The organism is Paenibacillus sp. N3/727, from assembly GCF_022637315.1.
GTDB lineage: Bacteria > Bacillota > Bacilli > Paenibacillales > Paenibacillaceae > Paenibacillus_AQ > Paenibacillus_AQ uliginis.
Genome location: NZ_CP093336.1, coordinates 199,680 through 257,350 on the forward strand (window position 1 = coordinate 199,680; position 57,671 = coordinate 257,350).

Below are 57,671 nucleotides of genomic sequence, written 5' to 3' on the forward strand. Positions count from 1 at the left end.
GGAATATTTGGAACTTACCAGGTTTCATTCACCATCATCCTTACGCAGCTTGCTGTTTTTTTCGGATATAGGTGGATATTACCATAAAGAGAACTAAATATCCTGCTAAAAGTACAACAGATTTGAGTTCCGGCATGTTTCCGCGGATAATCTCCCATCCCCCGCTTGCAAAATGATATGATGGCAGCCATTTTCCAACGGCTTGAAGGAAGTTAGGCAGAATCTCCATCGGCATCCACATGCCTCCCGTAATAGCCAGTGCCAAATAGATACCATTGCTTACACCACTGGCAGTCTCTACGCGCTTCATTGCTCCAACCAACGTGCCGATCGCAAGAAACGGGATGGAGGCAAGCATGATCCACAGGCCGCTTGTAATCCACTGCCAAGCTGGCATTTGAATACCGTTAATCAGATAACCAGCAATAAAGATAACAATAATCGATAGCAAATGCATCACGGACTGGCCGAACATTTTGCCGAAGAAATATACGCCTCCTGGGAGAGGTGTCACTCTCATGTAGACAGACCAGCCGAGCGTATGCTCTTGCACGAGGCGGATGCCCATCGACATGATGGCAGACCCCATTACACTGAAGGTGGTCATTGAGATCAAGTAATGAGCCTGCCACAATCCTGCATCTGGCGCTCCGGTATTTACGACTCGGGTGAAGATGAAATAGAACAATATCGGCATGGCCAGCGACCAGAATATAAAATACGGGTTACGCGCAATGCGCAGCAGTTCCATTTTGCATTGAAGTACAATAAGACGTCCTGTCATCGTTATACAGCCTCCTCTTGTCTTTGGGTCAGCTGGTCAAACGCTTCATCCAGACTGCCCTCATCGATTCTTATATCACGGACAGCCATTTCTTCGCGTAAAATAACAGCCAATATCTGATCTGTATTCTCTACTACCACATGCATCTTGGCGTCTTGTTCATACACATCCGTAACGCCTGGAAGTTTATAGAGCCGTTCCTTGATGAGTTGCGGATCTGTTTCCACGACAAAAGATATCGAACGCCGCGTCAGCTTCGCTTTAATCTCCTCTGGTTTGCCATCAGCGGCGATCGTTCCGTTATTGAACAGAATGATCCGGTCAGCCATATCGTCAGCTTCCTGCAGATAGTGAGTAGTGAACAGGATGGTCTTGCCCTGATCAGCGAGTTCACGGACGGTTCGCCAGAATAAACGCCGCGAAGTGGTGTCCAGCCCCACAGTAGGTTCATCAAAAAACAGCAAGTCTGGATTTCCGGCCAGCGCCAGGGCGAAGCTTAGTTTCCGTTTCTGTCCGCCAGACATTTTGGTCGCGCGCTTGTTCAGCTCTTCATCTGTCAGACCGGACAGTTTCTTTAGCTCGGACATTTCCATCGGATGGGGGTAATAGCCCCGAATGAGCGCAATGATCTCGCGTGCTTTCAGGCTGTCCATAACACTGACCTCTTGAAGCATGGCACCGATTTTTTCTTTAACCTGCCGATCCTTCGGGCTTCTGCCGAACAACCGGATTTCTCCCTCGGTTGGGTCGATCAAACCGAGCATCATCGAGATAGTTGTCGACTTGCCAGCTCCGTTGGGACCCAAGATTGCTGTGATGGAGCCTTTCTCGATCGTGAATGAAATGTTGTTGACCGCTTTTTTGGCACCGTATGATTTTGTGATTTGCACAAGCTCCACAATGGGCTCGTGATGTTGTTGTTTAACCATGTTCCGCACCTCCGCTTTATTTCCTTGGTTCTATCTTATAGGGAGCGAGATTGGTCGGTTAGTAAAGATTGTCATGACTTAGAGATGACAATTGTCATTTTTAGCATAAAGTGGTGCCTTATTGCACAAAATAAGGACGCCGCAGTGTACAAATAGGGTTTGACGTTTACACCATATTAGATGGTGTAATTAACTTATAAATATTCATATATGTCCGGTATATCCAGTGATCGGAGGAAAGATCCACATTCGTAGTGATGTAGGGCTGAAGATCTCTAGTTCAACTTATTTACGGAGTAACCAAGGAAGGAGCAGACAGGTGAAAAAAGTGTGGTGGAAAGAAAGTGTAGTGTACCAGATATACCCGATCAGCTTTAAAGATTCGGACGGCGACGGTGTTGGGGACCTCCGCGGCGTCATTTCCAAGCTGGACTATCTGCAGTATCTTGGCGTGAATGTGATCTGGCTTTGTCCGATCTACAAGTCTCCAGGTCATGACAACGGTTATGATATCAGTGATTATTGTGCCATTGAAAGCCGTTACGGAACGATGGAGGATTTTGATGAGCTGCTAGAGGAAGCGCACAAACGCGGACTGAAGATTATGATGGATCTCGTGCTGAATCATACATCGGACGAGCATCCGTGGTTTCTTGAATCACGTTCCTCTAAGGATAATCCGAAGCGAGATTATTATATTTGGCGCAAAGGCAAGGACGGACAATATCCAAACAATTGGGAATCGTATTTCAGCGGCTCGGTGTGGGAATTTGATCAGAAGACCGATGAGTTTTTTATGCACCTGTACGCCAAGCAGCAGCCTGACCTGAACTGGGAGAACGAAGCGATGGTGAACGATCTGTACAAAATGATCCGCTGGTGGCTTGCCAAAGGCGTTGACGGCTTCCGGTTCGATGCGATTGCTCATATTGTAAAGGAGATAGGGTTGCCTGATGCGGATAACCCGGACAACCTACCCGTCGTACGGGCATATCATTATTTCTCCAACCTGGAGCAGGTGCATACGATGCTCAAGAAGCTAAACGAGGAAGTTCTGTTTGAATTCGACATCATGACGGTTGGCGAGACTTCGGGCCTTGGGCCTGAGGAGGCGCTCGATTATGTCGGCGAGAACCGCAATGAGCTCAATATGGTGTTTCAGTTCGAGCATATGTTTCTAGATGCCGCTTCCGAAGGTACGGGGAAGTGGGAAATCCGTTCATGGACGCTGATGGAACTCAAAAAGATAATGAGCAGATGGCAGACTGTTTTGCATCGAAAAGGGTGGAACGCGAACTATTTGAGCAACCATGATCAGCCAAGGCCGGTATCCCGGTTCGGCAATGATGGAGAATACCGAGTACAGTCGGCTAAAATGCTGGCCACGTTTATTCACATGCTGCAGGGAACTCCTTATATTTATCAAGGTGAAGAGATCGGCATGACCAACGTGGTATTCGATTCTATCGAGGATTACCGGGATGTAGAGACGCTGAACTACTACGAGCAATCCAGGCTCCGGGGCCAGCCAGAGGAAGTTACGATGAAGGCCATACACAAGAAGAGTCGGGACAACGCGCGTACGCCAATGCAGTGGGATGATACTCCGCATGCCGGGTTTACAGAGGGAGAGCCTTGGATCAAGCTGAACAAGAACCATCAGGACATTAACGTGAAGCAGGCGCTGGCAGACCCGGACTCTATTTTTCATTATTATCGCAAATTGATTGCGATCCGAAAGCAGTGCCAAGCGATCGTATATGGTGATTACAAGCTGCTGCTGCCTCTGGATACGGAGATTTATGCATTTGTGCGGTCCGTTGAGAATGAGAAGCTGCTTGTGATATTGAACTTTTTTGATAAGACACCTCTATTTGATTGGCCGGAAGATCTCAAGACAGACGATAAGAAACTAATGATCTCAAACTATGAAACACGCCAAGGAGAAGATGTGTATCATTTGACTTTAAGGCCTTACGAGGCGAGGGTATATTTGATCGAGGGCGATTGCGTGAAACCTTGAGCGAAAGATAGCAGAGCATAATTGTCATCAAATCCACATAGGTGTACATGCGTATTAACAGGACCTGAAGACTAGGACATCAGCATTCAAGGGTATGGACCACGGTGGACAAGCCAGGGGAACAACCTGCGAATCCTAACGGAATCGGACCGCACAAGCTCCCTGCGAAGCTCGTTTTAGATTGTAGTGATTTTTCGTGCTGTCACATTTTGGGCCGAGCTGTTCGTTGTATAGAGTGAAAGGGGGAGACGGCTTGAATGATACGGAGTTAAGTCAGATCATTGCAGATGTGTTGGATGGTTTGATGACCCGCGCACTCCCGACGCCGTCTTGACAGGAAAAGTAATGAGAATATTACATGCTAAGCCAAAAGAAAAGGAGAGGTTTTTTGTGAAATATAAAGTTGCTTTGACTGCGTTTGTAGGGATGATGTTAATGGCCTCCACAGGTTATGCGGCAGTTCAATATCATTCTTTGACGAATAAGGATGGCGAAGTCGTATATGAGACTAAATCGACGAAAGATTACGGAAAGACAGAATCGAAAGATGAGATAGAGCGTTACAAGGCATTTTATGAACTTAAGGATAAGGTGCTAAAGAACGGGGAAGCTGGGCTGTTCTATATGGTTGCCAATAACCCGAATCATGAAACAATTCTTGGAACGAAGGTGACTATCTTCCAAGATCTTTCTCAATTGCGCGATAAGATTACGGATAAATCCATTAAGATCGCAGACAAAGTCAATGGAAATTATACATTCCAAAAGGCGGACGTAATCTTTAAAAATGCTCAGGAAGTGAATCCTCCTTCTTCGGAAGAAAAAAAGAAAATGGCAGAAAAGCTGAGAAAGCAGGCGGAAGAATCCAATCAGGGATATGCCATGATGCCGGTTGAAATGACAGATCAGTTTTTCCTTCTCTTTGCTACGTATCAAAATGGCGAAGATAAAATCGGGGTTGATATCACTAATCTGAGTGGAAAGAGCGATCCTACAATGTATATTGACGAGAACGTTGAATTTAAGCAGGAGAAGGTTCAAGTGAAGGGAGTAGAAATGCTGCATACAGAATTTGCTCCTTCGCAGAGGCACGAGCTGAAATGGGTATACGAGAGCTCAGACAAAAAGGTAAAATACGCCTATACTTTACGTGGAGACATAAATAAAGTAAGCAAAGAAACTTTGATGAAAATTGCCGAAGGCTATTTGGAATAATAAATATTAAAACAACGGGAATCTTCTCCAAAGCTAATTGGGGTTGATTCCCGTTTTTCCTTTTGGCAGGGACCGGCTACATGCTTTATGGTGACCCGGTTCAGGCGGGGGGCCCGCCAAATTATTTCGGATCAAATCGCAAGAATCGTTAAACAGCTTCGTTTCCCTGAGGGGAGCGAGGCTGTTTCCTCTCGAAAAATAGTACATATTTCTTTATTGTTAGATGAACAAAATTGTTAGATGAACAAAAAACGGTGGACTTCACACCAACAGATGGCAAAAATGCTAGCTGATTGCTGTTATTTAGCGCAGTGGAACAGCGGTAAGCAGAAGCGCACTGTTACTGTGTTTATAAGGCTTTTTAGCCATTGTCCTGGGGCGTTTTATCCCCTTGCCTTCTCTTGACCGAAAGGGTGCCTTCAATTATAGTGGGTACAGTAGGAGCAATCTATTATAGAAGGAAAAAGGTGGCTTGTAACATGTCTGAGAACATCTACGTAGGTGTCGATTTAGGCGGAACATCGATTAAAGTCGGAATATGCAATGAAGAGGGTCAACTGCTGCAGACGTATGAGGGACCAACGGAAACGTCTAAGGGCGTTGACACCGTGATCGGCAATATTGAGAAGTATGTACGTCATATTGTGGAGCAATCCCCATACAGCTGGGACCAGCTTGTAGGCGTTGGAGCGGGCGTTGCGGGCTTTACGAACATCCGTGAAGGAATCATTATTCTGGCACCTAACGTAGGATTTAAAGATGTGCCAATTCGTGCGCTGCTTGAAGAGCGCCTTGGCAAGCCAGTCAAAATAGATAACGACGCAAACGTAGCAGCTCTGGGTGAAGCTTGGAGCGGTGCGGGACGCGGGGTCGATAACTGTGTCTGCTATACACTCGGTACAGGCGTTGGCGGTGGCATTATCGTGAACGGGAAAATTTATCAAGGCTTCGGCGGCATGGCTGGTGAACTGGGTCATATTACCGTTGTACCTGATCTGGAAGCTATTCAGTGCGGCTGCAGCAAAATGGGATGCCTTGAGACGGTTTCCTCGGCAACAGGCATTATCCGCATGGCGAAAGACGCTGTAGAGCGCGGGGACCGCACTTCTCTGGCACTTGTTAACAACATTGCGGCCAAGGAAGTGTTCGATGCGGCGAAAGCTGGAGATGAAGTGGCTCTGCGTATCGTAAACCGTGCCGCTTATTACCTCGGTAAATCCATGGCATCGGTCTCAGCTGTACTTAATCCAGAAGTGTTCATTATTGGCGGTGGCGTCTCTAAGGCAGGCGAAATTCTGTTTAGTGAAGTTCGTGCCGTGTTTAACAAGTTGACACCGGAACCATTGCAGCGCGGCGTTCGCATTGTTGCGGCAGAGTTGGGTAATGATGCTGGAGTTGTCGGTGCAGCCGGTCTTCACTTGCGTTCATAACAAGCGTAAACGGCTTCGCCGTCTTTGACAGGCAAAGCTTACGTTTCGCGAAGAAATATAAGCCAAGTATACAATATGAAATTTATACTTTTTATATTTTAAGCATATCAACCCAAATGGCTGAGACTTAAACTTATAAGGGAGGGGAAGCTGATGCTGGAAGCAGCGGATCGCAGCACTACAACATCAATGGCCACCCTGATCATCATTACTGGTATGTCGGGAGCCGGAAAGACATTGGCGGTGCAAAGCCTGGAGGACCTCGGGTTCTTCTGTGTCGACAACCTGCCGCCTGTGCTCATTCCTAAATTTGCTGAGCTGATTGAACAATCGAAGGGTAAGATCGGAAAGGTAGCGCTGGTCATCGACCTGCGCGGCCGTGAATTTTTTACCGCATTGTCGGAATCATTGAACTTCATTAAGGATCATTTCACAATTCATTGCGAAATTCTGTTCCTAGATGCAACGGATTCAGTACTCGTCCAGCGCTACAAGGAGAGTCGGCGGCGTCATCCGCTGGCTCCTGAAGGTATGCCGCTCGACGGAATACGTCTGGAACGCAAAATGCTGGATGAGCTGAAAAATTCGGCAACGCAGGTCATTGATACGAGCAATATGAAGCCGGCTAAATTGAAAGAAAAAATCATCTCCCGTTTTACCCATTTGGAAACCAATACTCTGTCGGTCAATATAACATCTTTCGGATTTAAATACGGAATACCGATTGATGCCGACCTGGTATTCGACGTCCGTTTTTTGCCCAATCCCCATTATGTGGAAAATCTGCGTCCCAATACAGGCCAAAACAGCGATGTGTATGAGTATGTGATGAAATGGCCAGAAACGCAGGCTTTTCTAACGAAGCTGCTGGATATGCTTCATTTTCTTATTCCGCAATATCGGAAAGAAGGAAAGAGCCAGGTTATTATCGGTATCGGCTGTACAGGCGGTAAGCATCGCTCCGTTGCGATTGCAGAATATCTCGGCAAGATGCTTGGCGCCAGTGAAACAGAATCGGTATCGGTCAGCCACCGTGATTCTGATCGGGATCGGCACTAATAGAGGGAAGTGATAAACGTGGCTGAACAAGCTGGAAAGCGCCCTCGCATTGTCGTGATGGGTGGAGGAACAGGGCTATCCGTCATGCTGCGCGGCCTGAAGGAGAAGCCCCTGGACATTACGGCGATTGTAACTGTTGCAGACGACGGTGGTAGTTCCGGGATTTTGCGAAGTGAACTGCAAATGCCTCCTCCAGGAGATATTCGAAATGTAGTGACGGCGCTCGCAGATGTCGAGCCGCTGTTATCCGATATATTGAAGTACCGCTTCAGCACCGGCTCGGGACTGGCGGGGCACAGCCTCGGCAATTTAATTCTGGCTGCCATGACGGATATACACGGTGATTTTGTCACGGCGGTCAAGGAGATGAGCCGGGTTTTTGTTGTTCGCGGACAGGTGCTGCCTGCCGCGGGTGAGGCGGTTATTCTGCATGCTGAAATGGAGGATGGATCCATCGTCACGGGCGAATCCAAAATTCCGGAAGCCGGGGGTCGTATCAAACGGATTTCCCTCGAACCGGAAAATGTGGAACCGCTGCCTGAAGCGTTGGAGGCCATTCAGCAGGCGGATGCCATATTGATCGGGCCGGGCAGTTTGTACACTAGTATATTGCCCAATCTCCTCGTGCCTAAGCTATCGGATGCTATAGTTGCTTCTGATGCGATCAAGATTTTTGTATGTAATGTAATGACACAACCTGGTGAGACTGATAATTATACGGTCGGCGATCATTTGCAGGCCGTATATGACCATATCGGTCTTCACTTGTTTGATTATGTTATTGTGAACGATGGTGAAATCCCGCCGCAAGTACAGGACAAATACGCCGAGAAGGGCGCGAAGCCTGTTCAGCTTGACCGGGATGAAGTAACCAGCCGCGGTTATAAGCTGATCGCAGATAAGCTGGTGTTGTTTCGTACGTACTTACGGCATGATGCCGACAAGCTGAGCAATCATATTTTCCAATTGGTGCAAGATTGGATGTTACGAAAGAGGTGAGACCCTTGTCCTTTGCGGCACAAACGAAGAAAGAGCTAACCATGGTCGAAAGTCAGAACTGTTGTGAAAAAGCCGAACTGTCCGCGCTAATCCGTATGAACGGATCAGTTCAGGTTTCGAGCAAAAAAATTGTGCTGGATATTTCGACGGAAAATGCCGCGATCGCAAGGCGCATTTATTCCTTAATTAAAAAGCATTTCCAAGCGCATACGGAACTTTTAGTGCGTAAAAAAATGCGTTTGAAGAAGAATAATGTTTATATCGTCCGCATTCCCGCCCGGGTGCAGGAAATTTTGAAGGAGCTTCGGATTGTCTCCGAAGGTTTTCTATTCCTGCCCCGGATTGATGAGGAAATCGTACGTAAAAACTGCTGCAAACGGGCTTATCTGCGCGGTGCCTTTATGGCTGGGGGATCCGTTAACAATCCAGAGGGCTCGTCATATCATCTAGAAATATCCTCCATGTATGAGGAGCACTGCAAGGCGCTGGTGGATCTTGCGAATGAATTTCATCTAAATGCCCGCTGTATTGAGCGTAAGAAGGGATTTATTTTCTACATTAAGGAAGGCGAGAAGATTATCGAGTTCCTCAACCTGATCGGCGCTCATCAGGCTTTGTTCAAATTCGAGGATGTCCGCATTATGCGCGACATGCGAAACTCCGTCAATCGGATTGTGAATTGCGAAACCGCCAACCTTAACAAAACGATTGGAGCCGCAGTGCGGCAGATCGAGAACATCAAGCTGTTGCAGAGGGAAATGGGCCTAGACCAGCTGCCGGACAAGCTCCGTGAAGTGGCTGAAATCCGTCTTGCCCATCCCGATTTGAACTTGAAGGAAGTCGGCGAGATGCTGAAGGGGACTGTCAGCAAGTCAGGGGTTAATCACCGCCTTCGTAAAATCGATGAACTGGCTGAAAAACTCCGGAATAGTTAAGATTTTTTATTCTAGTGTCCTATGTGGTAAAATGGTATAATATTATGAAATAGCATCGATTTCCAATGTTTTGAGATTTGATAATAGGGGGTAAATTTTCCATGACAAAGCACCCGGTAGTCGTTCGGTTAAAAACGGGTCTTCATGCCAGACCGGCCGCACTGTTCGTTCAAGAAGCGAATAAATACTCATCTGAAATTTTCGTGGAAAAGGATGATAAAAAAGTGAACGCAAAAAGTATCATGGGAATTATGAGCCTTGCCATAAGTTCCGGTACTGAAGTTCACATTAGCGCAGAAGGCGCGGACGCTGAGCAAGCAGTTACCTCTTTAGTGAGTTTGGTCAGCAAAGAGGAATTGGAGAACCAATAAAATTCTATACGGACGTATAGAAGGAGCCTTGGAAACAAGGCTTTTTTTATGCGTTTTTTTATTTTCGGAAAGTGCAACAATTACCAATTACAGACCGTTAGAAAGTTAAGGCAAGCTAATAGCACTGCCAAATTAAAGGAGGTCGAAGGAAATGAAGGTATGGGCTAAACGTTTGGGGTCGGTCATGATCGCGGGTGCATTACTTACAGGCGGTTCTGTATGGACTGGAGCTTTGGGAGCAGGGGAAGTACATGCGGCGGAATCGGTACAACAGAACCGGATTACGGTGCTTGGTAAGGGTGAAATTTCGGTGAAGCCGGATATTGTATATCTGTCCATCGGCGTAGAGTCTTTCGCAGAAACAGCAAAGTCGGCACAGAAAAACAACGCTCAAAAAATGGCTAAAATTACCGAATTACTGAAAAATACCTGGAAAATCGATGACAAGGATATCAAAACTGAACAATTCTATGTTCAGCCGAATTACTCTTATAGCGAAAAAGAAGGACGTAAAGTGCAAAATTACAGCGCCCATCATTCGCTTGAGGTTACTCTTCGTGATCTGAGCAAGGTTGGTGAAATTCTTGATGCAGCAGCGGAGGCCGGAGCGAATAACATTGGCAACGCGCGTTTTACGATTGAGAACCGTGAAACATTTGAGACGCAAGTGATTGAGAAAGCGATGGCGAATGCGGACCTTAAGGCACAAGCCATTGCCAAGGCTTCCAAGCGGCAGCTCGGGGTTGTTGTGAGTGTAGTTCAGGATGAAGCTGCGAACCGTGATGTGTTCAGCTTTGGCAACATGGAAATGAAAGCGGAAAGTGCTCCCATGGCTGACGCAGGTACATCTGTGAAACCGGGAGAAATCAAACTCATTACACAGTTGTATGTTCAGTATGAAATGAAGTAATATACACCAGTGAAAGACGTATGAAAGTCTAAATCGTCCAAACCGCAGCTTTTGCGGAATTGGGCGGTTTTTATTTTTTCAAATGACAGAATCTAGACGGGACAAGGCCTCTCCCTGTCGAATTACACAGAAAAGTGTTGTGTATGGGGTCAAAACAAGGTATAGTGAATATGCAAAAAACTGAACATAAATCTGTCGATAAGCCATACCAATGGATATGGCTTTTTTTTCTTAATTTATAGGAAAGACTATAACCATTAACCGTAAGGGGATGATGCATATGATTGAACTTGTCCAGGTAGAAAAACAATTTCAAGGACAAGCGGTCGTGCATCCGCTGTCGCTCTCCATTAAGGAAGGGGAATTCCTGACTTTGCTGGGCCCCAGCGGCTGCGGCAAGACGACAATCCTCCGTATGATTGCAGGATTCGAACAGCCGACGGAAGGGGAAGTGTGGCTCGCCGGGCAGAACGTGACCGATACACCGGCGAACAAGCGAGATTTGAATCTCGTGTTTCAACATTATGCCTTATTCCCGCACATGACCGTAGAAGACAATATAGCTTTTGGTTTGAAAATGAAAAAAATACCGCGTGCACAGATTAAGGAACGCGTAGCGGAAGCCGTGACAATGACGCAGCTTACCCCGCTAGTGGACCGTTATCCGCACCAGCTTTCCGGTGGACAGCAGCAACGTGTTGCCATTGCCAGAGCAATTGCAAACAAGCCGAAGGTGCTGTTGCTGGATGAGCCGCTTGGTGCGCTAGATTTGCAGCTTCGCAAAAACTTGCAGTCGGAACTGAAACATCTGCAGCGTTCACTCGGGATTACGTTTGTTTATGTAACGCATGATCAAGAAGAAGCGATGATGTTATCTGACCGGATCGTGATTATGAACAACGGGAAGGTCGAGCAGATCGGAACGCCGCGTGAAATTTACGCTAGACCGCAGACTCTATTCGCTGCAACCTTTGTTGGAGAGAACAACATCTTCTCTTCGCCCGAAGGGCTTTTTGCCGTGCGTCCCGAAAAAATCTTTCCGCAGCGCGGACCGGGCGCCAAGAAGACAGGTATCATCGAGGATGTTCAGTACCTTGGCAATGTGCATAAGCTGATGGTACAGCTCGAGAACGAACCCATGAGGGTTACGATCGCGCTTGATTTCACAGATGATGAGCCTTGGGAAGTCGGTGAAAAAATCGGACTGAACTGGGATGCGAGAGATGAGGTGGGCATCGGGTCATGAGAAAATCGAAATTCCTCCTGACTCCCGTCCTGCTGTGGCTCTCTTTGTTTCTTATCATTCCGATGCTTATCGTAGTGGGGATCTCGTTTCTACAGCGTGATGCGCTGGGTAACATTGTCTTTTCCTTCAGTCTGGAAGGATACAAGACGTTTTTTGATCCACTTTACCTAGGAATCTACTGGGACACGATTGTCCTGTCGGTGCTGACCACACTGATTTGCCTGATCGTCAGCTATCCGCTGGCCTATTATATAGCCAACGCCTCCTCGCGTATCCAGACGTGGGGTCTGATCCTTATTACTGTACCGTTCTGGATCAATTTTTTGATTCGTACGTATGCCTGGGTGCTGCTGCTTCGGACACAGGGAGTTGTTAACACCTTTCTTATGAATCTGGGATGGATCGATGAACCTTTACAGATGCTGTATACCAAAGGTGCTGTATTGCTGGGGATGGTATACAACTTTATTCCGTTTATGGTGCTGCCGATTTATGTGGCGCTGGAGCAAATGGACAAACGTCTTCTTGATGCGGCGAGTGACTTGGGTGCCTCCCGCTGGAAATCGTTCCGTCATATAACATTGCCTCAGAGCAAATCCGGTATTATGACGGGTTCGATTCTAGTTTATGTATCAACGACGGGTATGTTTGTCGTTACGGATATTTTGGGTGGCGCAAAGTCAGCCATGATCAGCAACATTATACAGGCACAATTTCTCGGGGCCCGAAACTGGCCCTTCGGGGCTGCGTTGTCGGTTATTTTCGTGATTACCTCGTTGGTGCTGATTATGCTGTTTAACCGGGCGATGCAAGCCCGCCACCAACGTGTGAAGGAGGGGAGAGCATGAAGAAACGAAGTCACCCTCTGCTTGGATTTCACTCGTTCCTAATGATGGCGTTCATCTATGTGCCAATCATTATGATCATCATCTTTTCCTTTAACGATACGCGACTCAGTGGTAACTGGGAAGGCTTTACGTTTGATTGGTACGTATCTCTGTTCAGCAATAGACACGTCATGGAAGCTCTTATGAACAGCTTAACGGTCGCCGTCGTTTCAACGATTATATCTACGGTTCTTGGTACGCTCGCGGCTTTATCTCTTCGCAATCTGGGGAAGAGGGGCCGCAGCGGCATGAACGGACTTCTGTACCTGCCGGTTATCATACCGGATATCATTATGGGTCTGTCATTGCTCGTGTTGTTCACACAGCTGAACATACCTTCAGGTAAGGCAACCATCATTATTGCTCATATTACATTCAGTCTGTCTTATGTATATGTAGTGGTAACGGCTCGTCTGGCCAATATGGGCAAGCAGCTGGAGGAAGCGGCACTAGATCTGGGAGCTACCCGTTGGCAGACGTTTCGTCATGTTACCCTGCCGCAGATTTCTCCGGGGATTATCGCCGGGGCTTTGATTGCGTTCACGTTGTCGCTCGATGATTTTATGGTTAGCTTCTTTGTGGCCGGACCGAGCTCGACTACGCTCCCGATTTATATTTACGCTCAGGTGAAGCGGGGTATTTCCCCGGAAATCAACGCGCTCTGTACACTGCTGATTCTGGTGAGTGTAACTTTGATCCTGCTTGCGCAATATGTCCTTAATCGGGGTAAGGGTCAGAAAAAACACAAGACATTGCCGATCTAAGCGGAAGTACCGCTTTTCGGATAAATTCAATATAATGTATGGCGGAAAGAGAGGAGATAGTGAATTGAAAAAATCGAGATGGACCCGTCTGCTGCTGGCAGGCATGCTCGCTGTGGTGTCGATTACATCCTTGGCGGCTTGTGGCTCTGAAAAGGAAACCTTGCACATCTACAGCTGGGCTGACAACTTTGACCCAGAGGTGTTGAAGGATTTTGAGAAGGAATTCGACGTCAAGATAACGTACGACAATTACGCGAACAATGAGGACCTGCTGGCGAAGATCAGAGCAGGCGGTGGCGGATATGACTTGATCCAGCCTTCGGATTACATGGTGAAGACCATGATCAACTTGGATCTGCTGGAGCCGCTTGATAAGAATAATATCCCGAACATGGAGAATATTGCGGACACATTTAAGGATCCAGAGTTTGATCCGGGCAATAAATATTCCATCGTATATATGACCGGTGTGACGGGAATCGCATATAACAAAAAGTACGTCAAAGAGGAAATTAAGAGCTGGAATGATCTGTGGAACCCGGCTTATAAAGGAAAGGTGCTGCTGCTTGACGACAACCGTGAAATGATCGGTATGGCTCTCAAGAAGCAGGGCAAATCCAACAGTACTACGGATGAAGCTGAGATTGCAGCAGCTGTGGATGATCTGAAGACATTGCTACCGAGCGTGCTTGCTTTTGACACGGACAACATTAAGCAAAAAATGATTCAAGAGGAAGGCTGGATTGCAACCGTATGGTCCGGTGATGCTTCCTTTATCGCGAAAGAGAACCCGGATGTGGGTTATATTGTACCTGAAGAGGGTGGAACGATCTTCTCCGATAACTACGCCATTCCAAAAGGCGCTAAAAATAAGGAACTGGCTGAGAAGTTTATGAACTATATGCTGGATCCGAAAGTTAGTGCGAAAAACTACGAATTCATCGGTTACAGTAATCCGAACGCTAAAGCCATGGAATTCCATAGTGAGGAATACCGGAGTGACAAGATGATTAATCTGACAGAAGATGAGCTTAAACGAACTGAATGGCTCAGCGATGTCGGAGAGTCCCTGCAAATTTATGACCGTTTCTGGACGGAACTGAAGAGCGGGAGATAAGCCAATATTCTCTGCAAGATCCTTTGTAGAATCAAAAAAATCCTTGCCCTCATTCTCATTAGGGCAGGGATTTTTTTCGTGAAAGTTACGACAATAAATAACAAAATCCTTACATTTCTTTGAGTCTTCATCAAAGATAATCCTTTCCTATTTTACTAAGAGTAACAGAAACATGGGATGTTGAATATTTGGTTCAAATGATGTGTATGTGATGTTCATTCATTACAATTTGTTTGGATTTGCTAATTGTTGGCATCAAAATTGTCACCGTGATTGTTACCTCTCTCGCTGTCGTGTTTCCTATAATGGAAAACGGGTAATACATTAAATACTTAAATTTGGAAGGTGGAGAATAATAAATGGGAAACAAAATGAAGTACGGTGCAGCAGTCATTGCGGCGGGTGTGTTGCTCACTGGCCTGGGTTGGAGTGGACAAGTGGTGGATGCCAGCTCTTCTAAAGCTAAAGTGACCGTAGCAGCTCAAAAATCTGCCAAATCGGAAGTTGCACTGAAATGGAACGGCAAGGCATTAACCCAGAAAGGGATGCTGGATCATGGCACCGTTTATGTACCGGCAACAGCAATACGGGATGCACTCGGGATTCCGTTAAAATATGATGCGAAAAACAGAACTTATACCATTGGCAATGGCTACAACAAACTGAGTGCAGCTGTTTACGCTGATAGTGAAATCGGCCTTACCGTGAACGGATATTATGTAGGGGAGCAGGGAGGCCAGATTGTGAATGGCCGCCTGTATATCCCATATAAAGTACTGAATGAGTACATGGGTGTTCAGGGACAATGGAATTCATCTCTTAAATCACTCAGCATGACCGCAAAGAAGCAAAATTCGATTACGATCAAGTCGGCGACGTTGAAGAAGAAGGTTCTAAATACGGAGGCTGTTGCGAATTATCCAGTGGTGAGCGGGCTTGAAAATGAACAGGCTCAGACGGAAATCAACAAGGTGCTGAAAAAGAATGCGGAGGATGTGATTGCTGGAGCTGAAGGAAACATCGGCACACAACCTCCATCCGGAAAGAAATTTCCGTATGAGTTTCAAGGGGATTTTGTGGTTCACTACAACGCACAAGGGTTGCTGAGCATTACGGCTTATGACTACTCTTACACTGGTGGTGCTCACGGTATGACTTTCCGCAACAGCTTTACGTTCTCGTTGAAGGATGGTAAACAACTTAAGCTTGGCGATGTCATCAACATGCAAAGCAAGAACAAGCAGAAGTTGAACAATTTTGTGTTGAACAAGTTGAAGAAAAACGAAGGCTACCTCGGCGGATTTAAAAGCGTGCCTGCCGATGCTGATTTTTACCTGAAGGATAACGCAGCAGTTCTGTACTTCCAATTGTACGACTACACAGCTTATGCTTATGGATTCCCTCAGTTTGAGCTTAATTTGAAGGAATGGAAGTAAGAATACTAATAATAAAAGGCATTCTCCGGATTGAGAACAAAGAGTGAAAGCTCTATTGCTCATTGACGGGGGATGTTTTTTTGTTTTGGAAATGACCTAGCCAATAACCCGTCAGTCCTGCTTCTTCAGTGGCCTCCTTTTTAGGCAAGGATTTTTTTGTGAAGTAAATAGCAAATCCCAGCACGACAATAAATAACAAAATCCTTACATTTCTTTTAGTGATCATCTAAGATGCTTCTTTCCTTATTTTTATCAAGAATATCGTAAACTTTGGATGTTGAATATTTGGTACAAATGAGGTTTGTATGATTTTCATTCATTACAATTTGTTTGATTTTGCTAATTGTTGGCATCGAAATTGTCACCGTGATTGTTACCTCTCTTGCTGTCGTGTTTCCTATAATGAAAACGGGTAACACAGTAAATACTTAAATTTGGAAGGTGGAGAATAATAAATGGGGAACAAAATGAAGTATGGTGCAGCAGTCATTGCGGCGGGTGTGTTACTCGGTGGTTTGGGTTGGAGTGGACAAGTAGTGGATGCCAGCGCATCTAAAGCTAAAGCAAACATAGCAGCTCAAAAAACTGTCAAATCTGAAGTCGTGCTGAAGTGGAACGGGAAGGCATTGAACCAGAAGGGGATGCTCGATCACGGCGCAGTCTATGTACCAGCAACAGCAATACGGGATGCACTAGGTATTCCATTAAAATATGATACGAAAAGTAGAACTTATACCCTTGGAAATAGCTACAACAAACTGAGTGCAGAGGTCTACGCTAATAATAAAATCTACCTTACCGTGAACGGATACGTATATAATGTAGGGGGGCCTAACGTGGACGGATACTTATGCTATTTAAAGGAACCGGGAGGCCAGATTGTGAATGGCCGCCTGTATATACCGTATAAAGTACTGAATGAGTACATGGGTGTACAGGGGCAGTGGAATTCATCTCTTAAATCACTCAGCATGACCCCAAAGAAGCAAAATTCGATTACGATCAAGTCGGCGGCGTTGAAGAAGAAGGTTCTAAATGTGGAGGCTGTTGTGAATTATCCAGTGGTGAGCGGGCTTGAAAATGAACAGGCTCAAGCGGAAATCAACAAGGTGCTGAAAAAGAACGCGGAGGATGTGATTGCTGGAGCTGAAGAAAACCTCGGCCTGGAACCTCCATCCGGAACGAAATTTCCGTCTGAGTATGAGTTTCGAGGGGGTTTTGTAGTTCACTACAACGCACAAGGGTTGCTGAGCATTACAACTGATGAATACTCATACAGCGGCGGTGCGCACGGCATGACTTTCCGCAAAAGCTATACGTTCTCGTTGAAAGATGGCAAGCAGCTCAAGCTCGGTGATTTCATCAACATGCAGGGCAAGAACAAGCAGAAGCTGAACAATCTTGTGTTGAACAAGGTGAAGGAGGACGGAGGCTACCACCCCGGTGAATTTAAAGGCGTGCCTGCCGATGCTGATTTCTATTTGAAGAACAACGCAGCTGTTCTGTACTTCCAATTATACGAGTACACTTCATATGCTTCTGGTTTCCCTCAATTTGAGCTTAACTTGAAGGAATGGAAGTAAGAATATTCATAATAGAAGGCATTCTCCGGATTGAGAGCATAGAGTGAAAGCTCTATGCTCATTGATAGGGGATGCTTTTTTGTTTTGAAAAAGACCTAGCCAATAACCTGTCAGTTCTGCAAGGATCGCAATTCCTAAGTAAATCACCATTAGGGTGAAATCAGATGGGATATTAAGAAATGACCTCAGTCCGTAGAGCGGAAAAGCATAAATGAACGCAAAGGGGATGAACACGATAAACCATTTTGTTAAATAACCGAGCCCCAGAAACAATAGCCCGACTGCCCAATACATTGAAAACCACCGAACGAAAAAAGATTGACCGGTTACCGAAAAAAAGGCCGATATCCTATATGGATATCAGCCCTTTAAATATTAATTGCCTGGCGTTGGTGTCTTTTCAAGCACTTGGTCAACGAGACCGTATTCTTTAGCCTCACTAGCCGTCATGAAATAGTCACGATCGGTATCCTTCTCAATACGTTCCAGCGGTTGGCCTGTGCGCTCTGCAAGGATGTGGTTCAGCTTATCGCGCATTTTCAGAATGCGGCGAGCACGGATTTCAATATCCGTCGCTTGTCCCTGTGCTCCGCCCAGAGGCTGGTGAATCATAATTTCGCTGTTCGGCAGCGCGAATCGCTTGCCTTTAGCTCCAGCATTCAGCAGGAAAGCCCCCATGGAAGCAGCCATGCCGACGCAGATGGTGGACACGTCAGGTTTGATAAACTGCATTGTATCAAAAATAGCCATACCAGCAGTAATGGATCCGCCAGGGCTATTGATGTAAAGATGAATGTCCTTCTCAGGATCCTCTGCTGCCAAGAACAGCATTTGTGCAATGATGGCATTGGCAACAACGTCGTTTACGTCAGAGCCGAGGAAGATAATGCGGTCTTTCAGCAATCTGGAATAGATGTCGTACGCCCGCTCACCGCGGTTGCTTTGTTCAACGACCATAGGTATGAAACTCATATAGAAAACCTCCCCTTAAATGCATTCCTCATTAAAATACTGTTACCGTATTACCCAAATAATAAACAATTTCAACCATAAAGTCAAAGATAGTCAAACTATTGGTTAAAAAAAAGAGCCGTCATAGGCACTTATGGGTAAACAGTATATAGAGTTCTGAAAATAAATGGCGCGCCCGCGAGGAATCGAACCTCGATCTCAGGCTCCGGAGGCCTACGTCATATCCATTGGACCACGGGCGCAAAATAGCAACGAAGATGATTATACCGCATCTTTTTCTAAAAGACAAGAAGCTGGAAAAAACTTTCCGAATGAGCCTTATATGGAGAGTATACTTTCATTATTCCGAATATGAAGCCGTTCACATTTTCCCGGCAAAAAGGATTGAATAATGGCAGATTTTCATCACATGAATGGACGGGTATACCACCAATGCATAAGAATGCTTAGGGCTGAGAAATATACATTCGGAACACTTGCAACCATCATAAATATTGAGTAGAATAAAGGTGGGACTCAAAACGTTTGACTGGGACATTTTGCGACCATAGAGAAGGAGATCCAAGACGAAGTTGCAGGAGTGGAAAGCATGCGTAATTTATTAGAAATACAAGAGCAGCTTCTGCCCGATCTCATGGACACTCTCAAACGAAGGTATACGATCCTTCATCAGATCAAGTTATCCGGAATTGTTGGGCGCAGGACACTTGCAGCATCGCTGGCAATGACCGAACGTGTGCTGAGGGCCGAAACGGACCTCTTGAAAGCACAGGGGTTGATCGAGATTGAGACGCTTGGGATGAGGGTCAGCAGTGCCGGAACGAACTTGCTGGAGCAGCTCGAGCCGGTGATGAAGGACCTGTTCGGATTAGCCGACCTAGAAGAAAAAATCCGCGAGGCTTATGGGCTACGCAAAGTGGTTATTGTCCCGGGTGACAGTGAGTCTTCAACCGATGTGAAACGTGAACTTGGCAGAGCTGGAGCAAGAGCGCTTCTGTGCTTTGTTGACAACGGAGACATTATCGCGGTAACGGGTGGATCAACGCTCGCCGAAGTGGCAGAGCAGATGACGCCGTCGTCGGTCGGCCCTTTGAAAGATTCGTGGTTCGTACCTGCAAGAGGTGGTTTGGGTGAGAGCATGGAGATTCAAGCGAATACCATCGCATCCAAGATGGCCAAGAAGGTGGGAGCCGAATATCGGCTACTGCATGTGCCTGATCTGCTTAGTGACGATGCTTATCAGTCTTTGGTTCAGGATCATCATATCCAGGACATTGTGGATGTTATACGCAGATCATGCGTGATTGTTCACGGCATCGGAGATGCTATGGAGATGGCTCACCGCCGGAAGCTTGATGAGAAGTCGATTCAGGACTTGAAAGCGGAAGGGGCAATTGCTGAATCCTTCGGTTACTATTTCAGTGAAGAAGGTACGGTCGTTCACAAAATGCTAACCCTTGGGCTGCGGCTTGAGGATATTATGCGGACGGAGACGATCATCGGAATTGCAGGTGGACGCAGTAAGGCCAGAGCTATTCACGCCGTATTGAAATTCGGGCACGAAGATATTCTTGTTATCGATGAGGCTGCAGCGCTCGAGATCGAGAAGTGGCTGGATCAAACGGCGGGGCTGTAGTAAGAACTTTAACGTAAAGCATCTATACTAACTTTTGTTGTCTTGACGGACCTAACGGTCTGTCTTGAATAAATAAAAAACTTTCACTATATGGAGGGAAATACTCATGGTTAAAGTAGGTATTAACGGTTTTGGACGTATTGGACGTAACGTGTTCCGCGCAGCGCTGGACAACAAGGATGTTGAAATTGTTGCAATTAACGATTTGACAGATGTAAGCACGCTGGCACACCTTTTGAAATATGACACTACTCACGGCAGATTGAATGCAACAGTAGAAGCTAAAGAAGGCGCACTGGTAGTTAACGGTCGCGAAGTAAAAGTATTTGCAGAGCGTAACCCAGAAAACTTGCCTTGGGGAGAATACGGCGTTGAAATCGTTGTTGAATCCACAGGTATTTTCACAGCTAAAGACAAAGCTTCCGCTCACTTGAAAGGCGGCGCTAAGAAAGTTATCATCTCCGCTCCTGCTACTGACGAAGATATCACAATCGTTATGGGCGTTAACGAAGACAAATACGATCCAGCTAATCATACAGTAATCTCCAACGCTTCTTGCACAACGAACTGCTTGGCTCCATTTGCAAAAGTTCTGGACGAAAACTTTGGTATCGTAAAAGGTATGATGACAACTGTTCACTCTTACACGAATGACCAGCAAGTACTTGACCTGCCGCACAAAGACCTTCGTCGTGCTCGTGCAGCAGCTGAGAACATCATTCCATCCACAACTGGTGCAGCTAAAGCCGTTAGCTTGGTTCTGCCACAGCTGAAAGGCAAGTTGAACGGTATGGCTATGCGTGTACCTACGAAGAACGTTTCCGTAACTGACCTTGTTATCGAAACTTCTAAGAACGTAACTAGAGAATCCGTAAACGAAGCTTTGAAAGCTGCTGCTAACGGTCCTCTGAAAGGTATCATGAACTACTCCGAAGAGCCGCTTGTATCCAGCGACTACAATACAGATCCAGCTTCTTCCACTATCGACTCCCTGTCCACTATGGTAGTAGGCGATAACATGGTGAAAGTCGTTTCTTGGTATGACAATGAGTGGGGCTATTCCAACCGTGTTGTTGACCTCGCAATCTACGTTGCAAGCAAAGGTCTGTAATATCTGATCTAAACCATCAATCGAAGAGGGGTTCCCTATGGCGCTCCTCTTTGGTTTTGTGATTTATATATTTTCATGTTTTCATGCCAGAGTACTGGGAAGAATAGATAAAACCGGACTCTAAACATAGAGAGAGAACGAGAGCAGTCTGCTGTCGGCGAGGAGAATAGTTTCTTAGGAGGAACGTGGAGATGAACAAGAAAAGTGTACGTGATGTGGAAGTAAGCGGCAAACGGGTGTTTGTCCGCGTCGATTTCAATGTACCCCTCGAGGATGGAAAGATCACCGATGATACTCGGATTCGTGAAACCCTGCCGACCATTAATTATTTGGTGGAAAAAGGCGCTAAAGTTATTTTGGCCAGCCATATGGGACGTCCGAAAGGTCAAGTAGTAGATTCCATGCGTTTGACACCTGCTAGCGAACGTTTGTCCGAGCTTCTTGGCAAACCGGTAGCGAAAGCAGATGAAGCGGTTGGGGATGCAGTAAAAGCACAAATTGCTAACATGAAGGACGGCGACGTTCTTGTGCTTGAAAACGTTCGTTTCTATCCTGGTGAAGAGAAGAATGATCCGGAGCTTGCGAAGCAGTTCGCTGAGCTTGCAGATCTGTTCGTGAATGACGCTTTTGGTGCAGCACACCGTGCACATGCATCGACTGAAGGAATCGCGCATCTTCTTCCGGCTGTATCCGGCTTGCTGATGGAGAAAGAACTGTCCGTATTGGGCAAAGCCCTTTCCAACCCGGATCGTCCGTTTACCGCGATTATTGGCGGCTCGAAGGTTAAAGACAAAATCGATGTGATCAACAACTTGCTTACGCTGGCTGACAACGTCATTATCGGCGGTGGACTTGCTTACACGTTCTTCAAAGCTCAAGGCCATGAAATCGGTCAATCCCTCTGCGATGATTCCAAACTGGATACCGCACTGGGCTTTATCGAGAAAGCAAAAGCATTGGGCAAGAACTTCTACCTCCCGGAAGACATTGTTGTTTCGGATGATTTCAGTGCCGATGCCAACACGGATATTGTTGATATCGACGGCATTCCTGCAGATTGGGAAGGCGTAGACATCGGACCGAAAACACGTGCGAAATATGCAGAGGTTATCAAAAACTCGAAGCTGGTTGTATGGAACGGGCCTATGGGCGTATTCGAAATCGAACCGTTCTCGAACGGTACTCGTGAAGTAGCTCAAGCTTGTGCAGACACAGAGGCTTACACGATTATCGGTGGCGGTGATTCCGCAGCAGCTGCAGAGAAGTTCCATTTGGCTGACAAGATGAACCACATCTCTACAGGCGGCGGCGCATCTCTTGAGTTTATGGAAGGTAAAGAGCTTCCTGGTGTTGTGGCACTGAACGATAAGTAGTATTTCTCGAAGAAACACCGTCGCCCTTTGAAAAGGACGCCGAAGTCGTTTCTACTTGTATAGAGTAAGCTATCGCAAAGAAGCAGGTCCCCCATAATATGGGGGGAGTAAGAGTAAAGGAGTGAATCGTGTGAGAACACCTATCATAGCCGGCAACTGGAAAATGTTCAAAACTGTTCCGGAAGCCAAAGCATTCTTTGAAGAGGTAAAAGGCAAAGCGGAAGTCGAGGGCGTGGAAAGTGTGATCTGCGCGCCGTTTACGAACCTTCCTGCGCTTGTTGAAGCTGCTAAAGGCACGAACATCAAGATTGGCGCACAAAATCTGCATTTTGAGGAAAATGGCGCATTTACCGGCGAAATCAGCGGTGTCATGCTGCAGGATCTGGGCGTAGACTATGTCATTATCGGACATTCGGAGCGCCGTCAATATTTCGGCGAAACGGATGAGATTGTGAATAAAAAAGTCCATGCGGCTTTCCGTCACCGTCTTCTTCCGATCGTATGTGTCGGCGAGAAGCTCGAAGAGCGTGAAGCTGGCCAAACGAAGGACGTATGCAAAGTACAGACGGAAGCAGCTTTTGCAGGAATTCCTGCGGATCAGGCTGTTCATGTTGTGATTGCTTACGAACCGATCTGGGCAATTGGAACAGGTAAATCCTCCACAGCACAGGATGCTAACGAAGTAATCTCTTACATCCGTGACCTTGTGAAAGGAATGTACGGTGAAGATGTGGCCGCTCAGGTGCGCATTCAATACGGCGGCAGTGTGAAGCCTGAGAATGTAACTGAGTATATGGGTCAAAGCGACATTGACGGCGCGCTCGTTGGAGGAGCCAGCTTGCAGCCAGCCTCTTTCATCCAGCTCGTTGAGGGGGCGAAGTAAGATGTCAGCACCAAAACCCGTAGCTCTGATCATCATGGACGGATTCGGGCTGCGTAACACCACTGAAGGTAACGCGGTCTCCCAAGCTAACAAGCCGAACTATGATCGTTATTTGAAGCAGTACCCGAATACAACGCTGACGGCTTGTGGTGAAGCAGTAGGCCTTCCGGCAGGACAGATGGGTAACTCCGAAGTGGGTCACCTGAACATCGGAGCTGGACGGATCGTTTATCAGGACTTGACCCGGATTACGAAGTCGATTCGCGAAGGTGAATTTTTCGAGAATGAAACCCTCGTAGAAGCAATCCGTTCCGCTAAGAAAAACAATAAGAAACTGCATTTGTACGGCCTCGTATCCGATGGCGGCGTTCACAGCCATATTGAGCATATGTTCGCTATGCTGGACCTTGCCAAGAAGGAAGGTATGCACGAAGTGTACATCCATGGCTTCATGGATGGACGTGACGTGGCACCGGACAGTGGTAAGCAGTTTATTAAAGACTTGATCGCTAAGATCGAGGAAGTCGGCGTTGGCAAAATCGCCACCGTATCGGGACGCTATTATGCGATGGACCGTGACAAACGTTGGGACCGCGTAGAGAAAGCTTACCGTGCGATGGTGTACGGCGAAGGCCCGAAATACACTGATCCACTGAAAGCAATCAATGAATCTTACGAGAAATCGGTTTATGATGAATTCGTAGAGCCAACTGTCATTGTAGATGATCAGGGCAATCCGGTGAGCCTGGTGGAAAGCGGAGATTCTGTAATCTTCCTGAACTACCGCCCAGACCGTGCGATCCAGCTGTCCCAGGTATTTACGAACAAGGATTTCCGTGGATTTGACCGTGGACCTAAGTTTCCGCAAGATTTGCATTTTGTCTGCTTGACCTTGTTTAGCGAAACGGTAGAGGGCTTTGTTGCGTACAAGCCGAAGAACCTCGACAATACGCTGGGTGAAGTGCTGGTGCAGAACAACAAGAAGCAGCTGCGTATTGCAGAGACGGAGAAATACCCACACGTCACGTTTTTCTTCAGCGGCGGCCGTGATGTTGAGCTTCCGGGCGAGACACGCGTGCTGATTAATTCGCCGAAGGTGGCCACGTATGACCTACAGCCAGAGATGAGCGCTTATGAAGTGGCGGATGCTTGTGTGAAGGAGATCGAAGCGGATAAACACGATGCGATTATCCTGAACTTTGCCAACCCCGACATGGTAGGCCATTCCGGCATGTTGGAACCAACAATCAAAGCAGTTGAAGTGACAGACGAATGTGTCGGCAAAGTGGTGGATGCTATCCTTGCTAAAGGCGGCGTTGTCCTCATTACAGCTGACCACGGCAACGCAGATATGGTATTCGATGAGAACGGACGGCCATTTACAGCTCATACAACGAACCCGGTTCCGTTTATCGTCACAGACGAGAACGTAACCCTGCGTGAAGGCGGTATTCTTGCTGATATCGCACCGACCATTTTGGATCTGATGCAGCTTGAGAAGCCGGAAGAAATGACCGGAACATCTATGATTGCAGCCCGCAAATAGATTAATCAAATCACTCTGAAATAAATCACATTAAAAGGAGACTATATCTATGACTATTATTTCCGACGTATACGCACGCGAAGTCCTTGACTCCCGTGGTAACCCGACTGTAGAAGTTGAAGTATATCTGGAATCCGGTGCAATCGGACGCGCTATCGTTCCATCCGGTGCTTCCACTGGTGTTCACGAGGCTGTTGAGCTTCGCGATGACGACAAATCCCGTTACCTGGGCAAAGGTGTTCTGAAAGCTGTTGAGAACGTAAATGAAATTATCGCTCCAGAAGTAATTGGTATGGACGCTTTGGATCAACTCGGCATCGACAAGCTGATGATCACTTTGGACGGAACTCCGAACAAAGGCAAGCTGGGCGCTAACGCTATCCTGGCTGTATCCATGGCTGTTGCTCGTGCAGCTGCTGAAGCTCTGGACCTCCCGCTGTATGTTTACCTCGGTGGATTCAATGCGAAACAGCTTCCAGTACCTATGATGAACATCGTTAACGGTGGCGCACACGCTGACAACAACGTTGACGTTCAAGAGTTCATGGTACTGCCTGTTGGCGCACCAAGCTTCAAAGAAGCACTTCGCATGGGTGCTGAAATCTTCCACAACCTGAAATCCGTACTTAAAGGCAAAGGCCTGAACACTGCAGTTGGTGACGAAGGCGGTTTTGCTCCTAACTTCACATCCAACGAAGATGCATTGTCTTCCATCATCGAAGCTATCGAGAAAGCCGGCTACAAGCCAGGCGAAGACGTATTCCTCGGTATGGACGTTGCTTCCACTGAGTTCTTCAAAGATGGCAAATATGTTCTGGAAGGCGAAGGCAAGTCCTATACCCCTGCAGAATTCGTTGACCTGCTCGCTTCTTGGGTTGATAAATACCCAATCATCACCATCGAAGACGGATGCTCCGAGGACGATTGGGAAGGTTGGAAATTGCTTACTGAGAAATTGGGCAACAAAATTCAACTCGTTGGTGACGACTTGTTCGTTACGAACACAGAGCGTCTGGAAAGAGGTATCAACGAAAATATTGGTAACTCCATCCTGATTAAAGTTAACCAAATCGGTACGCTGACTGAAACATTTGATGCGATCGAAATGGCAAAACGCGCTGGTTACACAGCAGTTATCTCCCACCGTTCCGGTGAGTCCGAAGACAGCACTATTGCTGACATCGCGGTTGCTACAAACGCTGGTCAGATCAAAACAGGTGCTCCTTCCCGTACTGACCGTGTTGCGAAATACAACCAATTGCTTCGCATCGAAGATCAATTGGGTGAATTGGCTCAATACAACGGCTTGAAGTCGTTCTACAATTTGAAGAAGTAATAATATATGAAAAGACCAGCTCCTTTTTTATGGAGCTGGTCTTTTTTGCGTTGTCATAGGGGTGCTTAGGATGGGGCTGCACATTTTGCTTATGGAGCTGGGGGGCGGTGCGTGTATCATCTCCGGTCGCTGTTAAAATCGGGAAACTGGGAATGAATAGGCTAGGGAAGTTTCCCGATTTTAAAGGCGAACGCGTTGCTCCTCCGACGATACACGCACCTGTACCAGGGGAGAAGGTGTGCAACCTATTGTAGCGTCCCATGGGAGCGCAAAGAAAGCCCAGCTCGATGCGGTAGCATGAGCTGGGCTTTTGGGTGTGGGCGGGGAAGAATTGAAGGATGCTGCACACTTGGCTTGAGAGCTGAGGGCGGTGCGTGTATCGTCTCCGGCCGCTGTTAAAATCGGGAAACTGTGAATGAGTAGGCTAGGGAGGTTTCCCGATTTTAAAGGCGACCGCGTTGCTCCTCCGACGATACACGCACCTGTGCCAGGGGAGGAGGTGTGCAGCCCTTGATAGCGTCTCATGGAAGCGCAAAGAAAGCCCAGCTCGGTGCGGAAGCATGAGCTGGGCTTTTGGGTGTGGGCGGGGAGGATGCTGGGAGTATGGCTGCACACTTGGCTTGGGAGTTGTGGGCGGTGCGTGAATCGTCTCCAGTCGCTGTTAAAATTATATTTACATATATAGGATAATTTAATAATATTATGATAATTCATGACCGGTAAATACATTAAAATCCATGAGTATATTAGTGCCCATTGCAGAGGAACTGTGTTGTGATCTACGCAATAGGTTTTAAAAACAGACTGGAGGGAGAAGTGGGACAATTGAAAAAAATTCGCGTGATTGGCACAAGTTTGATTTTATTAGCTTTTATTATCTCAATCATCTTTGTAGTGGTGAGCTATACTTCGTCCAAAGGACTTCCGCCGCCAGAGCGGGTCACATTGGAGAACGTGATGGATTCACAGCAAGTTACGATTGACTTCACTGAGAGACCTACCGTTTTTATATTTTTCACTTCATGGTGCCCCTCTTGTATTGAAGATGCCCCCAAAATCATGAGTATGCACGAAAAATACAAGGATCAGGTTAACATTTACGGAATCAATGTAACGAACCGGGATGAGAAAAGAGAGGTAAAGAAATATGTATATAAGTATGCAATTAAATATCCAGTTTTGTTGGATAAAGAGGGAGATTTATACGCGCAATACGGCGGAAAAGGATTGCCGTCGTTATATTTTTTAGATGGGCAAGGGAAGATCGTTAAGGAAATTATTGGATCATCAGATATAGATATTATTGAACAATCATTCGTTAATCTTATTGGAGTATATGATTAAAAAGAGAGGAGTTTCCGCTTGGCATAGCGCAAAGAAGCCCAGCTCGGTGCGGTAGCCATGAGCTGGGCTTTTGGGTGTGGGCGGAGAGTATGTTGGGGCACAATCACCCAGTAGGATTTAATCTATCCCTACAATAAGCGGCACAACTTGTCCGGCGTGGACATCAATCAGGCCCAGGTCAGTCAGCTTCAGCGCCGGGCTAACCGGCAAGGAATGCGTGCACAGCGACATAATCGGATTATAGTGCTCGTAGCCGAGAGATTCCATTGCCTCGCGAAGCTGCTTTACAGCTTGACCGAACTCCTCGAATGGTTCCTCTGACAAGATGCCTCCAACAGGTAGCGGGATGTGAGCGAGTACTTTGCCATCTTTTACGACACAGAAGCCGCCCTGATCAGCAATTACCGTATTGGATGCAAGCGCCATATCTTCTGGCGAGTGTCCAACGACTAGCAGATTATGATTGTCATGAGAATAGGTCGTTGCAATCGCTCCGTGCTTGATCGTGTTCCCTGTAATAAGCCCGTAAGCACGATTGCCGTTTTTGCCATACCGTTCAAAGGTGGCAATTAAGCCATACGGACTGTCCTGCCAGTTTAGAACGCCGTTCTCTACACGTACCTGCTCATGTAGTTCATTCGTGTTTGTCGTTCCGTTTATGACTTCCATGACACGGCAGGTATGTTCGCCATCCACTGCCTCTACAGCAACGCGGAAGTCATCTCCTGTAAGTGCAGCAAGCTGCACACTCTTGTAGAAATGCGGCGGAAATTGACGCTCACCGCGCTCTTGTTCATAAGCGGCCCCGGCTTCATAGGCTAGGCGACCATGCTTAAATACCGCCTCAATCTGAAATTGTTCGATATCGCTAAGCAGAACGAAGTCCGCGATCTTATTCGGCGCAATCGCACCACGGTCGTAGAGACGCATCCGTCTCGCTGGTGTATAGGTTGCCGCATAGATCGCACGCTCCGGTGTCATGCCCATCGAAATCGCCTTTTTAACAAGATGATTCAAATGCCCGTTCTGCACAAATGTGTCCGCCATTACGTCGTCTGTTATGAAGCAGAATAACTCCGCAACGTCTTCATGAATGAGCACATTCATAATATCCGGCGTCATCGACTTCTCTTGAATTTCGAGGAACATGCCGTTTGCCAGCCGATCGCGCATACTGTCCACGGCCTGCTCCGTATGGTCTGAATCGACACCTGCGAACATGAAGCGCGCCAGTTCCAGATCGACCAGCTTCTTCGGTGTGTGTCCTTCAATAACGAGTTGTGGATAATTTGTTCGAACATGATTCAAAATGCGATTCGTTTTGCATTCCGGATCACGCAGCACATCAACCGAGTTCATTATTTCGCCTAAGCAGATAACCCGTTCGTCCTGCAGCAGCTCATCAATATCGACAAGATCGATTTCACCGCCTGTAGTCTCAAGCGGCGTTGCGGGAACAGAGCTCGGAATGGCATATAAGATGTCCGCAGTGCAGCCTTCGCTGGCGTGAATCATTTCCTTGACGCCTTCCACGCCAAATACATTGGCCATCTCATGGGGTTCGGATACAATGGTCGTCACCCCATTCTTGATCAGTCCGTGTGAGAACGTTTTTGGCGTTACCATCGTGCTTTCGATATGAAGATGAATATCGACAAGCCCTGGAATCATATATTTTCCAGCTCCATCGATGACTTTAGCCGCCTCGAAAGTCTCTGTTCCACGGGCACCGATGTAGAGGAATCGCCCGTTTTTAATCGCTGCATTACCTGTGATGAATCGTTTTAAATATACGTTATATACGTTGACGTTTGTTACCAACAAATCTATCTTCATCGCACTTCACTCCTCGTTGTCCTTCGTTGGTCTCCTAAGAGGTTGTTCAAAAATCCGCGCTGGAACGTATTCCTACTTCGAGCTTCTCACCAGGACAACCTTTTCTTTCGGCAATACCAGTTTCACAGCAGTGCCGTGTTCAAATGGCGTCTCCATTTCCCGGTTCACCGTGAATTCCCCAAGCGCCGTGTCCACAACATATTGATATCTTTGACCGAGGAACGTGCTAATTTTGACTTGTCCGGCAATGAGGTTTCGACCTGCTGCGATATCCTCTGCAGTCAAGCTGCCGATCCCTGCTGTACATTCGCTATCTGTTGCTACCATAAGGTCGTCCGGACGAATCGCACCTTTCATGGAATCCGTCAGCGGATATCCAGAGCGGTGGATAACTTGCAATTGCGTGCCTTGCGCGCCTTGGAGCGTAATAACGCCGCCGTCATCATGCATTTCGCCAATATCAATAAAGTTGTTGAAGCCAATAAACCGGGCAACAAACTCGGTTGCAGGGAACTTGTAGATGTTCGCAGGAGCGTCTAATTGCTCGATTACGCCTTTGTTCATAATGGCGACCTTGTCTGAAATCGAGAAGCACTCCTCCTGGTCGTGGGACACATATACACTCGTAATGCCAAGCTGCTTCTGAATACGGCGAATTTCAACCCGCATATTAACTCGCAAGTTCGCATCCAAATTGCTGAGTGGTTCGTCGAACAGCAGCAGATCCGGCTGAATGACGAGTGAGCGGGCAATCGCGACACGCTGACGCTGACCGCCTGACAATTCACCAGGGAATCGCTTCTCGAATCCTTTTAAATCGACAACCTCAAGCATCTCATGCACACGCTTAGCGATGGCTGACTTGTCCACCTTACGCAGCTTCAATCCATAAGCAACATTATCGAACACATTCATGTGCGGGAAGAGCGCATAGCTCTGGAATACAAACCCGAAGTTGCGCTTGTTGACCGGAACCCGCGTGTAGTCCTTCCCTTGGAAAAGGAATTTGCCGTCCTTCGCTTCCAGAAATCCGGCGATAAGACGAAGTGTTGTTGTCTTGCCGCAGCCAGAAGGCCCGAGCAGAGAGATCAGTTCTCCTTCGTTCAGGCTCAAGTTAAAGTCTTTAAGAATCAGGTTCTTCTCATAAGCAACCGATATATTTTGAAGGGATAGCAATTCCATTATCGTTGGCCTCCGATGTATGCTAGTTATTTTTCGTAAAGTAGGAGAGTCCCATTAAGCGTTCAATCGAGAACATAAGCAATGCCGTTATCATCATAAGCAGCACGGAAATCGCTGCGATCGTTGGATCGAAATAGTTCTCAACATAGGTAAGCATTTGAATCGGCAGCGTACTTACCCCTGGACCCGTCATAAACACGGATATATCCACATTGTTGAACGATTCCAGGAACGCGAGCAGCACACCAGCGATGAGACCCGAGCGAATATTCGGCAGCACGACCGTAAAGAATGTCTTCAATCGACTAGCACCTAAGCTCATAGATGCCTCTTCCACCGAATAATCGAAGTTTGATAAACTCGACCCAATAACCCGAATAATGAAAGGCATCATGAGCACGATATGTCCGATGAGCAAGCTGGTATATACGGGCAGCTGGAATCGAACGACTAAATATTTGAGCATCGTAAATCCAAGCACGACACCGGGAATTAGGATCGGTGATATAAAGATCGAGTTGAGTAGTCCCTTGCCCTTGAATTGATAGCGACTTAACGCATAAGCAGCAGGGACGCCGAGCAGCAGCGCAATCAGATTACCGACAAGCGCTACGATAATCGTAACTTTGAACGTGGTTAAAAACATATCAACTTCAAAAATATTCTGGTACCACTTCAGCGAAAAGCCTTCCGGTGGGAACTTCAGAACTGAGCCTTCCCCGAAAGATGTCGCCATAATGATAATAAGCGGCCCTAGCAAAAAGATATACGCCAATATCGTAAATACGGCAAGTCCGTGATGTTGTTGTTTCATAAGAAGTTAACCCCCGTTATCCCTTCGGATTCAATTTGCGAGCGAGTTGATTCATGAGCCCGATAATGATAAAGGTGACGACAATCATAACGGTCGCAATAATCGATGCCATATCCCAATCATTAAGCGTCATTGCATTCTGATATAGGAACGTTGCGACTACACGCTGCTTGCCACCCAACAATTGCGGTGTTGTATATGCCGTCAGACTGCCTACGAATACGAGGATACTGCCGACGATTAGTCCCGGTACACATAGCGGCACAATCACTGTCATGAATCCTTTCATTCGGGATGCACCGAGGCTGGATGAAGCGTTCAACAAGTCGCGATCAATGTTCTCCATAACGCCTACGAGCGAAATGATCATGAGCGGCAAGAACAGATGAATCAGACCGATCATCATCGAAGTCGGGGTGTACAATATTTTCATTGGCTCATCAATAAGTCCTATACTGGTCAGCAGCTGATTTACGAGTCCATTCTTGCCGAGAATGACCATCCAGCTAAAGGAACGCACGATGGCGCTCGTCATGAGCGGGAAAATAGCCAAGGCCAGCAAGATTCCTTTCGTGCGTGCCTTCTGCTTCGAAATATAATAGGCGACCGGAAATCCGATCAAAATGCAGGCAATCGTGGTGATGGCACTGACCTGCAATGTTGTTCCTAATATTTTTAGCATGAACGGATCGCTGAGCAGCTTGATATAACCTTCGATTGTAAACTGGCCTTCACGGAAGAAGGTGGATCCAATCGTCATAAAGATGGGGATGACCATGAACACAGTCAAAAACAATAGTCCTGGCAGCAGTAGCCATACGAATGGTTTTTTCATCGGTTACGTCTCCTGTTTCTCATGGTGTCTAAGCTTGCAGTATGGAGATAAAGCGTTCCATGAACGTGTCTCCATCTACTTCTACACAAACATTTACATTCGGCTCTTGGCCGAGGCGATGTTGCACGTCACAGACGGTCTGCCCGTCGCACAGATCGCTTCTTGTCTCGACATCAACATAATACCGGCATGTCTTCATGATGCTATCGTCTATAGCCACGTAAGCCGCAAGCGGATCATGCATGGCGCACGCCTCAACTCCGTTGCGCATGCGGTAGCGATCCATATACTGTTCGGTGCAGGTACGAACGAAGCTGCCGAGCGGCGTGTTATCGAGCTTCTGTAAATGCTCCGGCCGCAGCAGCGCCTGACGTGTGACATCCAGTCCAACTAGCGTCAGATCGAAACCAGCGTGAAGTACAATCTTGGCTGCTTCCGGATCAACGTATATGTTGTATTCCGCCACAGGTGTTACATTGCCGTATGTCTGCAAGGCGCCTCCCATTACGATGACACGCTTGACGAGCTGTGGCAGCTCGGGGCAAGCACGAAGCGCGATTGCCAGATTCGTAAGCGGTGCGGTCATAATGAGCGTCAGTTCACCAGGGCGCTTCTTCGCTTGTTCGATGATGAACTGAGCTGCATGCTTCTGATCGGGTTCAAGCTCAGGCGGCAACATATCGGAGAGCGCACCGCCCAACCCGTCGTTGCCATGCACCGCATGCTCAAAGAACGTCGGGCGCATCAAGGGCTCGTTCGCACCCGGGACGATGGGAACCGTCCAGGTGGATACGCCGCTTGGGCAAGAATTAGCCTCCGTGTCATAAACGATTTCGCTTCCCCCAGTATCTGAACCCCGGCCGTTTCTATCCAATTGCTGCAGCATGTGCAACACTTTCCGGGTATTTAACGTCGCCTGCGCGAGCGAGACGTTGCCATTAACCGTCGTCACGCCTACAAGCTCCAGTTGTTTGCATTTCCATACAAGCGCCAGTGCCAATGCATCATCCACGCCCGTATCGACATCTATAATAACGGGCTTTCGCTGTACAGGAGCGGTATCTGTAAGCATCATGTCAACCTCCTGCCTGTTGGTGAGAATAAAAAGGGAGGGTGCGATAAACGACAGCCCTCCTCCTTTAGATAAAGTTCAAATAAAATCTTGTTCGAACTTTCATTATTCTGGACTTTACTCGATTTCACGGTTCCAGCGGTCAATCCAACCGCTCATTTGCTTGTTTACCTGGTTCAAATCAAGGGTCTTCAAGTTCTCAACGACATCTGCGCCATAAGTAAGACCTTCAGCTTCTTCAGCTGTCAATTTCGCTTCTTTGTTAGTTGGGGAGTCGATACGATCTTTAGCGTTCGCCTCTTGCACTTCTTGGCTCAAATGCCAGTTGATGAATTTTTCCGCCAATTCTTTGTTTTTCGAACCTTTGACGATGTTGACTGTATTCATAAGAGCATAAGCGCCTTCTTTAGGTGTAATATATTGCGCGGATGGCAATGCTTCCTTCAAGCTGCCGAAGAACGTATCTTGAATCGGAGCAGCTACGATTTCGCCTTGCGCAAACATGTTCACGAGATCCGCGGATTTGGAATAGTATTTGACAACACCCGGATTGATTTCTTTGATCGCTTTAAAAGCCGCTTCGGTATCCAAATCCTGGCCGCCTCCGACTTTCGCTGCGAAATCCATCATCATCGGGCCTGTCGTAATTGTAATGTTCGGAAGCGCGATTTTATTCTTGAATTCAGCCTTCCACAAGTCACTCCATGATTCTACCGGCGTCTTCACGTCATCGCTGTTCACGGCCAGACCGAACTGGGCGACGGTATGCGCTGGGCCATAGTCCTCTCCGGTCGGAGCCTTCGCAATATCATACAGCTTCTCGATGTTCGGAATGTTCTTCCGATCGATCTTCTCGAGCAAGCCTTCCTCAGCCGCTTGCAGCGCATAGTAGTCGGACAAGTAGAGGATGTCTACCTTCGAGCTGCCTTGGCGAATTTTGTTCAAGCGATCGGTGTTATTCCCGATCTCGGTGACGATTTTAACGTTATATTGTTTCTCGAACGGCTCGTACAAATTTTTCTTTAGTTGATCTTCCGCAAAGCCCCATGTCGAGATGACCAGTTCTGTCGGTGCTTCTTTGCCGCCTTCAGCTGCTTTGTCTCCGCCGGAGCAAGCGGTCAGCAATGTTCCCATCGATAGTACGAGTGCAAGTGTTAACTTTAATTTTTTCATAAAAATAGTTCCCCCTGTTGTAAGTCTAAGTTGAAACATTTTACAATCGAATCGTTCTCCTTAATTCTGAAGAAGCTCTACGCTTGTAATAACCTCTCTAAATTTACTTTGTCACGATAAAAAGAACTCAGGGAGATTTCCCGAGTTCTGGCGTGGAAAAAGTAGGTATTCCCTTCTTGCGCTGTCCGTGTATGGGTGTAACAAGTTCTCATCCTGCATTGCATTCGGATGATGGACAGGCAAAGCGTGCAAAACAAATCCCTGATGGATTCATGAGGAAATTCTTCTTCTTCGTAGCCAGATCATTTACGGTGATCTGTAGAAACTCTCGGGCCAATTCCCGGGATTATACGAAAAATACGGTGTATTAGGTTATCTACACACACATTGTATAAGCATTACGCGTGATTGTCAACGTAAAATCCGAACATTTAATCATTTATATTTATTTATGTTCGTGTTTTACAGGAGGAAACCGCTCCGTATTTAAGGAGTGGTTGTTACCAGAATCAAAATAATAAATATTGATTATGTGAATAAGGACAGCGATAGAGTTTGTTTCTGAATTAGGAGTTATGGACTGTTTTTTTGTGATACCTATTTCCTATATTTGACTGTATAATCGATAAGGATGTATTCAACGTAAAACATATAAAAAATAGTCGAAGCAAGGTGGTTCTAATCTATGAAATTATCATTCTACAGATTGCAAAAATTACTTCTTTTGCCTGCAGTCATGATTCTCCTTTCAATGTTGTCTATCACTAAAGCCCATGCAGCCGATGTTCAGCAGCTTACGGAACAAAGAACGAAACAGGACATACTGGATAAGTGGCAGCAATATAAACCAATGGACACGGGGTCGTCCTATATGGCGCCTGAACGTATTTATTTGGAGCAGCCGAGTGTGAAAGCCCCCTACACAGAAGGGAAAGTTAAGCCAGAGTACATTGAAGACGGCATTAGAGCCGTAAACTTTGTTAGATATTTATCAGGCTTACCCGACGACGTTACAGCGGATGAATCGCTTGCAAAGCAGCAGCAGGCCGCCGCGCTCATCAATGGTCTGAATCAGAGGTTGAGTCACTCCCCATCCATGCCCTCAGGTATGGAATCCTCCTTGTTTACGCTAGGAAGTGGGGGAGCTAAGACTAGTAATTTATATTACGGAAGCAGAACCTTTTATGCCAATGTTCTTGGCTATATGTCGGACAGTGACAAGACGAATATCGACCGTGTAGGACACCGTAGATGGATTATGAATCCGCAGATGAAGAAGACTATGTTTGGTATGGTACACGCGGAAAACAACGTCCCTTATGCATCGATGTACGCCATGAATAAAGACCGTTCAGCTTCAGAAGTCCAGTATGATTATATTTCTTGGCCTTCGGCGGGTTATTTTCCGCAGGAAGTATTTGATGAAGCCGACGCTTGGTCGGTGTCCCTTAATCCCGAAAAGTATGATAGGAACAGAATAGAAAATATCAAGGTGAAGATGACTAGGGTCAGGGACGGGAAAGAATGGTCGTTTGATGGAAATGACAGAGATCCTTCGGGCAAATACTTTAACGTACAGACAAGCTATTACGGCATCCCGTTTGCGATTATTTTTAGACCCGATCAGATTGGTCAATTCACTCAAGATGATGTTTTCAACATTCAGATTACAGGTTTGTATGGAGTTGGAGGCAATGAGGCTCAGGTCGAATTTAAAACGGTGTTTTTTAAAATGATGCCTGGCTTATTGCCTCGTTACGATATTGAGATTCAAAAGGGTGAGACGCTTCAAATGGGGCTTTCTGAGGGGCTTCAGACGAATGGCAACACGTTCAAAAGCGGAGACAGCAATATCGTTACGATCGATATGAACGGACAAGTCAAAGCAGTCGCCAAGGGAACGACATGGATTTCTGTGAACGATTATTGGGATTTGAACAGCAAAGTACACATTACCGTGACGGGTGGGCAAGCGTTGGAAAAGGTCAGTAATTGGGCTCTTGCAGATTACAAAAAGGCAAAAGGCAACGGCATTATTGGCTGGCCGTTCGATCACTCTTATCAACAACCGATAACACGGGTTCAGTTTACTGAAATGTCAGTACATATGATTGAAACCATGCTTGGCCGCAATTTATATTTTGACGTTGCTGAAGTAAAGTCTCCTTTTAAGGATGTGGACGAATGGACAGTGACATGGGCAAGCCAAAGCGGTATTATTAATGGCACATCTGCACAATCCTTCTCGCCAAATTCGACGATTACAAGAGAACAGGCCGCTGCGCTTATTCTCAATTTATATTTGAAAACGCATGAATTGAAAGGTGAACAAGCGTCAGTAGGCTCAGTAGGAAACTCATTATTTATGGATGACAGTAAAATCTCGTCATGGGCGAAGAGTCAGGTGTACCAAGCGATAGACTTGTCATTAATGAAAGGTACGGGGAAGAATCAATTTAATCCCAAAGGTGAACTTACATACGAGCAGACATATGTGTTATTGCAAAATTGCTTTGAGAAATTGATGAAATAATGAGAATTCATAAGAATGATAAACAAGTAGTCTTTTTTACACAACAAACCCACCGGAAAACTAAAACTACCGGTGGGTTTGTTGTTGCCTTATTGAGAGCGTGGCTTGGCCGCTGGACGCTTGCGCCAAAACAGCTGCAGAGCAAGCTTGGCGCACCATAATGCAAACGCTAGAAACAGCAGTGCCCATATCAACGCGGGTACAATGGTTACGTTCGCTAAGTTCGCAGCATCGCCAGCCCGGCTCGGCTGACGGATGGCATACAACAGGAGCGAAAACGGGCCCATGACGGATTCCTCCAGCGAGAGGAAGGCGAGCAGTAGAAAGTACGCGTTGCGGATACGTGTTCCAAGGAAATAGAATACCAAAGTGATCACGACAAATATGCTGAGCCACCACACACCGTAGCCGTTGCGTACGAATAGAAGGGTCATGAGCACGGCAATCCCCGAGATCACCAACAGCCCTTCTCCTTGCTTCCGCTTGGTATAACCATAGAACATTAGAACGGAAAACAGAGAAGCGGAAATGTAGCCGGAAAGGGATACCGCAATCGTTCTCCATCCGGAAGCAAGGACGGAATAGGTCGTACCGCTATGATCTGGATTTAACTCAATACTGAGCACACGTCCTGACAGTAATAGTGTAGCGACCGCGTGTCCCAGCTCATGAATCATGGTGTCCATAATGCGGAACCAGGAGGAGAATGGTATAAACCGGGTCAGCACGGCTGCGCCGACAAGATACAGAATTGTTTTTAGCCATTTGTTCATGGATAAAATTCCTTTCATGCCATGGCTCCATATGGTGAGCAACAGAAGCCTTGATTTTTAATGCGTACGCCTGTAAACAGGGAAAAGCTGTTTGGTAGTGAGCAGCAGACAGCACACCTTTTCCTGTGATAGAATGGAACATATGTTCCTTAATTGATTGTGTACTGTTTTGTTTCTACTATGTAGTATAGATGCCGGATAACAACTTGTAAAAGAGCGGCTTTATGGATGGACGGGAATGGTATAATTGGTGGAGTGATGGAGGTACAAATCAATGGAACATTTCAGGAAAAAAGATGAAATTAACATAGATAACGTCCGGCATACCATCGTGCGTAACAACGACATCCGGTTTGCTGAATTTGAGCTGGGTGGGGATGAGAGGGATACTCCGATTCCGGCGAGAAAACCGAGTACGGTTGAAGGTCGGCAGAACGGAAATCTCGGTGGTTTGCAGGAAGGTCGTGCAGGAGCCGAGCTTTCGTTGGCTGATCTAAACTTCTGGGATGAAATAGATTTAGATGGACGGGCCTCCATTTCACCGGATGCCTCCAATGAACGGAACATAGCCTTACGGGAGAAGGGACTCCACTCTGCCCTTTCTTCGCAGGAGGCATCAAATCAGGAGGAGTTATCTCCTTCGGGTGAGAATGATCGTTTGCATATGGCAGATATTCCGCTGCAATCAATCACCGTCTCTGCAGTCACACAGGCATCCCCACCCTCGGCAGGAATCCTTTCAAGTGAGGGTGTCCGCTATTACTCACGAGAACAGCAATTTGTAATACGAGCCCGCGAGCTGGCATGGCATGTAGAGCTGGAGCATCCTTTTGTACCCTTTAAAAGCTATTGGCCTACGTACGATAATATGTCATCCGCTCAGTATAAGTGGTACTTCTATTGGCGGGAAGAGGTGCGGTCGGGCCGTTATCCGGATACTGACTTATCTTATTTGTTTTTATATATGTATGAGCTGATTAACGGGATCGGCTGGAGCAACCCCGCTCAGGGCTGGCAGCTGCTTGATAGTGTTTGGAATGCGTATCGGCAGCGATTTCCTAAGCTAGATTCTTATGCGAAGGAATGGTTATTTGATTTTTCGTTAATTCATGAGCTGGATATGCCGGTAATGGAAACCTACAATCGTATTCCGCGCAGCTTGTCCAGTGAACTAAAGGAGCTGGAGTGGTTGCGCAGATTTACCGCCCAGCCGCTTACGCTGAACTGGGATTTGCTCAATGACCTGATGGACTATGAACCGAACAAGAGCCGATTTTACCAGGAAGGCGGACGTAAGGACATGAAGACTTACGGCCCTAAAGTGGTCGCTCTTGTGGATGCCTACCTTGGAAAAACAAAAGGCCAGCGTCTCATTGACATATTTAAGCCCCGCGAGCGGATGCAAGAAAGATATATATTCCGCAGCGCTGTATATGATTATGATATTTATGGCCGTACGGCTTCGGTTATGACACTGCCAATCAGTGGACATGCTCCTCTTCGTCATTACATTACGAACCTGATTCGGATGATGGAGAATAAGCTGCGGGAGCTACGCGGATTTAAGGGAAGACTGCGTGGAATCGAGGTGGATCCTGAAATTGAGAAGCTGGTGGCACGCTTTTTGAAAAAGGAGATTCATCCAGCAGAGAATGATTCGACAGGGAAAATGGCACACCCGGAGGTGCAGATTGACCGTGCGAAGTTGTGGCGAATCCAGCAGGAATCGGACGATGTCCGCGATATGCTGCTGGTGGATGGGCCAGAGAATTCAGAACCTATTCCAGGAACTACGTCGAGAAAAGAGTCTTACACTCGGAATGTTCCGATTCAGATGGATATATTTGAAATGGACAGGGTTGCAGATGATTCGGTCTTGGAGCCACCAACGATGATGTCGGTGAATGAGAAGAAGGGGTTGTTTACGGAGGAAGCACTGGTTGTGGATATTGAGTCTGTAGACCATCTCGCGTGCATTGGAAATAAAGACGCGGAGGAACAGGCATCTGCTCCAGTTAGCGATCATTTAGCTTTGCAACAGAGTACGGCTAATGAACCGTCGACAACAATAGCAATCACACAGAGTACGGCTAATAAACCATTAGCAGCGACAGCGACTCTACCCGATGTATCCATAAACTGGGACACAAAGAATCTGGATAGTGAATGGCGCGAGCTGGCTGAACAGTTGACACCAGCACATCTGGAAGCACTGTACGCTCTGAAGGTCGGCTCTGATCTGGCTATGCTTCAAGCGGCAGCTGAACGGGCCGGTTCGATGCCTGCACTGCTCATAGATGAAATTAATGATACCGCGATGGAAACGATCGGCGATCTGCTGATCGACGGGGAAACCCTCGTGGATGAATATATAGCGATGCTTGATCAATTAACGAGGTGATCAACGATGAATGAATTGAAAATACCCAAAAGGCTGACCACGGCGCTGGTCAACTCGCTAACGGCAGGGGTTGTACCGAGAGTAGGGCTTGAGCATATCGCGGTAGGCCGCAAACCGGAAGTGGAAGCCATACTGCGTGATATGGATAATATTGCGGAAGGTGGAGCAGCTTTCAAGCTCATTACCGGACGGTACGGCAGCGGCAAAAGTTTTCTCCTGCAAATTATTCGCAATTACGCGATGGATCGGGATTTTGTTGTGGCCGATGCGGATTTATCACCAGAGCGGCGGCTTGTCGGTACGAAGGGTCAGGGACTGGCCACTTACCGCGAGCTGATGACCCATCTCTCCACACGCACACGCCCGGACGGTGGGGCGCTCGAGATGATCCTGCAGAAGTGGATCGCAGCGATCCAGCAGGAGATCATGCAGGAGTCCGGGCTACGCCCCGGTGACGCCGCATTGAATGAGCAGGTGGAGCTGCGGATTTACGCGGTAACCAGTAGCATGCAGAACCTGGTGCATGGGTTCGACTTTGCCAAGGTACTCGCTGCTTATTGGAACAGTTACAAGCTCGGTGACGATGACCGTAAGCAGGCTGCTCTCCGCTGGCTACGCGGGGAATACCCTACAAAGACGGAGGCACGCAAAGACCTTGGCGTTGGCGTCATCATTGACGATGACAGTTGGTATGACTATATCAAGCTGTGGTCGGAGTTTACGGCGGCCATAGGCTATAAAGGGCTACTGCTCTTCATCGACGAGGGTGTTAACCTTTACAAAATTACAAATTCGATATCCCGTCAGAGCAATTACGAGAAGCTCCTGACGATGTTTAACGATACGATGCAGGGCAAGGCGGAACACCTCGGTATCTTTATGGGCGGCACACCTCAGTTTGTGGAAGATGAGCGGCGCGGGCTGTTCAGCTATGATGCCCTCCGGTCGCGTCTGATCGACGGCCGTTATGGCAGCAGCGGACTCAAGACTTATACCTCACCGATATTGAAGCTGGACATGCTGTCGTACGAGGAAATCCTTATTCTTTTGCAAAAACTGCGGGATATCCATGCCCTTCACTTTCAATATGCAGCGGTCTTGACCGACGATCAGCTGATTGCGTTCATGCAAAATGCCGTGGGTCGACTAGGTGCCGAGGAGCTGCTGACAACCCGCGAGGTGGTGCGGGACTTTATGGACCTCCTGCATACGCTACATCAGCATCCAGAAACGACGTTTGAAGATTTGCTGGGTGAAATGACGGTGCAGCCTGCCAAGCATGGGGACAAAGATCCAGATGATATGGAAGACTTCCTGGCGGAGTTTGAGTTATGAACCCGAACCCGTTCTCCAGGCTTGCGCCCTTCATTCAGGAATATATATACCGGAAACAATGGGACACGCTCCGTGAAGCGCAGGTCGATGCGTGCCGGGTTCTGTTTGATACGCATAACCATCTACTCATTGCTTCAGGCACGGCATCGGGCAAGACGGAAGCAGCGTTTTTCCCGGCCCTTACAGAGCTGTATGAACGGCCTTCCTCTTCTGTCGGTATTTTGTATATCGGTCCATTAAAGGCGCTGATTAACGACCAGTTTGAGCGAATCCAAGAGCTACTGCGGGAGGGGGAGGTTCCCGTATGGCATTGGCACGGGGATGTGTCCCAAACCGAGAAGACGAAGTTGATGAAAAAGCCTTCCGGCGTTCTTCAGATTACACCCGAGTCGCTCGAGGGGCTGCTCATGAACCGCCCGAATGCGATACCGGCGCTGTTTCAGGATCTGCGATATGTGATCATCGACGAGGTTCACGCCTTTATGGGCGCGGACCGGGGTATTCAGGTGCTGAGCCAGCTGACGCGGATCGAACGGATGGCGTCTTGCTCGCCACGGCGAATTGGATTGTCTGCTACGCTCAGTGATTATGAGACGGCAGCGGGATGGCTTGCAGCCGGGACCCGGTATCCCGTCGAGGTGGTGTCTCCTCAAGGCGGCCGGAAGCTGCGGCTGAGTGTGGAGCACTTCTCCTTCCCGGATGCACGGGATGAGAAGCAGGCCGAGCAGCTGGAGCATGCTCGTAAAGCTTATTATGATTTTGTATATGACCATACCCATCTGAAAAAAGCACTCGTCTTCACCAACTCCCGTTCCGACGCGGAGCTGACAACACTGGAGCTGCGCCGTATTGCCGCTAAGCGCCAGCAGCCGGACGTGTTTCACGTCCATCATGGCAGCATCTCGGCCATGCTGCGCGAAGAGACGGAAGCCGCGCTGCGTAGTGGTCCCGGTCCTGCGGTCGCCGCCGCTACACTTACGCTGGAGCTTGGCATTGACCTTGGGGAACTGGAGCGTGTCATTCAGCTCGGAGCGCCTTACAGCTGCTCCAGTTTTGTGCAGCGTCTCGGCCGGTCGGGACGGCGCGGACAGACATCAGAGATGTTGTTTCTATGTCCGGAAGAAGAGGATGAAGAAGCTCAGCTACCGGCACGGATGCCGTGGACTCTGCTGCGGGCTATCGCGGTCATCGAGCTGTATGTGCGAGACAAATGGGTAGAGCCGCTCACACTGAGAGAAAAGCCGATTGGTCTTCTGTATCACCAGACGATGAGCATTTTGAAGAGTATGGGAGAGGCAGAGCCTGCCGATTTGGCACGTGCGGTACTGACACTGCCTGCATTTCGCGGCATTGATCCGGATGAATACCGGATTTTCCTGAACTATTTGTTGCAGACCGACCATATCCAGCGTACGGACGAAGGGCCGCTTATTATCGGGCTAACGGGTGAGCGTATCGTGAACAACTTCCGTTTTTATGCCGTCTTTAAGGATGATGAAGAGCATGTCGTCTATAATGGCTCCGAGGAGATCGGCTCCATCACCACCGTACCTCCGCCAGGCTATTGCTTCTCACTGGCCGGCAAGTTGTGGAAGGTGGAGGAAGTGGATACGAAGCATAAAGCTCTTTATGTGAAGTCTGCCAAGGGCAAGGTTGATACCCTTTGGCTCGGCGCAGGCGGTGACGTACACACCTGTGTCGTCCACAAAATGCGCGAGGTGCTGGCTGACAGCACGCTCTACCCTTACTTGGCACCGGGAGCTGTGAACCGTCTCGAACGGGCGCGGCGTCTGGCCCGGGAAAGCGGGCTGTTGAAGAGCGTTGTCATTCCGGCAGGAGGCGACTCCATGTTTGTTTTGCCGTGGGCGGGCAGTAAGCAGTTTCGTACGCTGGAACGTCTGCTGAAGCACAATCTGGCTAACCGGCTGGCGCTTCGTTCCATCGTACCGATGGAGCCGTATTATATAGTCGTAGCGGGAAAGACGGATGCCGGCCATCTGATGGACGAGATTATGTCCGAATTGGGCGAATGCGAAGCCTCAGGTCCTGCAACACTGCTTGATCCAGATGAAGCCCCTTATCTCGGCAAGTATGACGAGTTTGTGGCTCCAGAGCTGGTCCGAATCGCTTTTGCAGTGGACGGGCTTGATGTGGAGGGATTGGCGGAGGTTTTGAAAGAGCGCTAGTATTCTGCAGAGGCCATAACCTGAATGTATGAGCGTTCTTACGTTTTCCTGTTTACGGTGAATAACGAGATGAGAATACCTAGCAAGAACAACGATTAACACATTTGCATAAACTGAGCAAGGCTGCCTAATCTCTAGGCGGCTTTTTTGTTCATCTTAACTTATATTTCACACAAAAATGACCGCGGTCTTTAAAGGACGGCAATGCCGTTTCTACTTGGATTAGAGTCTGTATAACATTTTGATAATATATTTTTATAAATTCCATCATATGGTAATATAAGCCTGGGGAGCGCAAAATATTTGTGCTTTCACGACAAATAAATAGCTGAGGTGAGATTGAGATGAGTAGAGTTGAGAAGAGCGGAGTAGCTAGAAATGAGGAAGAGCAGCATTTTGCAGCAAAAATGAATGAACGCGAGCGTGGATCGGTACAAGAACCTGTGAAGAAAACTAAGCTGGAGCTGGAACGGGTGGTGTTCATCGGCCGTACATTTGAAGAGTACATGCAGATGTTTGATCTTGAACTGGATCAGCTCAGCGGTCTGAACATTCTTGATTGTCCGGCAGGGGCTTGTTCTTTTACAGCTGTGGGCAGTCAGCAGGGATTGCATATTACCGCATGTGATATTGCGTATGATCACCAAATCGATGATCTGGAGCACAAGGGGCTACAAGATATTGGGCATGCGATGGAAACGATGGAAAAAGCAAAGGGTCTGTATCTCTGGGACTTCTATAAAGATGTGCAGGGTTTAGGTAAGTATCGCCATCAGGCACTTCAAGACTGTGTGGCAGATATGAGGAAGCGGCCGGAGCGGTATATCGCTGCTGTGCTGCCGGAGCTCCCGTTTGAAGATAAACAGTTCAATCTGGTGCTGTCAGCGCATTTTCTGTTTATGTATGGCGACCGGCTGGACTATGATTTTCATAAGAAGACGATTCATGAATTGCTGCGCGTCACCTCGAGTGAAGTTCGGATATTTCCGCTGGTTGATCTGACGGGGGCTCGCTATGAGCACCTGGATCAGCTGGTGGCTGAGCTGAAGGCAGAAGGATTGCAGACTGAGGAACGGAACGTACCTTATGAGTTTCTGAGAAATGCGAATTCCATGCTGTGTATCCGTAAAAAGCCAGTAGAAGCATAAGGTTAAAGAGGGATTATGGGGTATCCAACAGGTTACCCCTCAACCAGACCTATATATCTGATTTCTATACCGTTGTTTACTGCGACGATAATCAGGCCATGTTGATCGGCATCCGGAATGCTCTTTAGTATTTCTTCAGCCGTCGGGTTGCCGAAGTTTTGTGTCTGCTGAGATGAGCGGGCAGAGCAGGCTGTGAGCAGAAGCAGCAGGGACAAGAGGAAAATCAGCATTTTTCTCATTACAGATAAAAGTTACGTTGAGGGGACTGGCAATATAAATAAAAAAAATAGACTCATGCTCTGGCATGTGTCTATTTTTTGTTGGTACTCCTTAATGGGGTACCGCCAGCAAAACGCGAATTTACAACGCTAAGGAGTATTGAACAGAAAAAACGCCGGTTTTCACCACGCTAAGGGTGTAACCGGCGTTTTAAAGAGCCTTGTAAATAATTCCGTTAAACATAATTCTAATTATCTTGATGCCAAGCCCCCTCAAGTCATTAACATCCACTAATTAAAACATTTACCGAAGTCTAATTACATAGTTACTAACATCCTTTTTCATAACTACGTAAACGTAAACGTAGTTATCGTTTTAGCTATCCATCTAATTATCCCAAATAACATAATAATTTGATGTTCACAAACCACATACGTTTACGTGGTTTTCTAAAAATGATTACACTCAAACCTGCTTGCTCGCAGGACGATGATTATTATTACACGTACACATAAACGTTTACGTGTACGTTCCATTTTCTAGCTATACCAACATCAAGAACATTATAATAACTTGGTTAAAACAGAAATATCGTGTTATTATGAAGGGCGACACGATCAAAACACCTTTAAATTATAAGGAGGAAGAAATAAAATGGATCATGTTGATAATCAAATCCTTTTACATCTTCAAAATCAAGCTAGGATTTCCATGACTGAACTTGGTAAATTGGTGGGTCTATCCCAACCCGCTGTAACGGAAAGAGTCAAACGGATGGAGGAAAAGGGAATTATTAAGGAATATCGTGCAATCATTTCTCCTGAGAAAACCGGAAAAAATGTTACAGCCTATTTCCTGTTTAGTACCAGAGAATGCAATACTTTTCTGGATTTTGTCCGCACGTCACCCTTTGTCGTCGAGTGCCACCGTATAAGCGGAGAACACAATTTTTTAATGAAAGTCATGGCCGACTCCAATTACGCACTTGAAGAGTTCGGCAATGACTGTGATAAATATGGAACGTATACAATTCTAATTGTTATGTCTTCACCCATTGATTATAAACCCATCATTCCATCTTTCGAAGAGTTGAAAATGAGTTTATCCACTCTTTGATGTGAATCCATGTTCTCTTGCCCGCCATACTACGAGTAGAGCAATGAGTACTAGAATAAGCATAACCCATGGGAATGAAAGGACATCAACCGTTACAAGTAGAGCAGCACCGATTAATCCGCCAGCGCTCACAGCCAAATTCCATGCTGTTACCAGCATAGACTGAGCCACATCCACATTATCACCAGCAGCTTCAGCTACAGCCGTTTGAAGCAGTGACGCGGCTCCGCCAAAAGTCAACCCCCACAATGCAGCAGCCAAAAAGATCCCTACTGGCTGATTGCTACTTATTCCAAACAGCATGGATGCCAGGGCGAAACCCGCTAGGCTGATTAATACGAATGGACGAAGCATACGGTCAATCCATATCCCTGTAATCCAGAGCCCAACAGCCGATGCAATGCCAAAAACAAACAGTACAGTGTCAACACGCTGTCCAAGCCCAACCTGAGCGAGGTAAGGCGTAATATATGTGTAAAGAATATTGTGAGCCAGTACCCATATTAGTACGACAAACAAGATAGGCCGTACCCCCGGTATAACGAAGACTTTATGAAGGGGAAGTCTCTTATGAGCTGATTGACCAGCAAAGTCTGGAACCTTCAAGAGTACCCAGACGATCAGCAAGACAGTAAACAGTGACATGATTCCAAAAACTGTGCGCCATCCCACAAGTGTACCCAGTAATGTTCCCGCGGGGACACCGAGCGCCATAGCCAAAGGCGTACCTATTCCTGCTACCGCCATGGCTCGACCTTTGAGAGAATCAGGCACCATGCGACTAGCATAACCTGCTAACATTCCCCACAAAACACCCCCGGCTGCACCTGCCAAGAAGCGGGCAACAAGAGTTATTGTATAACTGGAAGACAGAGCTGTAACACTGTTGAACAAGAAAAAACAAATCAAGCTTAGCAACAACAGTGGTCGCCTCCTCCAACCGCGTGTAGCCGTAGTTAAAGGAATTGCTGCCAAGACGGAGCCAAGGGCATACAACGTAATGAATTGCCCAGCTAATGCCTCCGAGATTCCAAGCCCTTCGCTTATCTGGGGCAACAAACCAGCTGGAATGATTTCGGTCAAAAGACTGATAAACCCAGCCAAGGTAAGGGGAATTAATCCTACCCATGGAAGGCGAACAGAAGATGCAGTATCGGCATCGTCACGTGTAGTTTTATGTTTTTTCAATTTATGTCCTCCCCTTTTCGAAATTCTAATACAACAGCAGTGATCAATTGGCAGATATAAGCTTACCAAATCAAATTGCAACTTTACATAATTTAATTAAAGTAAAGAACCTGTTAAACCTATATATTAAATTTATAACATGGATATTTCCTTTAATTTTAATGCAAGCGTTATTATCGCACAAAAATAATCCATAAGTATGATTCATAACAGATTAACTGTCCATTTATTCAGTAACCTATAAATCTGAAGTGCGCTTCTTTAACACAAAAAATAAAACTAAGTCATTCCGCAACAAAACGCAGCAGACCTAGTTTTATTTTAAAAATTTATTTACGTATATATGTTGTAAATCTCTCCTCATAGAGATTCAGATAGACTAGTCCTGTCCGTAAACTTTTAAGTACACGTATACTTATCTTCCGAAATGCATCCTTAAAGCTTCATTAATGATTCTTGTTTTTTCGACTCTGCTATTTTCGGCGCTTTCTTATAGTAGGCATTTCTATTGTGCAATAAACACCTGCACCATAGATAAACAGCGAAATGAGCAGAAGAACGATACTATGACTAATCGCCGTAAAAACGACCCCTATTGCACCAATACCACCCGTTATAAATCCTGCTGCGAGACCTGAACGACGTCCGTAACGCTGAGAAAGTAGCCCAACAAACAATGCAGCCATAGCAGAACCCAGTGTGAACAACGATGCAGGAACGCCTGCAAAACTTTCAGTGCCTAGCATATCCTGAGCAAGGAGCGCTCCGATTAGTGACACCTGCGGCTAGTCCTGCACCACCAAAAATTTGTGATAAGACTACGATAAGCATGGTTCGTTTATATAGGGGTACCGCCAACCAAATGACATAAAACCAACGCTAAGGAACTCGATTTTATTCATATGTTCAGCCGGGATACGTGTAAAAATGGGTCATAAGCTTACTTTTATTTCCGAATTGCACGATATCAAATTTAAGTACAATGATTCACAATGTACATTTTAATAAATGTCCACGAATCACTCAACGACTTCACTAAAGCTTTTATAATGGGTGCACGCGGCTGTTCCCGCTGCATTTTTTCAATAATCGCTTCAATCAACTGCTTATCCTCTTCTTCCGCCATGGCGGATTTTAGCTCACCCAATAGCGTTTCTTTTGAGACATCTACCTTTGTCGAATGTCGTTGACCAAATCATAATAATGATAGTCATTGTTTAATTTCAAATACAAAATCAGCGGTTCCTTTAATACGTCCTTATCTTTACGGGATTGGCCAATTAATGTTTGCTCGACTTCGGCTTGTAATTCGTTTCAACGTGTTGTAGAATAAAAAACATTATGTAGAATAAAAAACGAAATGTAGAATAGAAGGGGGGACTTACCTATATGCAAATCACAAATGCTGAAATGGAGATTATGCAAGTCCTATGGGAAAGTGGAAGAAGGATGACGACAAATGAAATCATGGAATATTTTCCTGGGAAAAATAAGACGACTATTCTCACGCTTGCCGGTAGGTTATTAGACAAAGGGGCGTTGCAATCCGTGAAACTCGGACGTTCGCATGCTCATGAATATTGGGCAGCTATAAGCGAAGAGGATTACAGAAAAATGCAAACAAAGAGCTTCCTATTCTCCATCCATAATGGCTCTGCCAAAAGTTTGATTAGCTCATTGTTCCAGGCTGAGAATTTGACAAAGAAGGATATCGAAGAGCTCCGGTCCTTTATAAATAGCGAGGCAGACAGATATGATTAAATGGTTGTTAATGACCTCTCTTACCGGTAGTGTTGCAAGCTCATTATTCATTCTGCTACGAACGAAATTGGCATCAAAATATGGTGGCCGTAGGTATTATTACGCCAGTTTGATGGCATTATCGCTTTTTATTTTGCCGCTGCACTTTAACGTGTCAATTAATCAACCACTGTTTTCCCTTTATGAAAAACAGGTGCAACCAGATTCAACGAGCGCTGTTATAGAGATGACTGCAGCGATCGGATCGTCAATGCCTGACCAGACGGCAAGTGCCAGCACTACGTCTGAAAACCAAGATTTCTCTATTTTATCTGTAGATCAGTGGATACTTGGAATCTGGATGGTTGGTTGTTTAGCAATGTTGTACCGTTATTTTTTCGCTTACTTTCGCTTTAAAAAGCAAGCGATTCAATCCTCCCCGATCGATCGTATAGGAGATCTGAAAGTGGTAGTCAGCGATTATGTGCACTCTCCTATGCTAATTGGATTTTTCAAGCCGACAATCGTAATGCCAAACGCGAACATAAATGCAGAGGATTACCAACTTGCGCTGCAGCATGAATGGATCCACTACAAGCAAAGAGACGCTTGGATTAAGCTTATGGCGGTGTTGGTCAACTGCCTGCATTGGTTCAATCCGGTATCTTATCTTGCTTTAGCTAATATTAGCGAGGCCTGCGAATACGCCGTAGATGAACAAATAACGAAAGGCTTGAAAACTACTGAGAAGAAACGATACAGCGAGATGATTTTACATTTTGCTTCAAGTTCGCCTGTTCTGAACAGCAATCTGGCTCAACCAAAAAAACAGTTGTGCAGGAGGTTTTCTCTAATCATGAAACGAAATACGGGAAGCGGAAAAACGGTCTTAGGTATCTTCCTTGTTGTTCTAATTACAACTGTGTCAGTCTTCTCATCCTCCGTTGTTTTTGCTGAGAAATCCAAGCCTCTTACGGAAGATAGAGCTGACATTAAGACCTATTACGATACGTTCAAAACGCCTGAAGAAAATGTGGAAATCGCGCTTGGAACAAAGTCGATGCATACAAGCACAAATTTGTATATTGATGCTGATGGACGAAAGATCGATGATTTCAACCATACTGAGCCTTACTATAAAATTCATCAATATTGGCAGGATAAAGAGTCAGCTGCGAACATGATCAACAAAACGATGTCTATTGAAGGCCATACGGTAACGGTTGCTTTCAGTGAACGCGCGAAGGATTACATAGACGATAAAGTGATTAAACAGATGATAGTCAATCAAATTACTTTTGACTTGGACTACCAGGACCCAAAATATAAGTATGATCATCAGGCATTTATCAAAGAGCTTATGAAGCGGGGAGTTTATGTAATAGAGGAGGTTATTACTCCGAAACAGTTTACTTATAGCCTATCCCAAAAGACAAGCGGCGCCATCGCTGGTCATAAAATGTATACTTCGTATGACAAAAAAACAAAAATAGCAGACATTTTTAACGGAAAAGTTAAGCTGCCCAAAACTAATCTCAATGATATCGGTGAAATAAATCAGGCGGAAGAAACTTTAGCAAAACAAGGGGTACAGCTCGGTGCTGCCTTTGTCATAAAGAACGGCGAAACTTTAGCGATCAGTATAAAGGAATTGTCGGACAAAATGCCCAAGATTCACTTGGCGATCATTGATGAGACGACTGGCAAGATCGTGGATTCAATTTTCAATGCTTCTTTCACTTGGAGTAGGCATATTTACACGCCTGGGAAAAATGAAGTGAATCATTCTTTTAAAGTTGTGGCAAGTGGAGATGAGCAAGATCATGCAAAGTTAGAAATTTATACGTATAAGACTGGTAAAGAGGAAGTGAATATAGCAAATAAAGAGGAAGTGAAAGTGAACATAACAAATTAAAGAAGATTTCATAAGTCGGTAAAATTTCTAGAAGGGGGCGAGATGCCTCCTTTTTTTATTGTTTTTCCTTCTTACCTATTGAGGCCGACACACGAAAGTTTTGAGGGCTTTGTTAGGTGTTGTAGGATTTTTTTGTAATGCAGGATAAGGGGCGTATGACATTTGAAAACCTCCTTATTTCCCATGTTCAGTTAGTTACATTGTATTACATAGATATTAATAGATGGAAATGAAGCTTGTGTAAGGAATGCCTTTAACAGAAAAAAGAAACGCATGCTCAAGCATGCGTTTCTTAAAACTGTAGCTATATCGCACAGCGTTTGCTTCCGTACAGCTGTTAGTGCAGCACGGCGGTTTAGATATGCATCAATTGAAGCTTATGTCTACACCAGCACCTTGCGGAATTCCTCCGTCAGTAGCGGCATGATGTCGAACAAGTCGCCAACGATGCCATAGTCGGCCACCTTGAAGATCGGTGCCTCCGGATCTTTATTAATCGCGATAATGACGCGCGATTGGCTCATACCGGCAAGATGCTGAATCGCACCGCTGATACCGCAGGCGATGTAGATCTCGGGTGTAACGACTTTGCCAGTCTGCCCGATCTGAAGTGCGTAATCGCAGTAGCCTGCATCACATGCGCCGCGAGAGGCACCAACCGCGCCGCCGAGCAGATCAGCGAGTTCTTCAAGCGGCTTGAAGCCGTCGGCACTCTTGACGCCGCGACCGCCGGAGATGACGATTTTGGCCTCGGCGAGATCGATTTTGCCTGTTGTTTTGCGGACTACATCTTTCACAATGGTACGTAGCGATGGAGCCGGATAGGAGATGTCGACGATGTTAGAGTTTCCGCCGTCCGGAGACGGTTCCGCTGCCGGAATATTGTTCGGGCGGATGGTCACGACCCATGGGCCGGATTGGAACACACGCTTTTCGAACGCTTTGCCGGCATAGAGAGGGCGGGTAAAAGAAGCATTACCGTCTTCCACTTCAATCGCGGTTACGTCGGAAATCTGTCCGGCACTCATCGATGCTGCGATCAGCGGGGCCAGATCACGGCCGATGGCTGTGTGACCGAACAACACCACATCCGGCTGCGCTTCTCTAATGGCCGCCTGAACCGCTGCCATGTAAGCATCAGGAGCATAGTTATCCATATCGTCATGTTCGATCGTATATATCGTATCGGCACCGTACGAGGTTAAAGTGGAAGTAGCTTCAGTAATATTGGATCCTGCTAACAGGATGCGGATGCTGTCACCGTCTCCGGCAAGAATGTGGGCGGCACCCAGCGTTTCCAGTGCAACCTGGCGCAGCTTTCCGTCACGGCTTTCGGCGTAAACCAAAATGGTTTTGCTCATAACATTACCTCCCAGATCAATATAGGAATGAGTTCATCATGAATCAAACAATATCCTGCTGTCCAAGGTCAGCGCTCCTTCAGTGTTATCCCCTCAAGAGGATGGTATGACGGACGGCCCCTCAGCCATACACTCAGAGTAAGTACGTAGTAAACTGCATCCTTTTCTCGCAAGAAAAACTACCGTTAAGTGCGGTTTTCCTTCTTTTGAGGTATGTCGATAGACGTTTTTCTTCTAGGACATGTAATCGGATACAAAAAAAGATGTGTACAGCCGTCTCGATTAAATGACCTTGGACTGAGAGCGAAGGAGCGATACCAGTTCATGCGCTACTTCTGCCGGATCACCTTTCAAAATGCGGCCTGCGCTCCGCTCCGGCGGAAGGGACAGCTCCGATTGCTTTGTTGCCGGCAGTACATCTTCTGCCGAAATGCCGATGTCATCCAAAGTTAATGTTTTAAAAGGCTTTTTCTTCGCCTTCATAATGCCCGGAAGCGAAGGGTAACGCGGTTCATTCAAGCCTTGTTGGGCTGCGAACAGCGCCGGAAGCGGGAGTTCAAGCACTTCGAGGTCGCCCTCGGCGTCCCGGTGGACTTCAGCCTTGCCACCGCTGATCGTAAGCCGAGTGATCGATCCGGTATGCGGAATGCCGAGCATGCCAGCCAAGCGAACAGCGACCTGACTGGAGCCGCGATCGACCGAGAAGTTGCCGCCGAGAATCAGATCGGCATTTTCGTTGGACAAATAGGCGTGGAGTACTTTGGATACAGCGTATTCATCATCCGGTATCCGTTCATCGGAGATGAGTACCGCATCGTCCGCACCCATCGCGAGTGCCGTCCGAAGGGCTTCCGCTGTCCGGTCCGGGCCAACGGAGAGGAGGGTAACACTACCGCCGTGCTCATCACGCAGCTTTACTGCTTCCTCAACAGCATACTCATCGTACGGATTAATGACGAACTTTGCGCCGTCCTCGGCAATCGCGCCGTTATCAATCGTGATTTTTTCCTCGGTATCAAACGTCTGCTTGAGCAACACTACAATCTTCATCGGTCCAGCTCTCCCTTCAATATGAAAATCATGGGCGTACGATTCTGTCCATTTAGCTAATTTTGCATTACTTATTCTTTGCTGGAAATGCCATGCAGAAAAAAACTTAGCGTATCTTCGACCTGACCGCTTAACGGGTATTTGCGTCCCGAGATCAGCCATGAGGTTACCGCTTCATCCATCGATCCGAAGATGAGGTTTCGCACAAGCTTAATGTTTAGGTCCGAGCGGAACCGGTTCTCTTCTACGCCTTGCTTCAGAATATTCTCGATCAGCACAATATATGGCTTCAGTGCGCTGCCAATTTCCTTGCGTAGTTCCAGATCGCTCTGCCGCAGTTCAATCTGCGTGACATAGGCCAGCTCCGGATTGCTCTCCAGCTCGGTAAAGTGGATATGGCACACCGTGCGAAGTGCTTCGATCGGGTCGGTGATTCCTTCCACGCTGTCATGAAATTTACCGACGAGCTCACCGAGCTTTTCCTGGAACAGCCGGATCAGAATATCCTCCTTTCTTTTAAAGTACAAATAGATCGTTCCGTCGGCTACGCCGGCTGCTTTAGCGATCTTCGACACTTGGGAGCGGTGGTAGCCATTCTCGGCAAACACTTTCAGGGCACCCTGGAGTATAAGTTGGTACTTCTCATTTTTTTTACTTGTCATCTGCTCACCCCGATGTTAGAATACAGTTAAATTTATGAATGAATACTCATTCATTTCTTGTTCCCATCATAAAATACGTCAGAAACATTGTCAATGCTGTGTTTACAGGATCGATGAAAATGTTCGCAGCCTGACCGCAGCACCCTAAATAGAAGAGAGGAGGGACCCTGATACGGTCGGCCGAATGACCGTTATTTTTTGTCCTATATATGAAAGCGCTTCATATCTCGTCCCACTTTTGTCACAAGTTCTGTTGACATTTCAAGTTGCATTCCACGAGGTAATGATGAGGATTTATGAAGCAGAAGACAGCAATTAGAGGATTTTAAACACAAGGGGCTGATGAGGATGATCTGGCAAATAATCAACGCGCTGCTCTTTGTCGGTATAACAGGTTGGGCGGTTTATATGTTCGCCTCTGTCGTATATCGCCGGTATTTGTACATCCGTCTGGGACAGCCAGCCAATCTCAAAAAAGATATGAAGGAGCGCCTGGGTCAATTTTTCATTCAGGTGTTTGGTCAGAGCAAGCTGTTTAAAGATCGCAAGAGCGGGATTATGCACTTTATCGTTTTTTACGGGTTCATAGTTTTACAGTTCGGTGCAATCGACATCATCTGGAAAGGGCTGACGGGGTACAACCTGTCGATTCCTGGACATGACGCGTTCATTCTGATGCAGGAAATTACGGTAACACTCATTCTTCTCGCGATTGGTTATGCTGCCTACCGGCGGTACGGCGAAAAGCTGAAGCGGCTGAAACGGGGCTGGAAGCCGAGCATTGTCGTTTTTTTCATTACTTCGCTGATGGCTTCTGTACTGCTGACGATGGCTTTCGAAAGAGTGATGGAAGAGCTGCCGGCGTCTGGTTTCGCACCGATTTCGTCGGCAATCGCCTCACTGTTCGCCTGGGTGCCGCATATCGGTGCAACGGTTGCCTACTTCGCGTTCTGGTGGATACATCTCATTATTTTACTCTCGTTCCTGCTCTATGTGCCGCAGTCGAAGCACTTCCATCTCATTACGGCGCCGATCAACATATTTGTGCGCAGAACAGAACCGGTGGGGCGTTTAAGCAAGTTGGATCTGGAGGATGAGGAAGCCGAGGAATTCGGTGTCGGCAAAATTGAGGATTTCACCCAGAAGCAAATGCTTGATTTCTACGCTTGTGTGGAGTGCGGCCGCTGCACGAATGTGTGCCCTGCTTCCAATACCGGCAAGCTACTCTCACCGATGCATATGATTGTGAAGCTGAGGGATCACCTGACGGAAAAAGGAGCCGCCCTCACCTCCAAGTCACCCTGGATACCAGCGGTGGTGTTCGGATCGCCGGGCATTCACAGGATGGAAGCCGGGGAGGAGCCTCTTGCAGAGTGGAGAGGTGAAGGGATCACGGACATCGGGCCAACGATGGCGGTTCAGAAGCGGGCTTGGCATCAGGTGGAGGGCGTTAACCCGCAGGATGTGGAGCTGCTCGGAGGAGTTATGACGGAGGAGGAAATTTGGGCCTGTACGACGTGCCGCAATTGTGAGGATCAGTGTCCGGTTGCGAATGAGCATGTGGACAAAATCATCGATCTCCGCCGCCATCTGGTGCTTATGCAGGGCAGTGTGCCGCAGGAAGGCCAGCGGGCGATGATGAACATCGAGCGCCAAGGCAATCCGTGGGGTATCAGCCGCAGCGACCGCAACAAATGGGTGGTAGAAGTCGATTCGGACGGCAGTCTCGGCCTGAAAATTCCGACGGTGAAGGAAAATCCGGGTTTTGAATATTTGTTTTTTGTCGGTTCCATGGGTTCCTATGATAACCGCAGCCGTAAAATCACCCGCGCCTTCGTGCGCCTGATGAATGAAGCCGGCGTGAACTTCGCTATTCTCGGCAATGAGGAAAAGAACTCGGGTGATACGCCACGACGCATGGGCAATGAGTTTCTGTTCCAGCAGCTATGCAATGAGAATATCGAGACGTTCCAGAAATACAACGTTAGTAAAATTGTCACGGCATGTCCGCACACCTTCAATACGTTGAAAAATGAATATCCGGAGTTTGGATTGGAGGCCGAAGTGCTGCACCATACCGAGCTGTTGGATAGGCTCGTGAAGGAAGGTCGACTTACGCCGACGTATGAGGTGCCGGAGACGATTACGTATCACGACTCCTGTTATCTCGGACGTTACAACGACGTTTATGAACAGCCGCGTGACGTGCTACGGGCCATACCGGGCGTGAAGCTGACGGAGATGGAGCGCACCCGTGAGAACGGGATGTGCTGCGGCGCCGGAGGCGGCCGGATGTGGATGGAGGAGGATGAAGGCAAACGGGTTAATCTGGCTCGTACCGAGCAGGCGCTGGCCGTGTCTCCAACGATGATCAGCTCGGCCTGTCCGTACTGTCTGACGATGCTGGAAGACGGAACGAAGGAAAAAGAAGTGGAAGAAAGCGTGAAAACGCGCGATATCGCGGAAATTTTGGAGTTATCCGTATTTGGTCCATCTAAAATCCATGAACGGGAGGTCGTTATGCAATGAGCAATATCATAACTAAAGAAGCCATAAACGGTTCCGGTGCCACGAGCAGAACTATATCCAAAGCAGCCGTCATCGGCTCCGGGGTCATGGGGTCGGGCATCGCTGCCCATCTCGCCAATGCAGGGATTCCGTGTCTGCTGCTCGATATGGTCCCGAAATCTTTGACCCCTGAAGAGGAAAAAGCCGGACTGACGCTGGACGACCCAAAGGTTCGAAACCGGCTGGCAGCTAAAGCGGTGGCGGGACTGCCGAAGGCGAGCACAGCACCTCTGTACTCGCCGGATTTTGCCAATCGGATTACACCAGGCAATACGGAGGATCACCTGAATCTGTTGAAGGAAGTAGACTGGATCATTGAGGTGGTGACCGAACGGCTGGAGATCAAGAAGAGTATTTTATCCCTTATTGAAGGTGTGCGTAAGGAAGGGGCGATTGTCAGCACCAACACCTCCGGCATTTCTGTGAACGAAATGGCTGAGGATTGTAGTGAGGAATTCCGCCGTCATTTTCTTGGTACGCACTTTTTCAACCCGCCTCGTCATATGAAACTGCTGGAGATTATCCCGGGTTTTGATACGGACCCCGAGATTACGGCGTTTATGACTGAGTTCTGCGAGAAGCGTCTCGGCAAGGGGGTGGTACTGGCGAAAGATACACCGAACTTTATCTCGAACCGGATCGGCACTTACGGTCTTCTGGTAACCCTGAAGGAGA

General features: G+C 47.1%; 49 protein-coding genes, 1 tRNA gene, 1 pseudogene and 1 riboswitch (2 of these 52 cut by a window edge). Of the genes and pseudogenes, 31 read left to right on the plus strand and 20 right to left on the minus strand.

Annotated features, from left to right (window positions below; all coding sequences use genetic code 11):
- The 3 genes in view from MNQ98_RS01035 to MNQ98_RS01045 are tightly spaced (at most 12 nt apart) and all read right to left on the minus strand, a layout consistent with a single transcriptional unit that may run on beyond the window.
- On the minus strand, window positions 1-28 hold the start of the coding sequence (locus MNQ98_RS01035) for a sensor histidine kinase (protein WP_241931502.1). Its footprint begins 1,121 nt before the window's first position; the window shows 28 of its 1,149 coding nt (coding positions 1-28); the start codon lies at window positions 26-28; its stop codon lies beyond the left edge, outside the window.
- Window positions 29-40: 12 nt separating this feature from the next.
- Window positions 41-784, minus strand: a complete 744-nt coding sequence (locus tag MNQ98_RS01040) for an ABC transporter permease (protein WP_241931503.1) — start codon at window positions 782-784, stop codon at window positions 41-43.
- A gap of 2 nt (window positions 785-786) precedes the next feature.
- Window positions 787-1,713 (minus strand): ABC transporter ATP-binding protein, encoded by a 927-nt coding sequence (locus tag MNQ98_RS01045; RefSeq protein ID WP_241931504.1) that lies wholly within the window; start codon window positions 1,711-1,713, stop codon window positions 787-789.
- 319 nt (window positions 1,714-2,032) lie between these two features.
- Between MNQ98_RS01045 and MNQ98_RS01050 the strand changes: the two genes are divergently transcribed.
- The 13 genes from MNQ98_RS01050 (at window position 2,033) to MNQ98_RS01110 (ending at window position 16,105) form a co-directional block, all read left to right on the plus strand.
- On the plus strand, window positions 2,033-3,736 hold the full coding sequence (locus tag MNQ98_RS01050; RefSeq protein ID WP_241931505.1) for a glycoside hydrolase family 13 protein: 1,704 nt from the start codon (window positions 2,033-2,035) through the stop codon (window positions 3,734-3,736).
- Window positions 3,737-4,126: 390 nt separating this feature from the next.
- Complete coding sequence (locus MNQ98_RS01055) at window positions 4,127-4,951, plus strand: hypothetical protein (RefSeq protein ID WP_241931506.1); 825 nt, start codon at window positions 4,127-4,129, stop codon at window positions 4,949-4,951.
- A gap of 479 nt (window positions 4,952-5,430) precedes the next feature.
- Window positions 5,431-6,381 (plus strand): ROK family glucokinase, encoded by a 951-nt coding sequence (locus tag MNQ98_RS01060; RefSeq protein WP_241931507.1) that lies wholly within the window; start codon window positions 5,431-5,433, stop codon window positions 6,379-6,381.
- Between the two features lie 153 nt (window positions 6,382-6,534).
- Complete coding sequence (gene rapZ, locus MNQ98_RS01065; RefSeq protein ID WP_241931508.1) at window positions 6,535-7,440, plus strand: RNase adapter RapZ; 906 nt, start codon at window positions 6,535-6,537, stop codon at window positions 7,438-7,440.
- Between the two features lie 57 nt (window positions 7,441-7,497).
- A complete protein-coding gene (locus MNQ98_RS01070; protein ID WP_241933811.1) occupies window positions 7,498-8,439 on the plus strand; it encodes a gluconeogenesis factor YvcK family protein in 942 nt (313 codons plus the stop codon).
- A gap of 5 nt (window positions 8,440-8,444) precedes the next feature.
- Window positions 8,445-9,374 carry a DNA-binding protein WhiA gene (gene whiA, locus MNQ98_RS01075; protein WP_241931509.1) on the plus strand — a complete coding sequence of 310 codons (930 nt, stop codon included), beginning with the start codon at window positions 8,445-8,447 and terminating at the stop codon, window positions 9,372-9,374.
- Between the two features lie 101 nt (window positions 9,375-9,475).
- A complete protein-coding gene (locus MNQ98_RS01080; RefSeq protein ID WP_241931510.1) occupies window positions 9,476-9,745 on the plus strand; it encodes an HPr family phosphocarrier protein in 270 nt (89 codons plus the stop codon).
- Window positions 9,746-9,896: 151 nt separating this feature from the next.
- The gene (locus tag MNQ98_RS01085; RefSeq protein WP_241931511.1) at window positions 9,897-10,655 is read left to right on the plus strand and encodes an SIMPL domain-containing protein; all 759 of its coding nucleotides are present in this window, start codon (window positions 9,897-9,899) and stop codon (window positions 10,653-10,655) included.
- Window positions 10,656-10,929: 274 nt separating this feature from the next.
- Window positions 10,930-11,901 (plus strand): ABC transporter ATP-binding protein, encoded by a 972-nt coding sequence (locus MNQ98_RS01090; RefSeq protein WP_277883746.1) that lies wholly within the window; start codon window positions 10,930-10,932, stop codon window positions 11,899-11,901.
- Window positions 11,898-12,749 carry an ABC transporter permease gene (locus tag MNQ98_RS01095; protein WP_241931513.1) on the plus strand — a complete coding sequence of 284 codons (852 nt, stop codon included), beginning with the start codon at window positions 11,898-11,900 and terminating at the stop codon, window positions 12,747-12,749. Before MNQ98_RS01090 ends, MNQ98_RS01095 begins: the two co-directional genes overlap by 4 nt.
- On the plus strand, window positions 12,746-13,552 hold the full coding sequence (locus MNQ98_RS01100) for an ABC transporter permease (RefSeq protein WP_241931514.1): 807 nt from the start codon (window positions 12,746-12,748) through the stop codon (window positions 13,550-13,552). Before MNQ98_RS01095 ends, MNQ98_RS01100 begins: the two co-directional genes overlap by 4 nt.
- A gap of 64 nt (window positions 13,553-13,616) precedes the next feature.
- Entirely contained in the window at window positions 13,617-14,669 is a 1,053-nt protein-coding gene (locus MNQ98_RS01105) for a polyamine ABC transporter substrate-binding protein (RefSeq protein ID WP_277883717.1), read from the plus strand.
- A gap of 359 nt (window positions 14,670-15,028) precedes the next feature.
- A complete protein-coding gene (locus MNQ98_RS01110) occupies window positions 15,029-16,105 on the plus strand; it encodes a stalk domain-containing protein (RefSeq protein ID WP_241931516.1) in 1,077 nt (358 codons plus the stop codon).
- A gap of 52 nt (window positions 16,106-16,157) precedes the next feature.
- Here the strand turns inward: MNQ98_RS01110 and MNQ98_RS01115 are convergent, their stop codons facing one another.
- Window positions 16,158-16,331: a hypothetical protein gene (locus MNQ98_RS01115; protein WP_241931517.1), complete on the minus strand. Its 174-nt coding sequence runs from the start codon at window positions 16,329-16,331 to the stop codon at window positions 16,158-16,160.
- Between the two features lie 229 nt (window positions 16,332-16,560).
- Here MNQ98_RS01115 and MNQ98_RS01120 point away from each other — a divergent pair, with 229 nt between their 5' ends.
- Complete coding sequence (locus tag MNQ98_RS01120; protein WP_241931518.1) at window positions 16,561-17,688, plus strand: PdaC/SigV domain-containing protein; 1,128 nt, start codon at window positions 16,561-16,563, stop codon at window positions 17,686-17,688.
- Between the two features lie 375 nt (window positions 17,689-18,063).
- Here MNQ98_RS01120 and clpP read toward each other — a convergent pair whose 3' ends face one another.
- Window positions 18,064-18,660 (minus strand): ATP-dependent Clp endopeptidase proteolytic subunit ClpP, encoded by a 597-nt coding sequence (clpP, locus tag MNQ98_RS01125; RefSeq protein WP_241931519.1) that lies wholly within the window; start codon window positions 18,658-18,660, stop codon window positions 18,064-18,066.
- A gap of 167 nt (window positions 18,661-18,827) precedes the next feature.
- Window positions 18,828-18,902 (minus strand) — tRNA-Arg (locus MNQ98_RS01130).
- A gap of 347 nt (window positions 18,903-19,249) precedes the next feature.
- On the opposite strand from MNQ98_RS01130, the gene MNQ98_RS01135 reads away from it, so the two are divergent.
- From MNQ98_RS01135 to MNQ98_RS01165, 7 genes are all read left to right on the plus strand, one after another.
- Window positions 19,250-20,296: a sugar-binding transcriptional regulator gene (locus tag MNQ98_RS01135; RefSeq protein ID WP_241931520.1), complete on the plus strand. Its 1,047-nt coding sequence runs from the start codon at window positions 19,250-19,252 to the stop codon at window positions 20,294-20,296.
- A gap of 106 nt (window positions 20,297-20,402) precedes the next feature.
- Complete coding sequence (gene gap / locus MNQ98_RS01140) at window positions 20,403-21,407, plus strand: type I glyceraldehyde-3-phosphate dehydrogenase (RefSeq protein ID WP_241931521.1); 1,005 nt, start codon at window positions 20,403-20,405, stop codon at window positions 21,405-21,407.
- A gap of 191 nt (window positions 21,408-21,598) precedes the next feature.
- Window positions 21,599-22,780 (plus strand): phosphoglycerate kinase, encoded by a 1,182-nt coding sequence (locus MNQ98_RS01145; RefSeq protein ID WP_241931522.1) that lies wholly within the window; start codon window positions 21,599-21,601, stop codon window positions 22,778-22,780.
- 130 nt (window positions 22,781-22,910) lie between these two features.
- The gene (tpiA, locus tag MNQ98_RS01150; protein WP_241931523.1) at window positions 22,911-23,663 is read left to right on the plus strand and encodes a triose-phosphate isomerase; all 753 of its coding nucleotides are present in this window, start codon (window positions 22,911-22,913) and stop codon (window positions 23,661-23,663) included.
- Window position 23,664: 1 nt separating this feature from the next.
- Window positions 23,665-25,209: a 2,3-bisphosphoglycerate-independent phosphoglycerate mutase gene (gene gpmI, locus MNQ98_RS01155; RefSeq protein WP_241931524.1), complete on the plus strand. Its 1,545-nt coding sequence runs from the start codon at window positions 23,665-23,667 to the stop codon at window positions 25,207-25,209.
- Window positions 25,210-25,258: 49 nt separating this feature from the next.
- Complete coding sequence (gene eno, locus MNQ98_RS01160) at window positions 25,259-26,545, plus strand: phosphopyruvate hydratase (protein ID WP_241931525.1); 1,287 nt, start codon at window positions 25,259-25,261, stop codon at window positions 26,543-26,545.
- A gap of 825 nt (window positions 26,546-27,370) precedes the next feature.
- Window positions 27,371-27,889, plus strand: coding sequence for a TlpA family protein disulfide reductase (locus MNQ98_RS01165; protein WP_241931526.1), 519 nt, complete (start codon window positions 27,371-27,373; stop codon window positions 27,887-27,889).
- A gap of 117 nt (window positions 27,890-28,006) precedes the next feature.
- Here the strand turns inward: MNQ98_RS01165 and MNQ98_RS01170 are convergent, their stop codons facing one another.
- From MNQ98_RS01170 to MNQ98_RS01195, 6 genes are all read right to left on the minus strand, one after another.
- Entirely contained in the window at window positions 28,007-29,725 is a 1,719-nt protein-coding gene (locus MNQ98_RS01170) for an adenine deaminase (protein WP_241931527.1), read from the minus strand.
- A gap of 72 nt (window positions 29,726-29,797) precedes the next feature.
- A complete protein-coding gene (locus tag MNQ98_RS01175; protein WP_241931528.1) occupies window positions 29,798-30,907 on the minus strand; it encodes an ABC transporter ATP-binding protein in 1,110 nt (369 codons plus the stop codon).
- A 22-nt stretch (window positions 30,908-30,929) separates the two neighbouring features.
- Window positions 30,930-31,721: an ABC transporter permease gene (locus MNQ98_RS01180; protein ID WP_241931529.1), complete on the minus strand. Its 792-nt coding sequence runs from the start codon at window positions 31,719-31,721 to the stop codon at window positions 30,930-30,932.
- 16 nt (window positions 31,722-31,737) lie between these two features.
- The gene (locus MNQ98_RS01185; protein WP_241931530.1) at window positions 31,738-32,556 is read right to left on the minus strand and encodes an ABC transporter permease; all 819 of its coding nucleotides are present in this window, start codon (window positions 32,554-32,556) and stop codon (window positions 31,738-31,740) included.
- A gap of 28 nt (window positions 32,557-32,584) precedes the next feature.
- Window positions 32,585-33,631: a nucleoside hydrolase gene (locus MNQ98_RS01190; protein WP_241931531.1), complete on the minus strand. Its 1,047-nt coding sequence runs from the start codon at window positions 33,629-33,631 to the stop codon at window positions 32,585-32,587.
- A 114-nt stretch (window positions 33,632-33,745) separates the two neighbouring features.
- The gene (locus MNQ98_RS01195) at window positions 33,746-34,801 is read right to left on the minus strand and encodes an ABC transporter substrate-binding protein (protein WP_241931532.1); all 1,056 of its coding nucleotides are present in this window, start codon (window positions 34,799-34,801) and stop codon (window positions 33,746-33,748) included.
- 274 nt (window positions 34,802-35,075) lie between these two features.
- Window positions 35,076-35,175: riboswitch (purine riboswitch) on the minus strand.
- Between the two features lie 311 nt (window positions 35,176-35,486).
- Between MNQ98_RS01195 and MNQ98_RS01200 the strand changes: the two genes are divergently transcribed.
- Window positions 35,487-37,334 carry an S-layer homology domain-containing protein gene (locus MNQ98_RS01200; protein ID WP_241931533.1) on the plus strand — a complete coding sequence of 616 codons (1,848 nt, stop codon included), beginning with the start codon at window positions 35,487-35,489 and terminating at the stop codon, window positions 37,332-37,334.
- 89 nt (window positions 37,335-37,423) lie between these two features.
- Here MNQ98_RS01200 and MNQ98_RS01205 read toward each other — a convergent pair whose 3' ends face one another.
- Window positions 37,424-38,107, minus strand: coding sequence for a M50 family metallopeptidase (locus tag MNQ98_RS01205; RefSeq protein WP_241933812.1), 684 nt, complete (start codon window positions 38,105-38,107; stop codon window positions 37,424-37,426).
- Between the two features lie 274 nt (window positions 38,108-38,381).
- On the opposite strand from MNQ98_RS01205, the gene MNQ98_RS01210 reads away from it, so the two are divergent.
- From MNQ98_RS01210 to MNQ98_RS01225, 4 genes are all read left to right on the plus strand, one after another.
- Window positions 38,382-40,508: a TerB N-terminal domain-containing protein gene (locus MNQ98_RS01210; protein WP_241931534.1), complete on the plus strand. Its 2,127-nt coding sequence runs from the start codon at window positions 38,382-38,384 to the stop codon at window positions 40,506-40,508.
- Between the two features lie 6 nt (window positions 40,509-40,514).
- Window positions 40,515-41,843, plus strand: a complete 1,329-nt coding sequence (locus MNQ98_RS01215; RefSeq protein ID WP_241931535.1) for an ATP-binding protein — start codon at window positions 40,515-40,517, stop codon at window positions 41,841-41,843.
- On the plus strand, window positions 41,840-44,029 hold the full coding sequence (locus MNQ98_RS01220; RefSeq protein ID WP_241931536.1) for a DEAD/DEAH box helicase: 2,190 nt from the start codon (window positions 41,840-41,842) through the stop codon (window positions 44,027-44,029). The genes MNQ98_RS01215 and MNQ98_RS01220 overlap by 4 nt, the downstream gene beginning before the upstream one ends.
- 407 nt (window positions 44,030-44,436) lie before the next feature.
- Window positions 44,437-45,177 (plus strand): SAM-dependent methyltransferase, encoded by a 741-nt coding sequence (locus MNQ98_RS01225; RefSeq protein ID WP_241933813.1) that lies wholly within the window; start codon window positions 44,437-44,439, stop codon window positions 45,175-45,177.
- Between the two features lie 32 nt (window positions 45,178-45,209).
- On the opposite strand, the gene MNQ98_RS01230 is transcribed toward MNQ98_RS01225, so the two are convergent.
- A complete protein-coding gene (locus MNQ98_RS01230) occupies window positions 45,210-45,407 on the minus strand; it encodes a hypothetical protein (protein WP_241931537.1) in 198 nt (65 codons plus the stop codon).
- Between the two features lie 643 nt (window positions 45,408-46,050).
- Here MNQ98_RS01230 and MNQ98_RS01235 point away from each other — a divergent pair.
- A complete protein-coding gene (locus MNQ98_RS01235; protein ID WP_241931538.1) occupies window positions 46,051-46,512 on the plus strand; it encodes an Lrp/AsnC family transcriptional regulator in 462 nt (153 codons plus the stop codon).
- On the opposite strand, the gene MNQ98_RS01240 is transcribed toward MNQ98_RS01235, so the two are convergent.
- The 3 genes and pseudogenes from MNQ98_RS01240 to MNQ98_RS01250 all read right to left on the minus strand — a co-directional run bounded on the left by MNQ98_RS01240 (window position 46,498) and on the right by MNQ98_RS01250 (window position 48,847).
- Window positions 46,498-47,700: an MFS transporter gene (locus MNQ98_RS01240; RefSeq protein WP_241931539.1), complete on the minus strand. Its 1,203-nt coding sequence runs from the start codon at window positions 47,698-47,700 to the stop codon at window positions 46,498-46,500. The two genes, MNQ98_RS01235 and MNQ98_RS01240, sit on opposite strands and share 15 nt — an antisense overlap.
- 503 nt (window positions 47,701-48,203) lie before the next feature.
- Window positions 48,204-48,531: pseudogene (locus MNQ98_RS01245) on the minus strand (MFS transporter); the annotation flags it as partial.
- A 142-nt stretch (window positions 48,532-48,673) separates the two neighbouring features.
- A complete protein-coding gene (locus tag MNQ98_RS01250) occupies window positions 48,674-48,847 on the minus strand; it encodes a hypothetical protein (protein ID WP_241931540.1) in 174 nt (57 codons plus the stop codon).
- 242 nt (window positions 48,848-49,089) lie between these two features.
- Here MNQ98_RS01250 and MNQ98_RS01255 point away from each other — a divergent pair, with 242 nt between their 5' ends.
- On the plus strand, window positions 49,090-49,461 hold the full coding sequence (locus MNQ98_RS01255; RefSeq protein WP_241931541.1) for a BlaI/MecI/CopY family transcriptional regulator: 372 nt from the start codon (window positions 49,090-49,092) through the stop codon (window positions 49,459-49,461).
- Entirely contained in the window at window positions 49,454-51,355 is a 1,902-nt protein-coding gene (locus tag MNQ98_RS01260) for a M56 family metallopeptidase (RefSeq protein ID WP_241931542.1), read from the plus strand. The genes MNQ98_RS01255 and MNQ98_RS01260 overlap by 8 nt, the downstream gene beginning before the upstream one ends.
- 383 nt (window positions 51,356-51,738) lie before the next feature.
- On the opposite strand, the gene MNQ98_RS01265 is transcribed toward MNQ98_RS01260, so the two are convergent.
- From MNQ98_RS01265 to MNQ98_RS01275, 3 genes are all read right to left on the minus strand, one after another.
- A complete protein-coding gene (locus MNQ98_RS01265; protein ID WP_241931543.1) occupies window positions 51,739-52,716 on the minus strand; it encodes an electron transfer flavoprotein subunit alpha/FixB family protein in 978 nt (325 codons plus the stop codon).
- A 282-nt stretch (window positions 52,717-52,998) separates the two neighbouring features.
- Window positions 52,999-53,766: an electron transfer flavoprotein subunit beta/FixA family protein gene (locus MNQ98_RS01270; protein ID WP_241931544.1), complete on the minus strand. Its 768-nt coding sequence runs from the start codon at window positions 53,764-53,766 to the stop codon at window positions 52,999-53,001.
- A gap of 71 nt (window positions 53,767-53,837) precedes the next feature.
- Complete coding sequence (locus tag MNQ98_RS01275) at window positions 53,838-54,428, minus strand: fatty acid metabolism transcriptional regulator FadR (protein WP_241931545.1); 591 nt, start codon at window positions 54,426-54,428, stop codon at window positions 53,838-53,840.
- 348 nt (window positions 54,429-54,776) lie between these two features.
- Between MNQ98_RS01275 and MNQ98_RS01280 the strand changes: the two genes are divergently transcribed.
- Together MNQ98_RS01280 and MNQ98_RS01285 are read left to right on the plus strand one after the other, a co-directional pair.
- Window positions 54,777-56,957: a (Fe-S)-binding protein gene (locus MNQ98_RS01280; RefSeq protein ID WP_241931546.1), complete on the plus strand. Its 2,181-nt coding sequence runs from the start codon at window positions 54,777-54,779 to the stop codon at window positions 56,955-56,957.
- Window positions 56,954-57,671: the 5' end (the start) of a 3-hydroxyacyl-CoA dehydrogenase/enoyl-CoA hydratase family protein gene (locus tag MNQ98_RS01285; RefSeq protein WP_241931547.1), read on the plus strand. The gene runs 1,724 nt beyond the window's last position; only the first 718 of its 2,442 coding nucleotides appear in the window; the start codon lies at window positions 56,954-56,956; the stop codon falls past the right edge of the window. Before MNQ98_RS01280 ends, MNQ98_RS01285 begins: the two co-directional genes overlap by 4 nt.

What these genes read in the sequence shown, in the direction of transcription:
- MNQ98_RS01040 (WP_241931503.1), bottom strand. Translation starts at nt 784, where the DNA reads ATGACAGGACGTCTTATTGTACTTCAATGCAAAATGGAACTGCTGCGC.
- MNQ98_RS01045 (WP_241931504.1), bottom strand. Translation starts at nt 1,713, where the DNA reads ATGGTTAAACAACAACATCACGAGCCCATTGTGGAGCTTGTGCAAATC.
- MNQ98_RS01060 (WP_241931507.1), top strand. Translation starts at nt 5,431, where the DNA reads ATGTCTGAGAACATCTACGTAGGTGTCGATTTAGGCGGAACATCGATT.
- rapZ (WP_241931508.1), top strand. Translation starts at nt 6,535, where the DNA reads ATGCTGGAAGCAGCGGATCGCAGCACTACAACATCAATGGCCACCCTG.
- MNQ98_RS01070 (WP_241933811.1), top strand. Translation starts at nt 7,498, where the DNA reads ATGGGTGGAGGAACAGGGCTATCCGTCATGCTGCGCGGCCTGAAGGAG.
- MNQ98_RS01080 (WP_241931510.1), top strand. Translation starts at nt 9,476, where the DNA reads ATGACAAAGCACCCGGTAGTCGTTCGGTTAAAAACGGGTCTTCATGCC.
- MNQ98_RS01085 (WP_241931511.1), top strand. Translation starts at nt 9,897, where the DNA reads ATGAAGGTATGGGCTAAACGTTTGGGGTCGGTCATGATCGCGGGTGCA.
- MNQ98_RS01090 (WP_277883746.1), top strand. Translation starts at nt 10,930, where the DNA reads ATGCATATGATTGAACTTGTCCAGGTAGAAAAACAATTTCAAGGACAA.
- MNQ98_RS01095 (WP_241931513.1), top strand. Translation starts at nt 11,898, where the DNA reads ATGAGAAAATCGAAATTCCTCCTGACTCCCGTCCTGCTGTGGCTCTCT.
- MNQ98_RS01100 (WP_241931514.1), top strand. Translation starts at nt 12,746, where the DNA reads ATGAAGAAACGAAGTCACCCTCTGCTTGGATTTCACTCGTTCCTAATG.
- MNQ98_RS01110 (WP_241931516.1), top strand. Translation starts at nt 15,029, where the DNA reads ATGGGAAACAAAATGAAGTACGGTGCAGCAGTCATTGCGGCGGGTGTG.
- MNQ98_RS01115 (WP_241931517.1), bottom strand. Translation starts at nt 16,331, where the DNA reads ATGATCACTAAAAGAAATGTAAGGATTTTGTTATTTATTGTCGTGCTG.
- MNQ98_RS01120 (WP_241931518.1), top strand. Translation starts at nt 16,561, where the DNA reads ATGGGGAACAAAATGAAGTATGGTGCAGCAGTCATTGCGGCGGGTGTG.
- clpP (WP_241931519.1), bottom strand. Translation starts at nt 18,660, where the DNA reads ATGAGTTTCATACCTATGGTCGTTGAACAAAGCAACCGCGGTGAGCGG.
- MNQ98_RS01135 (WP_241931520.1), top strand. Translation starts at nt 19,250, where the DNA reads ATGCGTAATTTATTAGAAATACAAGAGCAGCTTCTGCCCGATCTCATG.
- gap (WP_241931521.1), top strand. Translation starts at nt 20,403, where the DNA reads ATGGTTAAAGTAGGTATTAACGGTTTTGGACGTATTGGACGTAACGTG.
- MNQ98_RS01145 (WP_241931522.1), top strand. Translation starts at nt 21,599, where the DNA reads ATGAACAAGAAAAGTGTACGTGATGTGGAAGTAAGCGGCAAACGGGTG.
- gpmI (WP_241931524.1), top strand. Translation starts at nt 23,665, where the DNA reads ATGTCAGCACCAAAACCCGTAGCTCTGATCATCATGGACGGATTCGGG.
- eno (WP_241931525.1), top strand. Translation starts at nt 25,259, where the DNA reads ATGACTATTATTTCCGACGTATACGCACGCGAAGTCCTTGACTCCCGT.
- MNQ98_RS01170 (WP_241931527.1), bottom strand. Translation starts at nt 29,725, where the DNA reads ATGAAGATAGATTTGTTGGTAACAAACGTCAACGTATATAACGTATAT.
- MNQ98_RS01175 (WP_241931528.1), bottom strand. Translation starts at nt 30,907, where the DNA reads ATGGAATTGCTATCCCTTCAAAATATATCGGTTGCTTATGAGAAGAAC.
- MNQ98_RS01180 (WP_241931529.1), bottom strand. Translation starts at nt 31,721, where the DNA reads ATGAAACAACAACATCACGGACTTGCCGTATTTACGATATTGGCGTAT.
- MNQ98_RS01185 (WP_241931530.1), bottom strand. Translation starts at nt 32,556, where the DNA reads ATGAAAAAACCATTCGTATGGCTACTGCTGCCAGGACTATTGTTTTTG.
- MNQ98_RS01190 (WP_241931531.1), bottom strand. Translation starts at nt 33,631, where the DNA reads ATGATGCTTACAGATACCGCTCCTGTACAGCGAAAGCCCGTTATTATA.
- MNQ98_RS01195 (WP_241931532.1), bottom strand. Translation starts at nt 34,801, where the DNA reads ATGAAAAAATTAAAGTTAACACTTGCACTCGTACTATCGATGGGAACA.
- MNQ98_RS01200 (WP_241931533.1), top strand. Translation starts at nt 35,487, where the DNA reads ATGAAATTATCATTCTACAGATTGCAAAAATTACTTCTTTTGCCTGCA.
- MNQ98_RS01205 (WP_241933812.1), bottom strand. Translation starts at nt 38,107, where the DNA reads ATGAACAAATGGCTAAAAACAATTCTGTATCTTGTCGGCGCAGCCGTG.
- MNQ98_RS01210 (WP_241931534.1), top strand. Translation starts at nt 38,382, where the DNA reads ATGGAACATTTCAGGAAAAAAGATGAAATTAACATAGATAACGTCCGG.
- MNQ98_RS01215 (WP_241931535.1), top strand. Translation starts at nt 40,515, where the DNA reads ATGAATGAATTGAAAATACCCAAAAGGCTGACCACGGCGCTGGTCAAC.
- MNQ98_RS01220 (WP_241931536.1), top strand. Translation starts at nt 41,840, where the DNA reads ATGAACCCGAACCCGTTCTCCAGGCTTGCGCCCTTCATTCAGGAATAT.
- MNQ98_RS01225 (WP_241933813.1), top strand. Translation starts at nt 44,437, where the DNA reads ATGAATGAACGCGAGCGTGGATCGGTACAAGAACCTGTGAAGAAAACT.
- MNQ98_RS01230 (WP_241931537.1), bottom strand. Translation starts at nt 45,407, where the DNA reads ATGCTGATTTTCCTCTTGTCCCTGCTGCTTCTGCTCACAGCCTGCTCT.
- MNQ98_RS01235 (WP_241931538.1), top strand. Translation starts at nt 46,051, where the DNA reads ATGGATCATGTTGATAATCAAATCCTTTTACATCTTCAAAATCAAGCT.
- MNQ98_RS01255 (WP_241931541.1), top strand. Translation starts at nt 49,090, where the DNA reads ATGCAAATCACAAATGCTGAAATGGAGATTATGCAAGTCCTATGGGAA.
- MNQ98_RS01260 (WP_241931542.1), top strand. Translation starts at nt 49,454, where the DNA reads ATGATTAAATGGTTGTTAATGACCTCTCTTACCGGTAGTGTTGCAAGC.
- MNQ98_RS01265 (WP_241931543.1), bottom strand. Translation starts at nt 52,716, where the DNA reads ATGAGCAAAACCATTTTGGTTTACGCCGAAAGCCGTGACGGAAAGCTG.
- MNQ98_RS01270 (WP_241931544.1), bottom strand. Translation starts at nt 53,766, where the DNA reads ATGAAGATTGTAGTGTTGCTCAAGCAGACGTTTGATACCGAGGAAAAA.
- MNQ98_RS01275 (WP_241931545.1), bottom strand. Translation starts at nt 54,428, where the DNA reads ATGACAAGTAAAAAAAATGAGAAGTACCAACTTATACTCCAGGGTGCC.
- MNQ98_RS01280 (WP_241931546.1), top strand. Translation starts at nt 54,777, where the DNA reads ATGATCTGGCAAATAATCAACGCGCTGCTCTTTGTCGGTATAACAGGT.